The sequence below is a fragment of the Microbacterium sp. 71-23 genome, assembly GCF_001897265.1.
GTDB classification, from domain to species: Bacteria; Actinomycetota; Actinomycetes; order Actinomycetales; family Microbacteriaceae; genus Microbacterium; species Microbacterium ginsengisoli.
Genome location: NZ_MKSL01000017.1, coordinates 58424 through 114559, shown reverse-complemented (window position 1 = coordinate 114559; position 56136 = coordinate 58424). Strand labels below are relative to the sequence as shown.

Below are 56136 nucleotides of genomic sequence, written 5' to 3'. Positions count from 1 at the left end.
GACGCGGAAGATGTCTGCGGCGGCGAACGGAATCGCACCCTCGGAGATGAACGAGAGGCCGAGCAGCCATGCCGCCTTGCCGTTCTCACGCTCGGCGGGGCTGAACAGCTTGCGCCCGAGCACCGTGGAGGCGAGGGCCATCGCGAGCGGCGGCACCATGCCGGCGGCCATGACGGCGGCCATGATCTCGAGGTAGCGGTTGTCGCCGGCGATGCCGGCGGCGAGGTTCGCGGTCGCGAAGCCGTAGGCCACCTTGTTGACGGGTCCGCCGAGGTCGAAGCACATCATGAGGCCGAGGATGATGCCGAGCACGATCACGCCGACACCATTGAGGCTGGAGAGCCAGTTGTTCAGGGCGGTCACCACGAACGCGATCGGCCCGCCCAGGACGAGGAGCATGAGCCCCGACGCGAAGATCGACGCGAGCAGCGGGATGATGACCACGGGCATGAGACCTCGCAGCCAGCGCGCGACCTCGAAACGACCGAGCCACCAGGCGGCGAGACCGGCGAGCAGACCGCCGATGATGCCGCCGAGGAAGCCCGCGCCCATGTAGGCCGCGACCGCACCGGCGACGAAACCGGGGGCGATACCCGGGCGGTCGGCGATCGCGAAGGCGATGTAGCCGGCCAGGGCGGGCACGAGGAAGCCGAACGACAGGGCGCCGATCTTGAACGCGACAGCACCGAGGTACACGTTCAGCGGGTTCGCGCCGAGGTTCCAGAGGGTGGAAGCGCCGAGCACCTTGTCGGCGTTGAAGGCGATCTCGTAGCCGCCGAGCAGGAAGCCGAGCGCGATGAGCAGACCGCCGCCGGCCACGAACGGGATCATGTAGCTGACGCCCGTGAGCAAGGCCCGCTTCACGGTGCTGCCGAGGCCGCTGCGTGCGGCGGGGGCGGCGGCGACGGGGGCGCTGCCGCCGGCGCGACGGGCCGACGGGTCGGATGCCGCGGCGGTCGCCTCGCTGATGAGCTTCTCGGGCTCTTCGATGCCGCGCTTGACGGAGGCACGCACGAGAGGCTTGCCGGCGAAGCGGCCGGGCTCGCGCACGTCGACGTCGACCGCGAAGATGACGGCGTCGGCGGCGTCGATGACCGACTGGGCGATCGGCTTGTAGCCGCTCGATCCCTGCGGCTCGACGACGAGGTCGATGCCGTCCGCGGTGCCTGCGGCGGTGAGGGCATCGGCGGCCATGAAGGTGTGCGCGATCCCGGTCGCGCATGCGGTGACCGCGACGATGCGCGCGGGGCGGCCGTCGACGGTGTGGCGCGCGGCCCCGGTGGGAGCCGCCGCGGCGGCCGGTGCCGTCTCGCCGGCGATGGCGCGGTCGACGACGGAGACGACGTAGGCCGCGTCGCGGGCGCCGCGCAGCTGCGCGGTGAAGTCGTCGTTGAGCAGGTTGCGCGCGAGCTTCGAGAGCACGGCGAGGTGCTCCTCGGCGGCGTGCTCGGGAGCGGCGATGAGGAACACGAGGTCGGCCGGGCCGTCGGGAGCGCCGAAGTCGACCGCGGGCCGCAGGCGCGCGAACGCGAGCGAGGCCGTCGTGACGGCGGCGCTCTTGGCGTGCGGGATCGCGATGCCGCCGGGAAGGCCGGTCTCGTCCTTGGCCTCGCGGGCCCAGGCGTCGGCGAACAGCGCCTCGGCGTCCGTCGCACGGCCGGCCGCCACCACGCGCGCAGCGAGCGCGCGGATGACCGCCTGCTTGTCGTCGCCGAGCGATGCGTCGAGGACGACGAGCTCCGGCGTGATGATGTCTGACACAGTGACCTCCGTGGTCGCAGTGGGGTGGGTGGTGGTGGGTTTCAGTGGTCGGTGAGCGGGACGCTCGCCGGCGCGGGGAGTGACGAGATGGGGATCTCGTCGACAGGTAGGTCTGCGTGGGTGGGCGCCTGGGTGCCGGGCAGGGATGCCGCGGCCGCGCCATAGCGGATGGCGGTGGCGAGCCGGGTCGACTCCTCGGCACCGTCGAGGTCGGCGAGGAGGTAGCCGGCGAGGGAGGAATCGCCCGCGCCGACGGTGCTGACCGGGCGGATGGGCGGGGGACGCCCGATCCAGGCGCCGTCCGCGGTGACGAGGAGCGCGCCGGCGCTGCCGAGGGTGATGAGCGCCGCGCCGACACGGGTCGGAACGAACCGGCGTGCCGCGGCGACGAGGGATGCGGGGTCGGCGTCGCGCGCCGCGTCGTCGTCGAGCAGCGCGGCGAGTTCGTCGTCGTTGGGCTTGATGAGGTCGGGGTGGGCGTCCGCGACGACCGCGGCGAGGGCGGGGCCCGAGGTGTCGACGGCGATGCGCGGCGCGTGCGCGCCCCACCGCCCGCGGGTCGCGGCGATCACGTCGACGTAGAGGTCGTCGCCGGCGCCGGGCGGCACGGACCCGGCGAGCACGAGCCAGCGGGCCCCGGCCGACGCGGTCACGACGGCTTCGATGAGCGCAGCCCGTTCGGCGGCGCTCAGCTCGGCGCCGGGCAGATTCAGCTTGGTCGTCTCGCCGCGGGGATCGGTGATGGCGATGTTCGAGCGCACGTGCCCGGCGACCGGCACCGCACGAGCGGGGATGCCCGTCGCGCGCAGCACGGTGTGGAACGGATCCTCCGGGGAGAGCGGCAGCACGGCGACGGCGCGTTCTCCCGCGGCGGCGGCGACGCGGGCGACGTTGATGCCCTTCCCGCCGGCATCCTCGCGTGCGGAGACGGCGGCCTGCACCTCTCCCGGTGCGAGCGGGCCTGCGAGGGTGACGGTGCGGTCGAGCGAGGGGTTGGCGGTGAGCGTGACGATCATGCGCGCCACACCTCCACATCGGCGAAGGCGAGTACCGCGGCGAGCTCGCCGGTCGGGTCGGCTTCGCTGACGAGCACATCGATGTCCTCGACCCCGGCGAACCGGCGCAGCGACTCGCGCTGGAACTTCGAGCCGTCGACGACCAGGATGACGCGGCGCGCCGCCCGCACGATGGCGGCCTTGACGGCGGCCTCCTCCATGTCGGGGGTGCTGAGGCCGAAGTCGGCGGAGATGGCGTTGGTGCCGACGAAGGCGATGTCGGGACGCAGCTGGGCGATGGTGGCGACGGTCGTCGCGCCGACGGCCGCGGCCGTCGCCGATCGCACCCGTCCGCCGGTGACAGTCAGGGAGACGCGGGGGGCGTCGGCGAGGGCAGGTGCGAGGGCGATGGAGTTGGTGATGACGTCGGCTGTCGCGTCGACGCGCGCGAGGCGCTCGGAGAGCGCGTCGGCGACGGCGGCGGTCGTGGTGCCGGAGTCGAGGAAGATCGAGCCGGTGAAGCCGGCCGGGATGGCCTCGAGCGCGCGGCGGGCGATCGCGATCTTGGCGGCCTCATGCTGCGTGCGTCGTTCGAGCACGGTCGGCTCGATCGTGCTGATGCGGTCGGTGGAGACCGCTCCCCCGTGCACCCGACGCAGAAGGCCGGCGTCTTCGAGCACGGCGAGGTCGCGACGCACCGTCTCGGTGGTGACCTGGAACCGCTCGGCGAGGTCGATGACCGACACGCGCCCGTCACTGGTGACGAGCTGTTCGATCAGCGCGTGGCGCTCCGTCGCGTACATGGACCCTCCTTGGACATCCACAAAGTACAACACCAACACACACAAAACAACATCCAAAGCAACATTGCCCCACACAGCCACTCCTCGCCGTCCACAGACACCTCATAGACTTCGCCGAGACCGGACATCGAGTCGCCGCATAGCGTCGCCGACGTGACATCCATAGCCCCGCCTTCTCAGGCCGTACCCGTCTCTCCCCCGGCCTCGGTCGCCGCTCGTCGGCGCTGGGGTGTCTGGCCCCTCGGATTGGTCCTCCTCGGTCTCGGCGCCGCCGTTCTCACGGCGTGGGGCGTCTGGAACGGATCGCAGTCCGACTACTACGCATCCATCGCGCTGTCGATGAGCAAGAGCTGGTCGAACTTCTTCTTCGGTGCGTTCGACCCCGCCGGCACCGTGACGCTCGACAAGATCCCCGGCTCGTTCTGGGTGCCCGCACTGTTCGTGAGAGTGTTCGGGTTTTCGACCTGGGCGATCATCCTGCCGAATGCCCTCGCCGCCGTCGGCGCCGCGCTCATCACCGCGGTGACCGCCAAACGGGTCGCCGGCACCACCGCGGGTCTGCTCGCGGGCGCCGTCGTCGCGACCACGCCGATCCTCGTGGCCGTCTCGCGCTCGAACCAGCCGGAGTCCTTCTTCGTGCTGGCGATCGCCGCGGCCGCCTGGGCCGCCGTCCACGCGGTGCAGAAGGCGAGCTTCGGATGGCTCGTGGCCGCCGGCCTGTTCATCGCGGCTGCCTTCCAGTGCTACATGCTCGAGGCTTGGGCCGCGTGGCCGGCGCTCGGCATCGCGTACCTGTGCAGCCGGCAGCCGTGGGTTCGCAAGATCTGGACGCTCCTGGTCGCCGGCGTCATCAGCGCCGCGGCATCCGTCGCGTGGATCGTGATCGTCTCGCTCGTGCCGGCGTCCTCGCGGCCCTACATCGGCAGCACGCTGCACAACAGCGCCTGGGAGATGGTGTTCGGCTACAACGGTCTCGGCCGGTTCGGTTCGAGCACCGCCGACAGCAGTGCCTACAACTCGTTCACTCCGCCGTTCTCGGGCAGCGCCGGCATCTTCCGCCTGTTCAACACGCAGCTCGCCGGGCAGATCGGCTGGCTCGTGCCGGTGACGCTGCTCGCCCTCGTCGTGCTCTGGATCGCCAAGGTGCCGCGCACCATCACCGTGCTGATCGGTGTCTGGTTCCTGACGTACGCCGCGATGTTCTCGGTCGTGGCCGGCATGCACCAGTTCTACACGGCGTCGCTCGCGGTGCCGATGGCGCTCGCGGTCGGCCTCGCGTTCGGCGCAGCCCGGAAGGCGAACATCCGGTGGGCGCAGGCATCCCTCGTCGGCGTCGCCGCACTCACGGCGTTGATCATCGGCATCTCGTACGGCGGCTACTCGATCGTCGTCTCGATCCTGCAGCTGGTCGCCGCGGCGGTCGCCATCGGCCTCATCTACTGGGAGCGCGCGCGCACCCGCCCCCTGCGGTTCGTGACCGCGCTCGTCGCCGGAGTGGGCCTGCTGCTCACCCCGACGGTCTGGTCGGTCGTGACCATGTCGCACCCGAGTTCGATCAACCCGGTCGCGGGCGGCGTGGCGGACATGAGCGGCGGCATGGGTGGTCCCGGCGGCGGACAAGGCGGTCCCGGCGGTCAAGGCGGCTTCGGCGGTCAGACCCAAGGCGGCTCGTCCTCGGCCCAGGGCGGCCCCGGCGGGTTCGGCTCGCAGAGCGGTTCGTCGAGCAGCCAGGGCGGGTTCGGTTCCGGCGGCCCGGGTGGCGCGGGCGGCCCCGGCGGATCGAGCGCGCAGGGCGGCCCCGGCACGCAGGGCGGTTTCGGCGGATCCAGCAGCGGCTCCGCGCAGGGCGGTCTCGGCGGCCAGGGCATCGCGGGCATGTCGAGCTCGTCGTCGTCGGACGCCGAGCTGATGACCTGGCTCGAGCAGCACGCGACGTCGAGCACCGAGTACCTGGTCGCGACGTTCGGCGCGCAGCAGGCGGCCGGGCTGATCATCGGTTCGGACGGCGGCTCGGTGCTCCCGATCGGCGGTTTCAGCGGCAGCGACCCGGTGCCAACGCTCGCCGAGTTCCAGGCCCTGGTCTCCAGCGGCAAGCTCACCTACGTGCTGCTGAGCGGAGCGGGCGGGGGCGGCGGCGGCATGGGCGGATCGTCGTCGGGCACGTCGAGCGAGATCCAGTCGTGGGTCGAGCAGAACTGCTCGAGCGTGAGCGACTCGCCGAGCTCGAACCTCTACTCCTGCTCGGCATCGAGCACCGGGTCCTGAGGGGCGCGGCCTCAGACGACGGATGCCCCGGCTCTCCCCTCGAGCCGGGGCATCCGTCTGTGTCGGCCTAAGGTGATCGGATGCCGGACTCCCCCGCGGCCGACCGCGTGATCGATGAGCTGCTCGTGCGTGGGCTGCTGCGGGCCGCCACGCCCGAGTTCGCCGAGGCTCCGCTCGCGTTCGCCGCGGAGGGCTGGGACTGCGCACTCTGGCGGGTGGGCGAGCACCACGCCGCCCGGTTGCCGCGGCGCGAGGTCGCCGATGCGCTGGTGCGGCACGAGCAGGAGTTCCTGCCGGCGATCGCCCGCCGTCTCGCGACCGCCGGAGTCGGCGCCCCCGCTCCCCTGGTCGCGGTGCACGCGAACGAGGCGACACCGTTCCCGTGGAGTCTCGTGCCGTGGTTCGACGGCGAGGCGGCGATCGACGTGCCGCGCGCGGAGCGCGGAGCGTGGGCCGGCCCGCTCGCCGCGGGCATCGCCGCGCTGCACATGCCCGCGGCATCCTTCCCCGAGAATCCGTTCCGCGGAGTGCCTCTTGCGGCCCGGGACGCGTCGATTCGGGCGCGGCTGCGCGAGGCTCCGGTGTCGGCTGCCGAGCACGCACTTCTGGATGCCGCGTGGCACGACGCCCTCACGGCAGAACCGCACATCGGGCCGCCGGTGTGGCTCCACGGCGACCTGCACCCGGGCAATGTCGTGGTGCGGGGCGGGCGCCTGGTCGCGCTGATCGATTTCGGCGACCTCACCGCGGGCGACCCCTGCTACGACATCGCCGTCGGGTGGCTCGCGTTCTCGCCCGTCGACCGTGCCCGGTTCCTGGCGGAGGCGGGTGTCGACGAGGGGAGCCCGCTCGCCCTCCGGGCGCGCGGCTGGGCGGCGGCGTTCATCGCCGTGCTGCTGTGCGCGAGCGACGACAACCCCCGCTACGCCGCCGAGGCGCGCGCGGCCCTCGCCGACTTGGCGCGCTAGATCTGCCCGGCTCGCCGTGCCGGCGCGCGAGGTCTGCCCGCCTCGCCCCGAGCCGCCGCGGAGAGACCTCTCGCCGTGGCGCTGTACCGAACGCAGGCGATCACACGAGCGCAGGAGAACGCCGCGGCATCCGTCCTGTTCTCGCGCCATCGCCTGTCTCCACGCGCGAGACGCCCGGCGCCGCCGCGGGGCGGCGTCTGGCCGCGGCGCTGCACCGCACGCAGGCGATCACACGAGCGCAGGAGAACGCCGCGGCATCCGTCCTGTTCTCGCCAGATCGCCTGTCTCCACGCACGGGACGCTGCCCGCACGAACGACGACGCCCCGCTCCGCCGCTGCGGAACGGGGCGTCTGACGGATGCCGCGGCTCAGGCCTCGCTCATCGCGGTCTGCGCCGCGAGCTCGGCCTGACCCTTGGCGGCATAATAGGCGGCGCGGGCCGCGTCACGGCGGGCCTGCTCGGCCTGGCCTGCGTCGAGGGTCTCCTGCGAGATCGGCACGCTCTCGACGTGGTTCACGCCGTGGTACTTCTCGATGTACGCGTCGAGCTCGGGGCCTGACTCCCACGAGGTGATGAGGCAGTAGCGGGGCTCGTTGCCGAGGTGGGTGGCGGCGTGCCACAGGCGCTGCGTGTCGATGATCAGCTGCGCGCCGGCCGGCAGCGCGATGCGCACCTCGCCTTCGGGATCGGTGCGGTTGTGACGCAGCACGAAGTAGCTCTCGGTGTCGTCGGTGAGGTTGAAGAACCCGCGCACGACCCAGCCGGTGCCGTCGGGGTTGAGGCGGTTGTTGTCGTCCTGGTGCAGGTTGTAGAGGCAGTCGCCGTAGCTGTTGGGCTGCAGCTCGATGATGCGGCAGCGGCCGACGTTCGCGCCCGGCTCGAGCGCACGCTCGGTGAGAGTCGGGGCGAGCTCCGTCTGGGCGGGGATCCACACGCCGTCCTTGTCGGTGCGCGGCGGCTTGTGGTTCCAGAAGCCGTTGCATTCGATCTCGCCGAAGGCGCTTGCAAGCGGTGCGAAGCGCGTGTCGCCCGACGACTTCCAGTCGACGTACTCGATGTCGAGCCACTCCTTGGGGTCGAGCGGCTTGTTGTAGCTGTCGAGAACGACGTAGCCGGTCTCTTCGAGCGCGGCGGAGGTGATGTAACCCATGAGGTGGTCAGCCTTTCGTCCAGGGGCCAGCGAAGTTTTAACAGGCCCGGCGCGGGTTAGCCTACCCTTGCCTCCTCCCACGACCCCGGGGGCGGGCCGGTAAAATCCCCCATCATGGGAGCAGCCAGAAACATCGAGGCATCCGCGGTCAACACCATCGACTGGCTGTCATCTCCCGGCACCAACATCGTGGTTCCGGTGTACCAGCGGCAGTACCGGTGGGACATCGGCGGGTGCGAGCAGTTGCTCGCCGATGTGCGCGCGGTCGCCGCAGCCGAACCCGGGCAGACCCACTTCATCGGCTCCGTGCTCTCCACTGCGTCGACCGACGCCGCCGACACCGAGCTCGTGCTGATCGACGGGCAGCAGCGCATCACGACCCTCATGCTGCTGGTGGCGGCACTCGCGCACACCGTGCGTGACACCGACCCTCCGCTCGCGGCCCAGCTGCGCCGCGTGCTGGTGCGGGCGGATGATCCGTCCCGCACGAAGCTGCGCCCCCACCGCGCGTGGGCGGAGGTGTTCGAGGAAGTCGTGCTCGACCGCCGTTCGCGCGACGACGCTGAGCGGGCGTCGCGCTTCGACGACAACTACGCGTTCTTCCGCAGCCGCATCGGCGTGCACGACGCGGCCGCGGTGTGGCGGGGTCTCACCCGGCTCGAGCACGTGGCGATCGCGCTCGGCGCCGAGGCGAACGCGCAGCAGACCTTCGAGAGCCTCAATTCCACGGGCGAGCCGCTGCGCGACCACGAGCTGATCCACAACTACGTGCTCATGGGACTCACGCGCGAGCAGCAGACCGAGATCGAAGACGACTACTGGCTGCCCATCGAGCGGGCCACCGGCGAGGCGATCGCGGCGTTCTGGCGCCACTACCTGATCATGACGACCGGGCGGGAGCTGGCGGCATCCGGTCATCGCTCGGTCTACGACGCGTTCCGGCAGCGGTTCCCGAGACTGGATGCCGCAGCCCTGCGTCGCCACGCAACAGAGTGGCGCGCGTTCGCCGAGATCTATCGTCGCCTGCTCGACCCGTCGCTCGAGCCGGACCCTGCGGTACGCACGCACACGGCGGGCATCGGCACGTTCGGCCGGGTGGCGTTCCCCCTCGCGATGCGGGCGATCGCCGACCACGGGTCGGGTCACCGCACCTACGCCGAACTGCTGACGACCCTGCAGAGCGTCGAGTCCCTGCTGCTGCGCCGCGAGATCGTCGGGGTGCCGAACGACCGCATCGTGGCCCGGCTGTGCCGTGCGCACAGCGAGGGCGAGTCGTCGCTCATCCACGCGGTCGCCCGCATCACCCCCTCGAACGAGCGGGTGCGCGTCGCGCTCAAGTTCGGCGATGTGCCGCATCCCGGCTACGTGCTGGGCCGGCTCGCCTCGCGCGACGGAGATCCGGACGTGATCGTCGACCACATCGCACCGCTCGCGCCGGGCGACGACTGGACGCCCGACGGCGTGCGCCTCTGGGGCGACCTGAGCGACGACGAGCAGAACGCCTATCGCGCCCTCGCCCAGAGTCTCGGAAACGTGGTGCTCCTCGAGGACGAGCTGGCGATCGATGCGATCGATGCTCCCTATCCGACAAAGCGCCGCCTGCTCGGGTCGAGCGCCATCCCGCAGACGCGGGCGGTCGCCGAGATCGCCGAATGGTCGACGGCCGCGATCGCGCAGCGCACGGCAGAGCTCACCGCGGCGCTCGTCGCGACCTGGCCGCGCGCGGCGACGGGTGAGATCGACGACGACGGACTCACCCCGATCCTCGATGCGAAGCCTCGGCGCGGCTGGCCGCACGGCTGGGAGCGCGAGTTCTCCTATGTCGAGTACCGCGGCGAGCACTGGGAGGTGTACGACGTGCGTTACCTCTTCCATCGCATCATCACGCGACTCTGGGCCGATGACCGTGCCGCGGTCGTGCGGTTCACCGAGCGCAACGGCGGTCCGATCTTCTCCGAGCGGGCATGGAACGGCCAGTGGGACACGATCGACGCGACCCACCACCTCTACATGGGCTGGGACTCGACCTACATGCTGCGTGCCGTGCAGGACGTGCTGCTCGAGGCCGGCATCGCGCCCGAGGTGTTCGTCAAGTACAGCTACATCGGCGCCGCGATGTGACGGATGCCGCAGCCCCGGGCCGCGGCATCCGAACTGTTCGACAGGCGTAGTCTAGTTACGACGCGCGAGCCGCACCGGCGACGCGGGCGCCGGCCCGTCGTGCACCCGCGCGCGGGCCTTCGGACTGTGACGCCTTGGAGGACGTGACGATGCGTGCTGTACGCCTGACGGCTTGGAAGACCTTCCCCACTCTCGAGGAGGTCGAGCGCCCCGAGCCCGGTCCCGGGGAGGTGCTGCTGAAGGTCGCCGGCTCCGGCGCCTGCCACAGCGATGTGTCGCTGTTCCACGACTTCGACGAGAGCACCGGCGTGTCGGGCCTCACCCCGCCGTACACCCTGGGCCACGAGACCTCGGGCTGGGTGGAGGCGGTCGGCGCCGGGGTCACCGGCTTCACCCCGGGTGACGCGTACCTCGTCTACGGACCCACCGGATGCGGCCACTGCCGCGCGTGCGTGCAGGGCGCGGAGACCTACTGCGAGAACGCGGCGACGCTGCCGTATCAGGGAATCGGCCTCGGTCGCGACGGCGGCATGGCCGAGTATGTGACGGTTCCGGCCGCGCACCTCGTGCCGCTCGGCGACGCCGATCCGGTCGCGGCCGCGCCCCTCGCAGACGCCGCCCTCACGCCCTATCACGCGATCCGGCTCGCGCTGCCGCAGTTGAACAAGGGCGGCGCGTTCGCCCTCGTCATCGGCCTGGGCGGACTCGGGCAGATCGCGGTGCAGATCCTGCGGGCTCTCACCGGTGCGACGATCATCGCGACCGACACCAAGGAGGACGCGATGACGCTCGCCGCCGAGCGTGGTGCCGTCACCGTCGCGGGCGGCGAGGGCCAGGCCGCGCGCATCCGCGAGCTCACCGGCGGGCGCGGTGTCGACGCCGTGTTCGACTTCGTGGGCGCGACTCCCACGATCGCGCTCGCACAGCAGAGCGTCGCGGTCGGAGGCCGCATCCAGGTCGTCGGCATCGCCGGCGGCACCGTGTCGTGGAACTTCTTCACGACGCCCTACGAGTCGGTCATCACGAACTCGTACTGGGGCACGGTGGCCGACCTTCACGACGTCGTCGAGATGTACCGGGCGGGTCAGATCACCCCGGATGTGCAGCGCTTCTCGCTCGACGACGCCCTCGAGGCGTACCACCTACTGCAGGACGGCAAGCTGTCCGCGCGCGCGGTCATCGTTCCGCACGCCTGAGCGCCGACACAGCGAGCGGGCGCCGGAGGGATCCGGCGCCCGCTCGTGCGTCTGCGGGTCAGTCGCGCGGGATGCCGAGCGCCGGCAGCACCACGTGGTCGATGACCGAGATGAGGAACTCGCGCGTGACCGGCTTACGCTCCATGAGCACACGGTGGGCGACCATCGCCGAACTGACGGTCGCGACGAGCTCGAGGTCGCGCCCGTCGGGGATCTCCCCACGGTCCTTCGCGCGCTGATAAAGGAAGCGGTTCGCGGCCGCGCGCGGCTCGACCAGTGCGTCGTGCGCGGCGTCGGCGAGCTCGGGAGAGCGCGAGAGCATCGAGACGATGCCCGCCATGATCTGCAGCTTGCGTTCGCCGTCTTCGATCGACGGAGCCTTGATCATGGCGACGAGGTCACCGCGCAGCGTGCCGGTGTCGGGCAGCGAGTCCTGGTCGTACGCGCCGCGCTTCATGCAGGCGACGGCGTCGATGACGAGCTCGGCCTTCGAGGGCCAGCGGCGATAGAGCGTGGCCTTGCCCGCGCGGGCCCGCGTGGCGACCATGTCGACCGTCATGCCGTCGTAGCCGGTCTCGGCGAGCACCTCGAGGGCGGCGTCGAGGATCTCCGGGTCGCGCGTGTGATCGCGCTTGCGGCCGGGCTTCACACCCTCGACATCGGACAGGTCGGGCTCGGCGAGGACGGGGTCGACGAGATCCAGCGGCGTCATCGCAGCGGTCTCCTTTCGCGGGGGTGTCCTCACAGTGTACGTCGAATCGGTACGAAAGAGTTCTAGAACTTTTCATTTCCGGAACGCCTCAGTTCCGTATAGAGTGACCGTCATGACTTCCCCCACCGCGACCGCCCCGGCCGCCTCCACTCCCTCGGCTCCCTCGTCGCGCCGCTGGCTGACTCTCGTCATCGTCGGCCTCGCGCAGCTCATGGTGGTGCTCGACTCGACGGTCGTGAACATCGCCCTCCCCTCCGCCCAGGCCGACCTCGGCTTCTCCGACGGCGACCGCCAGTGGGTCATCACGGCCTACTCGCTCGCCTTCGGTGCACTGCTGCTGTTCGGCGGTCGCATCTCCGACCTGATCGGCCGCAAGCCGGCGTTCATCATCGGCCTGGTCGGGTTCGCCGCGGCATCCGCTCTCGGTGGCGCAGCCCCCACCTTCGAGGTGCTGGTCGCCTCGCGCGCCCTGCAGGGAGCGTTCGGCGCACTGCTCGCCCCGACGGCGCTGGCCGTGCTCACCACGACCTTCACGATCCCGCGCGAGCGTGCGCGCGCGTTCGGAGTGTTCGGTGCGATCGCCGGCGCCGGCGGCGCCGTGGGCCTGCTCCTCGGCGGGTTCCTCACCGAGAAGCTCGACTGGCGCTGGAACCTCTACATCAACGTGTTCATCGCCGTCGTCGCGATCGTGGGCGTCATCGTCTTCGTCGGCCGCATCGAGCGTCACGGTCCGCGTCCGAAGCTCGATGTGCCGGGCACCATCCTGGTGTCGGCGGGTCTGTTCGGCATCGTCTACGGCTTCGCCAACGCCGAGACCGACGGCTGGGACTCGCCGCTTGCGTGGGGCGTGCTCACCGCCGCGGGCGTCTTCCTGATCGCGTTCGTGCTGTGGCAGCGCCGCGCGTCGCACCCCCTCCTGCCCCTGACGATCGTGCTCGACCGCAACCGCGCAGCCGCCTACCTCTCGATTCTCATCGCGGGTGCGGGCATGTTCGGGATCTTCCTGTTCCTGACCTACTTCCTGCAGGGTTCGCTGAAGTTCACTCCCATCCAGACCGGCCTCGGCTTCCTGCCGATGGTCGTGATGCTGGTGATCGCCGCGCAGCTGTCGACCAACCTGCTGCTCCCCCGCCTCGGCGCGAAGGTGATGGTGCCGTTCGGCATGGTCCTGGGAGTGATCGGGATGCTGCTGCTCACCCGCCTCTCGCTCGACAGCACCTATGCGGCCGACGTGCTGCCGGCGCTGCTCGTTCTCGGGTTCGCGATGGGCTCGATCATGCCCGCCTCGATGCAGACAGCGACGCTGGGCGTCGACCGCCACTTCGCGGGCGTGGCCTCGGCGATGGTGAACACGAGCCAGCAGGTCGGCGGATCGATCGGTACGGCGCTGCTGAACACGATCGCGGCCACCGCCGTGACGAACTACATCGCCGCGCAGACGGTGCGCACGCCCACGCTCGGCGAGTCGGCGGCGATCGCGGGCTACCAGGCGGCCTACGTGTCGGGCGCGATCTTCTTCGCGGTCGGCGCGGTGCTCTCGGTGCTGCTGTTCCGTCGCAAGGGCCGCGGCACGTCGGTCGCGACGGTCGCCGACCCCGACGCGCTGCCCGTCGCCGCGCACTGATCTCGAACACCGATGCCCCATCGGTCGCTGCGGCTCCGCCGCGCGACCGATGGGGCGTCGTCGTGTGTTCGGCGTGAGTAGTGTGGGCCGCGCGGCCCGCACCTCGAGCCGACCCGAGAAGGAGGCATCCGATGGACATGAAGCTCGAACTCGTCCCGATCCCGGTCTCCGACGTCGATCGCAGCATCGCCTTCTACCGGGATGTGATCGGCTTCCACCTCGACCACGATGTGAGCCCGCGGGAGGGCATGCGCATCGTGCAGCTCACCCCGCCGGGTTCGGCGTGCTCCATCGCGTTCGGCACCGGCTTCGGGCTCCCCACGCCCGATGAGTCGGTGATCACGGGCCTTCACCTCGTCGTCGACGACGTCGCTGCGGCCCGCGACGAACTTGTCGCGCGAGGGGCGACCGTGAGCGGCATCGACGACATGGGCGGGGTGCTGTACGCGCACTTCCGCGATCCCGACGGCAACTCCTGGTCGCTGCAGGAGATCCGCGTCGGCGCCCGCCCCTAGGAGCGAAGCGCGCGCACCATGCTCTGCAGGGCGCCGAAGGCCGCGACCTGTTCGGGGTCGGTCATGCCCACCAGCATCCGCTTCTCGACGCCTCTCACCGCGATGGATGCCGCGGCCAGCCGCTCGCGACCGAGCTCGGTCAGTTGCGCCGGCAGCGCCTTGCCCACTGCGGCCTCAGCCGGCCGCACCACCGACCCATCGCGTTCGAGAGCCTGCAGCAGCACGTTCATCGACTGACGCGTGATGAACGCGCCGCGGGCGAGCTCGGAGTTCGAGAGTCCGGGCCGCTGCGCGAGCAGTTCAAGGCAGGAGTAGTGGGTGACGGTCATGCCGTGCGGGCGAAGTGCGTCCTCCATGGCGGCGCGCAGCGCGCTGGCCGCCTGTTTGAGCAGGTATCCCAGCGATGTGTCGAGGTCGATCGCCTCACCGGCTTGACTCATGTCAGTATTCTGACATACTCTCGGGCATGTCAGAAATCTGACACCAGATCGAAGGAGCACCCATGCCCGTCACCGGCCCCGATTTCGTCTCGCTGCAGGTGCGCGACCTCGACGCATCGCAGGCGTTCTACGAAGGCTTCCTCGGCCTCGAACGCTCCCCCGCAGGTCCGCCGCACGCCGTCGTCTTCACGACGACCCCCATCGCCTTCGCCTTGCGCGACCTGGTCGCCGGCACCGATCTCGACAGCGTCGCGCAGCCGGGTCTCGGCGTCGCCCTCTGGTTGCACGCGACTGGCGTGCAGGAGATCCATGACGCCCTGGCAGCCGCCGGCCAGCCCATCGTCACCGCACCGTTCGACGGACCCTTCGGCCGCACGTTCACGTTCGCCGACCCCGACGGATACCACGTCACGCTGCACGACCGCGGCTGAGTCTCGCTGCGCACAGCAAGAAGCCCGGATGCTCCGCGAGATGCGGACTTCCGGGCTTCTTCATCTTGCTGGGGTACCTGGACTCGAACCAAGAACAACTGAACCAGAATCAGCCGTGTTGCCAATTACACCATACCCCAAGGGGGTGAACGACCTCAGTCGCACCGAGGGTCGAGTCTACCCGACGCCCTCCCCGCGCGCCAATTCGCGGCACGCCGGTGGCGGTCAGCCGATCCGCTGCACGAGCGCATCGAGGCGGGCGATGGTGGCCTGCTTGCCAAGCAGCTCCATCGACTCGAACAGCGGCGGCGACACCCGGCGACCGCTCAGCGCGACGCGCAGCGGGCCGTAGGCGACTCGCGGCTTGAGGCCGAGGCCGTCGACGAGCGCAACCTGCAGTGCGTCCTGCACGGATGCCGCGTCGAACCCCTGCTCGGCGACCTCCTCGAGTGCACCGACCGACGCGACCAGCACCTCGCCGGCGTTCGCCGGAAGCCCCGCGAGGGCGTCGTCCTCGTAGGTGACGGAGTCGGTGAACAGGAAGCCGAGGAGGCCCGGCACGTCGCCGAGCACCTGCACGCGCTCCTGCACGAGGGGTGCCGCGGCGGCGATCAGCGCGGTCTCCGCGGGGGTCGGGGCATCCGAGATGACACCGGCGTGCTGCAGGTACGGCACGATGCGGGCGGCGAAGTCGTCGGGGGCGAGCAGGCGGATGTGGTCCCCGTTGATCGACTCGGCCTTCTTCTGGTCGAAGCGGGCCGGATTCGGGTTCACGTCGGCGATGTCGAACGCGGCGGTGAACTCCTCGAGCGAGAACACGTCGCGGTCGGCGGCGATCGACCAGCCGAGGAGCGCCAGATAGTTCAGCAGGCCCTCGTGGATGAAGCCGCGCTCGCGCTGCAGGAACAGGTCGGCCTGCGGGTCGCGCTTGGAGAGCTTCTTGGTGCCTGTCTCCCCGAGCACCAGCGGCATGTGGCCGAAGCGGGGCACGAAGTCGGTGACGCCCGCCTGGATGAGTGCGTCGTACAGCGCGAGCTGGCGCGCGGTCGACGGCATGATGTCCTCGCCGCGGATGACGTGGGTGATGCCCATGAGCGCGTCGTCGACCGGGTTCGTGAACGGATAGAGGAACTTGCCGCCCGCCCGCACGATGACGAAGTCGGGGAAGGATCCGGCCGGGAATGTCACCTCGCCGCGGATCAGGTCGACGTAGGTCAGGTCGGTGTCGGGCACCCGCAGCCGGAACGCCGGCTCGCGCCCTTCGGTGCGGAAGGCCTCGCGCTGCGCGTCGGTGAGGTCACGGTCGTGGTTGTCGTAGCCCAGCTGCTTCGCGCGGCCGGCCGCCTCGTTGCGCGCGTCGATCTCCTCGGGAGTCGAGTAGCTCTCGTACACGAGCCCGGTGGCGACGAGCTTCGTCAGCACGTCCTCGTAGATCGCGGTGCGCTCAGACTGCCGATACGGCGCGTGCGGGCCGCCGACCTCGACGCCCTCGTCCCAGTCGATCTTGAGCCAGGTGAGCGCGTCGACGAGCTGGCGGTAGCTCTCCTCGCTGTCGCGCGCGGCATCCGTGTCCTCGACGCGGAAGATGAGCTTGCCGCCCGTGTGACGCGCATAGCCCCAGTTGTAGAGGGCCGTGCGCACCATGCCGACGTGCGGAAGGCCGGTCGGCGAGGGGCAGAACCGCACCCGAACGTCGGGTCCGGCGGCGGTCGTGGTGGCGGGGTGCGGTGCGGAAGACATCGCCGTCCAGTCTAGTTCGCCGGGCCGTCGCCGCCCGAGGCCACCGCCGCCGTCACCTCGGCGATCGCGGCGAGCACGGCGGCGACCGCCGGCACCCGGTCCGCGCCGTGAGCGGTGACGGTGTGCAGCGTGCGCTGCTCGGTTGCGGGCAACGGCACGGTCACGATGCCCGGCAGCGCCGGGAAGGATGCCACGGCCAGCCGCGGCAGCGTCGCCACCCCGATCCCCTGCGCGACGAGGCCCTCCACGGCCACGAAGTTGTCGGTCTCGAACCTGATGCGCGGCACGAACCCCGCACGGTCGCAGAGCTCGAGCAGGTGTCCGCGGCACTGCGGGCAGCCGGCGATCCAGTCGTCGGACGCGAGGGACGCGACATCGACCGTCGTGTGCGCGGCAGCGGGGTGGGTCGCGGGCAGCACCGCGATCATCGGCTCGACGGCGATCTCCCGCACCGACAGCCCCTGGGCGCTCGCCCGATGCGGATCATCGCGGTCACCCGGGTAGCTGAACGTGAGCGCGATGTCGGCACGGTCGTCGCGCACGGCCTCGACCGCCGCGGGCGGCTCGGCCTCGACGTAGGTGACCGTCACGCCCGCGACCGTCTCGGCGAGCCGGGCGAGCAGCCGCGGCACGACCGTGGGCGACGCCGACGGGAAACCGACCAGGCGCACGCGTCCCGACTTCAGCCCCCGCAGCTCCGCCAGCTCCCCCGCCGCCGCCTCGAGCGCTGTCGTCACGGTCGGCGCATGCCGGGCGAGCACGCGCCCCGCCTCCGACAGTCGCACACGCCGCCCCACCCGCTCGACCAGCGGCACGCCCAGCCGGGATTCGAGCGCCTTGAGGTGCTGGCTGACCGCGGGCTGGCTGTAGCCCAGCGCGGCGGCGGCCGCGGTGATCGATCCGGTGTCGGCGATCGCCTTCACGAGGCGCAGCGAGTGCGCGTCGAAGCCGGGATCGGGGGTGGGGAGCGACATCCTCGAATCATAAACGGATCGCATGTTTTCGATCCACAACATGTCCTAGACGAATGGATGCCTCCCTGTCACGCTGGAGACATGGCACCCGCGACACTCTCCCCCGCGCTGACGATCGCCGACGCGCGCGCGGAGTTCGCGGGCGGTCGCGGCTACCTCGCCGCGTGCACCACCGGGCTGCCGCCCCGGGCGTCGCGCGATGCGCTGCGCGCCGACCTCGACGCCGCGTATTCCGGACAGCCCGACCTCGCCCGCTACGAGCTCGCGGTCACCGAGACCCGCCGCCACGCCGCGACGCTGCTCGGCGTCGGCGCCGACCGCATCGCCCTCGGGTCGCAGACGTCCGTACTCGCGGCGCTCATCGCCGCCGCGGTGCCCGACGGCGCCGAGGTGCTGTGCGTCGAGGGCGACTTCTCCTCGATCGTGATGCCGTTCGTGCACGCCGGGCGCGGCATCCGCGTGCGGTCGGTGCCGCTCGCGCGCCTCGCCGACGAGGTGCGCGGTGACACCGCTCTCGTCGCGTTCTCGCTCGTGCAGTCGGCCACGGGAGAGATCGCGGATGCCGCCGCGATCACCGCCGCGGCCCGCCGCCACGGCGCGCGCACGCTCTGCGATGCGACACAGGCGCTCGGCTGGCTGCCCGTCGACGGCGGCGCGTTCGACGCCCTGATCTGCCATACCTACAAGTGGCTGTGCGCACCGCGCGGTGTCGCTGTGCTCGCCGTCTCCGCCGGGTTCCAGCCGCACATCCCCGCCCGCCAGGCGGGATGGTGCGCCGGCGAGGACCCGTGGACCTCGTGCTACGGCAGCCAGGTCTCCCTCGCCGCCGATGCGTCGCGCTTCGACGTCTCCCCCGCCTGGCAGGCGTTCATCGGCGCCGCGCCGGCGCTCGCCCTGTTCGCCGGACTCGATCCGGCGGCTCTCCACGCGCACACCCGCACGCTCGCCGACGCGTTCCGCGCCCGCCTCGAGCTTCCCGCGACCGGCAGCGCGATCGTCACGTGGGCCGACCCGACCGGGTGCGACCTCGCACGCCTGAATGCAGCCGGCATCACGGCCTCGGGACGCGCCGGTCGCGCCCGGGTCGCGTTCCACGTGTTCAACGACGCCGACGACGTCGAGCTCGCCGCGCGCGCGCTCGGTCGCTGACCTGCTCGCCGAGCTCCGGCAGCGACGCACGTCGGGCGGCGCGTCGAGCCGTCGAACGACGCGCCCTCGCCGACCTCAGGCGTTGCGTGCGGTGTTGCGCAGCACGCCGAGACCGGTGATCTCGACCTCGACGGTGTCGCCCGCGTTAAACGGACCGACGCCCGCCGGCGTGCCGGTGAGGATCACATCGCCCGGCAGCAGCGTGAACGCCGCCGACGCGTAGGCGATGATGTCCGGCACCGAGTGGATCATGTCGGTCAGCGGGGCATCCTGCGCCACCTCGCCGTTGAGCCGGGTCTGCACCCGCGCCGAGGCGATGTCGAACTCGGTCTCGATCGCCGGACCGAGCGGGCAGAACGTGTCGAAGCCCTTCCCGCGCGTCCACTGGCCGTCGGAGTACTGGATGTCCCGCGCGGTGACGTCGTTGCCGACCGTGTACCCGAACACGTAGTCGAGCGCCCGATCGGCGGGGACGTTCTTCGCGATGCGGCCGATCACGACGGCCAGCTCGCCCTCGAAGTCGGTGCGCTCGGACTGCGGCGGACGAACGATCGAATCGCCCGGGCCGATGACCGCGGTGTTGGGCTTCAGGAACAGCAACGGCGCCGCCGGCGCCTCACCGCCCATCTCCGCCGCGTGGTCGTGATAGTTCTTCCCCACGCACACGACCTTCGACCGCGGAATCACCGGAGCCAGCAGCGCCGCGTCGGCGAGCGGCACGCGCTCCCCCGTCGTCTCGAACCCGGCGAACAGCGGGTCGGCGGCGAGCACGACGAGCTCGCCCTCGTCGACGATGCCGTAGCGGATGGCGTCCTGGTGGCTGAAACGGGCGATCTTCACCCCGTCAGCCTAGTCAGCGCACGAACGCCGACGGCGGGCGCGCGGTGGATGCCGCGGCCCGCCGTCGTGACGGTGAGAGATGCTCAGTCGTCGAGGCGCAGCATCCAGCCGTGCGTGTCCTCGCGACGTCCGTACTGGATGTCGGTGAGCACCTGGCGGATCTCCATCGTGAGCGCGCCCGCCGGGGCGTCGGGGTCGCCGATGGTGTACTCCTCGCCGATGAGCTGGCCGATCGGCGTGATGACGGCGGCCGTGCCGCACGCGAACGCCTCGACGATCTCGCCCGAGTCGACGCCCTCGCGCCACTCGTCGATCGCGACCTGGCGGATCTCCGCCTCGTGACCGAGATCGCGCGCGACGGTGAGCACCGAGTCACGGGTGATCGAGGGCAGGATCGAGTCGGACTCCGGCACCAGCAGGCTGCCGTCGCGTCGCACGAACACGACGTTCATGCCGCCGAGCTCCTCGATGTAGCGGCCCTCCGCGGCATCCAGGTAGAGCTCCTGCGCGCAGCCGTGGGCGGCCGCCTTCTCGTGCGGGAGGAGGCTCGCGGCATAGTTGCCGCCGGTCTTCGCCGCACCGAGACCACCGCTGCCCGCACGGGAGAACTCGGTCTCGAGCCAGATCTTCACCGGCGCGATGCCACCGTGGAAGTAGGCGCCCGCGGGGCTCGCGATCACGTAGTACGCGACCTTCTTCGCCGCGCGCACGCCCAGGAAGGCCTCCTTCGCGAACATGAAGGGGCGCAGGTACAGGCTCGTCTCGGGAGCCGACGGCACCCAGTCGCCGTCGACCGCGATGAGCTCACGCAGCGACTGCACGAAATACTCCGTGGGAAGCTCCGGCAGGGCCAGCCGACGGGCCGACGCGCGCAGCCGCGCCGCGTTGCGATCGGGGCGGAACGTGCGGATCGATCCGTCGGCCCAGCGGTAGGCCTTCAGCCCCTCGAAGATCTCCTGCCCGTAGTGCAGCACGGATGCCGCGGGGTCGAGCGAGATCGGACCGTACGGCTGCACGCGGGGGCGGTGCCAGCCGCCGCCGGCCGACCAGCAGATGTCGACCATGTGGTCGGTGAACTTCTGGCCGAATCCGGGGTTCGCGAGGATCTCCTCGCGGGCCGCGGGAGAGGCGGCGGCGAGGTTCTTCGTGACGGCGAAGTCGAGGGGGGCGAGAGCGGTGTCGTTCGTGTCGGTGAGAGTCATGTCACATCCTGGAATGCTCGGCGCGAAGCGCGCGGTGCTGTCAGGTTACGCCTGCAGGTGCGCGGCGATCGCGTCGCCGATGGCGGAAGTCGTGCGGGGGGCGTCGGAGCGCGAGGCGATGTCGGCCTCGACGGCGCGGGTGACGCGGGTGGCCTCCGTGGTGAGCCCGAGGTGATCGAGCAGCAGCGCGACGGAGAGGATCGCGGCCGTGGGGTCGGCCTGCTGGGTGCCGGCGATGTCGGGGGCCGAACCGTGAACGGGCTCGAACATCGACGGGAACGCACCGTCGGGGTTGATGTTCCCCGAGGCGGCGAGACCGATGCCGCCGGTGATGGCCCCGGCCAGGTCGGTCAGAATGTCGCCGAAGAGGTTGTCGGTGACGATGACGTCGAAACGGGACGGGTTCGTGACCAGGTGGATCGTGGCCGCATCGACGTGCATGTAGTTTACGGCGACCTCGGGGTGCTCCGCGCCGACCGCGAGCACGAGCCGGTGCCAGAGGGACCCGGCGTTGACGAGCACGTTGGTCTTGTGCACGAGGGTGAGCTTCTTGCCCCGTCGTTCGGCGAGGTCGAACGCGTAGCGGACGACCCGTTCGACACCGTACGCGGTGTTCACGGATGTCTCGTTCGCGACCTCGTGCGGCGTGCCGCGGCGGATCGCCCCGCCGTTGCCGACGTAGGGGCCTTCGGTGCCTTCACGCACCACGACGAAGTCGACCTCGCCCGGGTCGCGCAGCGGCCCCGGCACGCTCGGGTAGAGCGTCGACGGGCGCAGGTTCACGTAGTGGTCGAGCTCGAACCGCAGCTTCAGCAGCAGCCCTCGCTCGATGTTCGCGTCCTTCAGGCGAGGGTCGCCGGGAACACCGCCGACAGCTCCGAGCAGAATGGCGTCGTGCCCCGCGATGGCGGCGAGGTCGGCGTCGGTGAGGGTGTCGCCGGTCTCGAGGTAGCGCGCCGCCCCGAGCGAGAAGCGCGTCTTGTCGAAGACGACCTCGCTGCCGGCCGTGACGGCGTCGAGCACCTTCTCGGCCTCGGCGACGACCTCGGGGCCGATGCCGTCACCGGGGATGACGGCCAGCTTCACGACGCGCGACATTGCTCTCCTCGCGGGTAGGGCAGCGCTGCGGCTCGTCAGTGATCCGACCGTCCCGCGCTGCGGGTCGATCCCAGCGTAGTGGCCGCCACGACGGCGGCCACGACGACGAGCGCGGCCCCGATGAGCGCCGTCACGAAGGCTCCCTGGTCGAAGGCGGATGCCGCGGCATCCTGCAGCGCCTGACCGACCGCGGCGGGCAGGTCCCCCGCCGCGTGCACGGCCCCGGCAAGCGTCTCGCGTGCGGCGACGGCGACGTCGTCGGGCACGCCGACCGGCACCACCAGGTGCGCGCGGTAGAGCGCCGTGAGCACGCCACCGAGCACCGCGGTGCCGAGCACGGCACCCAGCTCGTAGGCCGTCTCGGAGACGGCACTCGCGGCACCCGCCTTGGCGGCCGGGGCACTCGAGAGGATGAGCTCGTTCGAGACGGTCTCGGCCGCGCCGATGCCGGCACCGAGGCTCGCGAACGCGCCGATGAGCACCGCGAGCGACCCGGACTCCGTGGCGAACGCGACGGCCACGTAGCCCGCGAACGCGAAGACGAGCGCGACCGGCACGACCACCCGGGCGGGGGCGCGCATCGCTATCGGCACGACGATGAGCCCCGCCGCGATCATCACGGCGAGTCCGGGCACGAGCGCGAGGCCCGCCTCGATCGGCGAGAGCCCCACGATCAGCTGCAGGTGCTGAGCGACGAAGAACAGGAATCCGACGAGGGCGACGACACTGAGGAGGTTCACGATGAGCGCGCCCGAGAAGGTTCCCGAGCGGAACAGTCGCATGTCGAGCATGGGGCGCTCCGCGCGCAGCTGCCGGCGCACGAACAGCGTGCCGGCCGTGAGACCGACGACGACGAGCACGAGCGGGACAGTGCCCACGCCGTGAACGGCGGTCTCCTTGGTGGCCCACACGATCGGCACGGTCGCCGCCATCGACAGCACGATGCTCACCGGGTCGATGCGACCGGGCCGCGGGTCGCGGCTCTCGGGCACGAGCAGCGGCGCGAACACCAGCAGCGGGATGAGCACGGGAACGGCCATCAGGAAGACCGAACCCCAGGCGAAGTGCGACAGCAGCACGCCGCCGACGATCGGCCCGAGCGCGGCACCCGCGGAGAACATCGACGCCCACACCGCGATCGCGAGGCGCCGCTGGTCGCGGTGAGTGAAGATGCTGCGCAGCAGCGACAGCGTCGAGGGCATCAGCATGGCCCCGAACACGCCCATCAGGGCGCGGCCGGCGATCAGCAGCTCCGCCGACGGCGCGAACGCGGTCACCGCGGAGACGGCGGCGAAGCCGGTGGCGCCGATGAGCAGCATCTGTCGCCGGCCGAACCGGTCGCCGAGCGTGCCCATCGTCACGAGGAAGCCGGCGAGCACCAGCGGATACACGTCGACGATCCACAGCTGCTGCACGGCCGTGGGGCCGAGCTGCAGGGAGATGTCGGGCAGCGCGAAGCTCAGCACGGTGTTGTCGACCGAGATGAGCAGCACGGGCAGCATCAGCACGACGAGCGCGGCCCAGCCGCGCCATCCCACCCGCTTCCCCTGCTCGTCGGCCAGGCGGATCTCTTCAGTCAGTGTCATCATTTCTATACCGTCCAGTTGGTATAGTAACAGAGTGCCGGATGCCTCCTCACTACCCTGGAACGCATGAGTCGCCCTCCCCGCGCCCGCGAGAGCGTGCTCGACGCCTACGAAGACGTCGTGATCGCCGACGGCCCGGCCGCCGCCACGATGGACGCCGTCGCCCGCGCCGCCGGCGTCTCGAAGGGGGGCCTGCTCTACCACTTCGCGTCGAAGGACGCCCTGCAGTCCGCCGTGATCGAGCGGATGTCCTCCCGCGGCGTCGCCGAGATGGCGGATGTCGCCACCTCCCCCGTCGGCGCGATCGCCGCGTTCATGCGGTCATCGATCATGCACAACACGCCGTTCGACCGCACGATCGTCACCGTGTCGCGCCTCGCGCAGAACGGCGACGCCGTGGCATCCGACGCCCTCCGACGCCTGCGCGACGTGTGGGAGGAGACCCTCCGCCCCCACACGCGCGACGAGACCGCACTGCAGCTCGTGATGCTCGTCAGCGACGGGCTCTACTTCAACAACGCGCTCTCGACCGGCTCCGTGCCCGGACCCGACCTCGACGACGACGCCCTAGGGGCGCTCATCGCCCTCGTCGAGCGCAGCGCCGTCTGAGCCGGCGCGCTCAGACCTCGGTCAGCGAGAGCTCGCGGAAGAGGTCGGCCTGGATCGCACCGCTGACCTCGGCGAGGATCTCGTCGGGAACCGGCGAGTCGACCGTCAGCACCGCGAGAGCCTGGCCACCCGCCGAACGACGTGCGATCTGCATGCCCGCGATGTTGATGCCCGCCTCGCCGAACTTCTGCCCGTAGACAGCGACGATGCCGGGGCGGTCGGTGTAGAGCATCACGATGTGGTGCTCGGCGATCGGCACCTCGATGTCGTAGTCGTTGATGCCGATGATCTTCTCGACCATCTTCGTGCCCGAGAGGGTGCCGGCGACCGTCAGGGTCGAGCCGTCGGCCAGCGCGGCGCGCAGCGTCGTGGTGTTGCGGTAGTCCTTCGAGTCGGGCGAGGTCGTCAGCGAGATCTCCACCCCGCGCTGCTGCGCGAGCAGCGGAGCGTTGACGTACGAGACGTTGTCGCTCACGATGCGCGAGAAGTACCCCTTCAGCGCGGCCAGCTCGTAGACCTTCACGTCGTAGGCGGCGAGCTCGCCGCGCACGTCGAGGTCGATGCGCGTGACGGCGCCGGTCGCGAGGCCCGCGAGGATCTGACCGAGCTTCTCGACGAGCGCGATGCCGGGGCGCACGAACGGGTCGATCACGCCGCCGGCGACATTCACCGCGTCGGGCACGAGGTCGCCCTCGAGGGCGAGCTTGACCGACTTCGCGACCGAGACGCCCGCCTTCTCCTGGGCCTCATCGGTCGACGCGCCGAGGTGGGGCGTCACGACGACGTTCGGGAGCGCCGTGAGGGCGGCCGCCACGGAGCCCTCCTTCGGCGGCTCGGCCGTGAAGACGTCGAGACCGGCACCGGCGATCTCCCCGGTCGACAGCGCGTCGAACAGCGCCTGCTCGTCGATGAGCCCGCCGCGGGCGACGTTGACGACATACGCCGTCGGCTTCATGCGACGCAGCTGCTCGACGCCGATCATTCCGGTCGTCTCGGGCGTCTTCGGCATGTGGATCGTCACGAAGTCGCTCTGCTCGAGCAGCTCGTCGAGGGTCACGAGGGTCACTCCGAGCTGCTGCGCACGAGCGCTCGTCACATACGGGTCGTACGCGACGACGTTCACCCCGAACGCCTGCACGCGCGCCGCGATCAGCGCGCCGATGCGGCCGAGACCGATGATGCCGAGGGTCTTCTCGTACAGCTCGACACCCGTGTACGACGAGCGCTTCCACGCGCCGCCGGCGAGCGACGCGTGAGCGGCGGGGATGCGCCGCGCGAGCGAGAGGATGTGGCCGATCGTGAGCTCGGCCGCCGAGATGATGTTCGAGGTCGGCGCGTTCACGACCATGACGCCCGCGGTCGTGGCCGCCTTGATGTCGACGTTGTCGAGACCGACACCCGCGCGAGCGATCACCTTGAGCTGAGGGGCCGCGGCGATCGCCTCGGCGTCGAGCTTCGTCGCCGAGCGCACGAGCACGGCGTCGACGTCGGCGAGGGCGGGCAGCAGCGCCGAACGGTCGGCGCCGTCGACATGGCGCACCTCGAAGTCGGGCCCGAGAGCCTCGATCGTGGCGGGAGAGAGTTCTTCGGCGATGAGCACGACGGGCTTCGTCACGGGGTGGATCCTTCGGCGTTTCCGGGAGCGCGCGCGGCGCAGGACGAGCGCGCAGCGGCTCCGCAGGTCGCACGGCGCAGTGAGCGCCAGCCTATCGCGCCGGGCGATGCCGCTCCGACCGTGTGACGGGCTCGCAGAGCGTCAGGAACCCAGCAGCTGCGCGCCGTAGGCCGCCGCGTAGCCCAGTACGTTCACCCAGAACACCGCCGTCACACCGAGCCCGGTGAGCAGGATCGCCGCGAACGGCAGCAGCCGCCGACGCCAGCCGATCGCGAAGGCGATCGCGAAGGCGATCGCGGGGAACACGACGGCGAGGATGAGCACGAACCAGCCGTAGCCGTTCAGACCGAGCGGACCCGACGCCTGCGAGATGAGGAAGCCCACCGCCGCCCACACGGCGTACGCGTAGAACAGACCGAAGAACGCAGAGACCGTGGCCACGAGCCACACCGGCAGCGCCGCACGGCGGCGAGGAGCGGCATCCGTCGTCATGACCCCACCGCCCCGACCATCACGAACGGCCACGGCACGAGCAGCGCCGCCCCGGCGATCAGCAGCACGAGGCGCAGCCAACTGCGCGAGCGCGCCGTCAGCCACGACGTGACGAAGAACCAGATCGCGGGCGTGGCCACCGCCAGCCACATCGCCACCGCGTAGGCGACCGGGTCGACCAGCACGTCGGCGACCGTGCGCAGGCGCAGCCCCCCGATGATCCAGCCGATCGTCCAGAGCGCGTACACGCCGCCCAGCACGCCCACTGTCACGAGCATCGCGTTGCCCATCGGCGCGGGGCCCGCCGCGACTGCGTCGCCGGCGGCATCCGCCGTCTCGACCTCGTCGCTGCCCTTGCCGACCGCGGCGAACCCCTCGGGGAGGGTCGCCTTCGCGGGCGCGGCGGGGGACGGAGCGGATGCCGCACGAGGAGCGGACTGCGAGACGCCCGACGGCGTCAGCGTCGGATCGTCGTCACCGTCCCAGCGCAGGGCATCGTCGTCGTCGGGTCTGGCCATGCGTCCACCCTCTCACGCCGTCGCACTACCCCGCGTCGCGCGCCCCGACCCGGGACCGAAACGCCGGAGCCTCCCGCGACCGCCGGGCGACCACAGGTCGCCGCGACGGTCGCGGGAGGCTGCGACGTCGGAGGATCGAGAGGATCAGCGCGCGGCGCTGCCCTCGACGTAGTCCGCGTCCTGCTGCTTCCACGCGAAGAGCGCACGCAGGTCGCGACCCACGGCCTCGATGGGGTGCTGAGCCGCCTTCTCACGCAGAGCGTGGAACTCGGGGGCGCCGGCGTCCTGGTCGCCGATGAAGCGCTCTGCGAACGCACCCGACTGGATGTCGGCGAGCACGCCCTGCATGTTCTCCTTGACGCGCGGGTCGATCACGCGGGGGCCCGAGACGTAGTCGCCGTACTCGGCGGTGTCCGACACGCTCCAGCGCTGCTTGGCGATGCCGCCCTCCCACATGAGGTCGACGATGAGCTTGAGCTCGTGCAGCACCTCGAAGTAGGCGATCTGCGGCTGGTAGCCGGCCTCGGTGAGGGTCTCGAAGCCGTACTGGATCAGCTGCGACACACCACCGCAGAGAACGGCCTGCTCACCGAACAGGTCGGTCTCGGTCTCCTCCGTGAAGGTGGTCTTGATCACACCGGCACGGGTTCCCCCGATGGCCTTGGCGTACGCCTTCGCGACGTCCCACGCCTGACCCGAGGCATCCTTCTCGACGGCGATGATGTCCGGGATGCCGCGACCGGCGACGAACTCGCGACGCACCGTGTGACCCGGGGCCTTGGGGGCCACGAGGATCACGTCGACGCCCTCGGGCGCCTCGATGTAGCCGAAGCGGATGTTGAAGCCGTGCGCGAACGCCAGCGTCTTGCCCGCCGCGAGGTGGGGCTTGATCTCGTCGTTGTAGATCGACCGCTGGTGCTGGTCGGGCGCGAGGATCATGATGAGGTCCGCCCACTCGGCCGCCTCGGCCACGGTCTTGACCTCGAAGCCGTCCTCCTGAGCCTTCGCGGTCGACTTCGAGCCCTCCTTGAGGGCGATGACGACCTCGACGCCCGAGTCGCGGAGGTTCTGCGCGTGCGCGTGTCCCTGCGAGCCGTAGCCGACGACCGCGACCTTCTTCGCCTGGATGAGCGCGAGGTCGGCGTCGTCGTCGTAGAAGATCTCTGCCACTTGTCTTTCTCCTTCTGTTGAAGCTGTGATGAAACGGGATGTCGCACCCTCCCGGGTGCGCACGGTCAGGCGCGGAGGACCCGCTCGGTGATGCTCTTCGGCCCGCGGCCGATGGCGAGGAGGCCCGACTGGGCGAGCTCCTTGATGCCGAACGGCTCGAGAGCGCGCAGCAGCGCATCCACCTTGCCGCGGTCGCCGGTCACCTCGACCACGAGTGCGTCCGGCGCGTAGTCGACCACCGAGGCGCGGAAGAGGTTCACGACCTCCAGCACGCTGGAGCGGTTGCTGTTGTCGGTGCGCACCTTCACGAGCACGTGCTCGCGCTGCACGGATGCCGCGGCATCCAGCTCGACAATCTTGATCACGTTGATCAGCTTGTTCAGCTGCTTGGTGACCTGCTCGAGCGGGAGGTCGTCGACGTCGACCACCACCGTGATGCGGGACAGACCCGGCACCTCGGTGACACCCACCGCGAGCGACTCGATGTTGAAGCCGCGACGCGCGAACAGGCCCGCGACGCGGGTCAGCAGACCGGGCTTGTTCTCCACGAGGAGGCTCAGCACGTGACTGGTCATGGTCAGTCCTCCTGCTCGAACGCGGGCGCGTGGTCACGCGCGTACTGGACATAGCTGTTGCTGACGCCCTGCGGCACCATCGGCCACACCATGGCGTCACGGCTCACGACGAAGTCGATCACGACCGGACGGTCGTTGGTCGCGAGCGCCAGCTCGATGGCCGCGTCGATCTCGTCCTCGCGCTCCACGCGGATGCCGAGGCATCCGTAGGCTTCCGCGAGCTTGAGGAAGTCGGGCACCCGGATGGTGTCGTGGCCCGTGTTCAGGTCGGTGTTCGAGTAGCGCCCGTCGTAGAAGAGGGTCTGCCACTGCCGCACCATGCCCAGCGACGAGTTGTTGATGATCGCGACCTTGATCGGAATCTGGTTGATCGTGCAGGTGGCGAGCTCCTGGTTGGTCATCTGGAAGCAGCCGTCGCCGTCGATCGCCCACACGACACGGTCGGGCTCAGCGACCTTCGCGCCCATCGCGGCGGGCACCGCGTAGCCCATGGTTCCGGCGCCACCGGAGTTGAGCCACGCGTTCGGACGCTCGTAGCCGATGAACTGCGCCGCCCACATCTGATGCTGGCCCACGCCCGCCGCGTAGATGCCCTCGGGACCGGTCAGCTCGCCGATGCGGCTGATGATCTGCTGCGGCGCGAGGAGACCGTCGCTCGTGGGCGCGTAGCCGAGCGGGAACTCGGTACGCAGGCCGTCGAGGAACGACCACCACTCGGTGAGGTCGGCGCGACCGTCCTGCGCGGCGACCGCCTGCGCGTACGCCGTGTCGAGGTCGACCAGCACGTCGCGCAGGTCGCCCACGATCGGTACGTCGGCGATGCGGATCTTCGAGATCTCCGCAGGGTCGATGTCGACGTGCACGACCTTCGCGTTCGGGGCGAACAGCGAGGCCTTGCCCGTCACGCGGTCGTCGAAGCGGGCACCGAGGGCGACGATCAGGTCGGCCTCCTGGAGGGCGAGCACCGCCGGCACCGTGCCGTGCATGCCCGGCATCCCCAGCTGCTGCGGGTGCGAGTCCGGGAACGCGCCGCGCGCCATGAGCGTCGTCACCACGGGAGCGCCGGTCGCCTCGGCCAGGGTGCGCAGCTCGGCCGAGGCCTGCGAGCGCACCACACCGCCGCCGACGTACAGCACCGGCTTCGACGACTCGGCGATCAGCTGCGCGGCCGCCTGGATCTGCTTGCCGTGCGCCTTCGTCACCGGACGGTAGCCGGGCAGGTCGATCTTCGCCGGCCACACGAACGGCACCTCGGCCTGCTGCGCGTCCTTCGTGATGTCGACGAGCACGGGTCCGGGGCGGCCGGTGCTGGCGATCTCGAAGGCCGCGGTGATCGCTCCGGGGATCTCCGAGGCATCCTTCACGAGGAACGAGTGCTTCGTGATCGGCATCGTGATGCCGACGATGTCGGCCTCCTGGAAGGCGTCCGTACCCATGAGGGTCGAGAACACCTGCCCGGTGATGCAGACGATCGGCACCGAGTCCATGTAGGCGTCGGCGATCGCGGTGACGAGGTTCGTGGCGCCGGGCCCGGACGTCGCGATCGCAACCCCCGTCTTGCCGGTCGCCGCCGCGTAGCCCTGGGCGGCGTGACCGGCCCCCTGCTCGTGGCGGACGAGGATGTGGCGGATCTTCGACGAGTCCATGAGCGGGTCGTAGACCGGCAGGATCGCGCCGCCGGGAAGACCGAAGACGTCGGTGACCCCGAGAAGCTCGAGGGTGCGGACGACAGACTCGGCCCCGGTGATCACGGGAGCGGACGCAGTACGTGCCGGCGGGCGCGGCACAGCCGGTGCGGTGTCGGCGGACATGATGAGTACCTCGACAGGAGTGGGTGAATGGGATGCGGCGGGGTCACCCCGTGGTCGCGCCCTCCGCGGCGGAGCGCACGAGCTTGGAGTACTTGGCCAGAACGCCTCGGGTGTAGCGCGGGGGAAGCGGCTCCCAGCCAGAGCGGCGGGAGTCGAGCTCTGCATCATCGACGAGTAGGTCGAGAGTGCGAGCCGCGATATCGACCCGTATCAGATCACCATCGCGCACGAAGGCGATGGGACCTGCGTCCACCGCTTCGGGTGCTATGTGGCCGATGCAGAGGCCGGTTGTGCCGCCGGAGAATCGACCGTCCGTCAAGAGTAGTACATCCTTGCCGAGCCCGGCGCCCTTGATGGCGGCCGTGATCGCGAGCATCTCGCGCATGCCGGGGCCGCCCTTGGGGCCCTCGTAGCGGATGACGACCACGCTGCCCGCCTCGATCGATCCCTCGGCGAGAGCGTCGATCGCGGCACGCTCGCGCTCGAACACGCGGGCGGGACCCTCGAAGACGGCGGCGTCGAAGCCCGCGGTCTTCACCACGGCACCCTCGGGGGCGAGCGAGCCGTGCAGGATCGTCAGGCCGCCGGTGGCGTGGATGGGGTTGTCGAAAGTGTGGATGACGGTGCCGTCGACCGGGTCGGGGTCGAGATCGGCCAGGTTCTCCGCGAGCGTCTTGCCGGTCACGGTGAGCGCGTCGCCGTGCAGCAGACCCTCGTCGAGCATCGCCTTCATGATCACCGGGATGCCGCCGTGGCGGTCGACGTCGTTCATGACGTACTTGCCGAACGGCTTCATGTCGGCGACGTGGGGAACCTTGTCGCCGATGCGGTTGAAGTCGTGGAGGCTCAGCTCGACGTCCGCCTCGCGGGCGATCGCGAGCAGGTGCAGCACGACGTTGGTCGAGCCGCCGAGGGCCATCGCGAGGGCGATCGCGTTCTCGAAGGCCTCCTTGGTGAGGATGTCGCGGGTCGTGACGCCCTGGCGCAGCAGGTTCACGACGGCCTCGCCCGAGCGATGGGCGAAGTAGTCGCGGCGACGGTCCGCCGAGGGCGGCGCGGCCGAGCCCGGGAGGCTGAGCCCGAGGGCCTCGGCGACCGAGGCCATGGTGTTGGCGGTGTACATGCCGCCGCACGCGCCCTCACCGGGGGCGATCGCGCACTCGATGCGCTTGAGGTCGGCCTCGCTCATCTTGCCCGCGAGGCAGGCGCCGACCGCCTCGAACGAGTCGATGATCGTGACATCCTTCTCGGTGCCGTCGCTGAGCTTGACCCAGCCGGGAGCGATCGACCCCGCGTAGAGGAACACGCTGGAGAGGTCGAGGCGGGCGGAGGCCATCAGCATGCCGGGGATCGACTTGTCGCAGCCGGCGAGAAGCACGGAGCCGTCGAGGCGCTCGGCCATGATGACCGTCTCGACGGAGTCGGCGATGACCTCGCGGGAGACCAGCGAGAAGTGCATGCCCTCGTGGCCCATCGAGATGCCGTCGGAGACGGAGATGGTGCCGAACTGCAGCGGGTAGCCGCCACCGGAGTGCACGCCCTCCTTGGCGCCCTGGGCGAGCCGGTCGAGGCTCAGGTTGCAGGGGGTGATCTCGTTCCAGCTCGACGCAATGCCGATCTGGGGCTTGTCCCAGTCCTCGTCGCCCATGCCCACGGCGCGGAGCATTCCGCGCGACGTGGTGGCTTCGATGCCATCGGTGACGACGCGGCTGCGGGGCTTGATGTCGACGGCGGGCGCGCCGGATGCAGCGGGGGTTTCAGGCATGTAACAGAGTGTAGGCCCGGGCCGCATTCCCCCCGGCGCACGCGCGGGACGTACGCGCGGTCGCTCAGCCGCGGGCGTCGGCGAGGTGCTGCAGCAGGGCCGCGAGCTCCTCGGGCGAGCCCACCCGCACGGCCGCGGCGGTCTCCCCCGCACCGACCCGCACGCCGAGGTCCGCCGGCCCCAGGGCGCGCAGCGCGTCTTCGTCGGTGACGTCGTCGCCGGCGAACACGACGGCGGTCGCACCGACGCGATCGGCGAGGCGGCGGACCGCGTCATCCTTCCCGCCCTCACGGAACGCGTACTCGACGATGTCGTGCCCGGTGCGACGTCGCCAGGCGGGCGCCTCGCGCGCCACCAGGTCGTCGACCCGCCGCTGGGCGGTGGCCGCGGCATCCGGCTCGCTCAGCCGGGTGTGCACACCGAAGCCGAAGCTCTTGCGTTCGATCCAGGCGCCGTCGAGGTCGGCGACGAGACCCTCGGCGGTGTCCGCCAGCTGGTCAAGAGTCGCCGTCTCCTCGGAGGTCGGCGCTCCCTCGACGCCCGACTCCCCCGGATGCCAGTACTCGATGCCGTGCGAGCCCGCCAGGTGCCACGGCGACGCGTCGTCGTGCTCGGCGATCACCCGCAGGTCGGCGAGCGAGCGCCCCGACACGAGCGCGACGTGGGTGCGGGGCGCAGCCGCCAGCGCACCGAGCGCCGCGCGAGCGGCGGGGATCATGCGCGCCGACATCGGCTCGTCGACCGTGTGCGACAGGGTGCCGTCGAAATCGAGTGCCACGAGAAGTACATCGGATGCCGCGACCCGAGCGATGCGCTCGGTCGCCGCCTCCGGCGCGGTCGCGGTCACCGGGCGTCCGAGCGGGTCGCGTCGAGCGCCGCCAGGAACGAGCGCGACCAGTCCTCGACGTCGTGTTCGAGCACGCGGCGACGCAGCGCCCGCATCCGTCGTCCCTGCTCGGCCGCCGGCATGTCGATCGCGCGGCGGATGGCGTCCTTCACCCCGTCGATGTCGTGGGGATTGATCAGCAGCGCACTGCCCAGCTCGTCGGCGGCTCCCGCGAACTCGCTCAGCACCAGCACACCGCGGTTGTCGGTGCGGGTGGCGACGTACTCCTTCGCGACGAGGTTCATGCCGTCGCGCAGCGCCGTCACGAGCATCACGTCGGCCGCGAGGTAGAGCGCCACCATCTCCTCGCGCGGGTATGCCTGGTGCAGGTAGCGGATCGCCGTGTGCCCCATCGTGTCGTGGTCGCCGTTGATGCGCCCCACCGTCAGTTCGATCTCGTCGCGCAGCTGCATGTACGCCTCGACGCGCTCCCGGCTGGGGCTCGCGACCTGCACGAGGGTGACGTCCTCGACCGAGAGGGAGCCGTCGCCCAGCAGTTCACCGAACGCCTTCAGCCGGTGGCGGATGCCCTTGGTGTAGTCGAGTCGATCGACTCCCAGCAGGATCTTGCGGGGATTCCCGAGGCTCGCGCGGATCTCCGCCGCCCGCGCGCGCACGTCCTCCCGTTGCGCGAGCTCGATGTAGGAGTCGGCGTCGATCGAGATCGGGAACGCCTTGGCGAGCGCGAGGCGCGTGCCACCGTCGGGCGTCGGCACCCGGATGCCGCTGGCGCGCGTCTCGTAGTGGAACTGGCGGCGCACGGCGCGGGCGAAGTTGCCGGCGTCGGCCACTCGCTGGAAGCCGATGACGTCGGCGCCGAGGAGACCCTCCAGCACCTGACGACGCCAGGGCAGCTGGGCGAAGATCCCGTATGCCGGGAACGGAATGTGATGGAAGTAGCCGATCGTCAGGTCGGGCCGCAGCTCCCGCAGCAGCGCCGGAACGAGCTGCAGCTGGTAGTCCTGCACCCAGACCGTCGCGCCGGAGGCCGCGACTTCCGCCGCCGCCTCAGCGAAACGACGGTTCACCGCCACGTAGGTGTCCCACCAGATGCGCTTGTACCGCGGCGCCGCGATCACGTCGTGGTACAGCGGCCAGATCGTGTCGTTCGAGAAGCCTTCGTAGTAGTTCTCGACCTCCGCCGCGGAGAGCGCGACCGGCACGATGAAGATGCCGTCGACCTCGAGCGGGTCGAGCTCCAGGTCGGCTTTGCCGGGCCATCCGACCCACGCGCCGTCACGCTTGCGCATGACCGGCTCGAGCGCGGTGACGAGACCACCCGGCGAATTCCGCCAGCCACCGTCGTCGTCGCGATCCACCGGGAGTCTGTTTGCCACGACCACGAAGTCGGCCTGAGTCACAAGGGCCCTGCTCTCTGATTCGGTCCGTCCAGGCTATCCGCACCCGTCAGCGAGCCGACTACGGTTGACACATGCGCAAGTACCTCTTCGGCACGGGCATCATCGGCGCCATCACGAGCGGATTCACCCTGCTGCGCGGTCTGCGCGGGAGCGACGAGCCGTTCACCTGGCGCACCGCGCTCGCGTGGCTGAGCTGGGGCATCACCCTTGCGCTCGCGATCGGCGCGATCGTCGACACCTTCCGAGCCGGCCACGGACACGTGATCGGCAACGACTCCCCCGTCGCCGACAAGCAGGCGAAGCTGCTCGCCAAGCGCCTGCGCCGCTGAGCGCACCCGACACACGGCGACGCCCGCCCTCCCGCAGAGGGCGGGCGTCGTGCTGTCAGCGCGTGATGATCAGCGCGTGATGATCAGCGCGTCGCCCTGACCGCCGCCGCCGCACAGCGCGACGGCCGCGGTGCCCGATCCCCGGCGCACCAGCTCGTGCACCACGTGCACGACGAGCCTGTTGCCGGATGCCCCGATCGGGTGCCCGATCGCGATGCCCCCGCCGTGGATGTTGACGATCTCCTCCGAGACGCCGAGACGAGCGGTGGATGCCGCCACCACCGCCCCGAACGCCTCGTTGATCTCGATGAGGTCGAGGTCGCCGACCGTGATGCCGTGCTTCTGCACGGCCACTTCGATGGCGTGGGCGGGCTGCGCGTGGAGCGAGTTGTCGGGGCCGGCCACCTGGCCGGAGGCACCGACCGCGGCGAGCACGGTCCAGCCCTGATCGTCGGCGTGGGCCCGCGTCGTGAGCACGACCGCGGAGGCACCGTCGGAGATCGGCGACGAGTTGCCGGCGGTGATGGTGCCGCCCTCGGCGAAAGCCGGACGCAGCGCCGCGAGCGTCTCGATGGTGGTCTCCGGGCGCACCCCCTCGTCGGCGGTCAGCCGCAGCGGCTCGCCCTTGCGCTGGGGCACCTCGATCGGCACGATCTCGCCGTCGAAGACCCCCGCCGCCTGCGCGGCAGCCGCTCGCTGATGGGACAGGGCGGCGACGTGGTCCTGCTGCGTGCGGGTGAGCTGATAGGTCGGGTTCAACCGTTCGGTGGAGGCTCCCATGCTGTCGTGCTCGTAGGCGTCGGTGAGCCCGTCGAGGGCCATGTGGTCGAGAACCTCGACCGAGCCGTACTTCCAGCCCGACCGGGAGTTCATCATCAGGTGCGGCGCCCGGGTCATGGACTCCATGCCCGCGGCCACGACGACGCGCGCATCGCCGAGCCGGATCATGCGCGCCGCGTCGATGACGGCCGTGAGGCCCGAGAGGCACACCTTGTTCACGCTGTGAGCCGGGACATCCCACCCGATCCCCGCGCCGATCGCGACCTGTCGCGCCGGGTTCTGACCCGACCCCGCCGGAAGGACCTGCCCGACGATCACCGCATCGACGGCACCGGCGGGGATGCCCCCCTGGGTGAGCGCGCCGGTGACGGCGAAGGATCCGAGCTGCACCGCGGTGAAGGGCGCGAGCTGGCCGAGCAGCCGCCCCTGCGGGGTGCGCGCGGCGGCAACGATGACGACGTCGTCGGAGATCATGCGTCCACCTTAAGCGTGTCGGCGATGACGAGCGCGGGCTCGGTCGCGGCGACGACCTCGTCGATCGTGACACCCGGCGCGAGCTCGGTCAGCACGAGTCCGTCGGGAGTCACGTCGATCACGGCGAGGTCGGTGATGATCCGGTCGACGACCCCGCGGCCCGTGAGCGGCAGGCTGCACGCGTCGACGATCTTCGGGGAGCCGTCCTTCGCGACGTGCTCCATGAGGACGACGACCTTCGCCGCTCCGTGCACGAGGTCCATCGCGCCGCCCGGGCCCTTGACCATCTTCCCGGGGATCATCCAGTTCGCGAGGTCGCCCGTGGCCGAGACCTGCATGGCCCCGAGGATCGCGGCGTCGATCTTGCCGCCACGGATCATGCCGAAGCTCGTCGCCGAGTCGAAGAACGCGGCACCCGGAAGCACGGTCACGGTCTCCTTGCCGGCATTGACGAGATCGGGATCGACGTCCTCGTCGAAAGGGTACGGGCCGACGCCGAGAATGCCGTTCTCGGACTGCAGCACCACCGTCACGCCCGCGGGCACGTAGTTCGGCACGAGGGTCGGCAGGCCGATCCCCAGGTTGACGTACGAGCCGTCGGCGAGCTCCTGAGCCGCGCGCGCGGCCATCTCGGTGCGCGTGAGCGCCATGGTCATGCCCCCCCCTCGCGCCGTGACGGTGCGCTTCTCGATGCGCTTCTCGATGCCGGTGCCGACCTCGACGATGCGGTGCACGTAGACGCCGGGCAGGTGCACGGCGTCGGGGTCGAGCACTCCGGGCTCGACGAGCTCCTCGACCTGCACGATGCAGATGCGCCCGGCCATCGCGGCGAGCGGGTTGAAGTTGCGCGCCGCCTTGTGGAACACGAGGTTGCCGTGGCGGTCCCCCCGCCACGCGTGCACGAGCGCGAAGTCGGTGACGATCGCCTCCTCGAGCACGTAGTCGCGGGCCCGACCCGAGACGTCGAAGGAGCGCACGTCCTTGGCGGGCGACGCGACGGCGACGCCTCCGGAGCCGTCGTAGCGGCGGGGAAGCCCGCCCTCCGAGACCTGCGTGCCGACGCCCGACTGCGTGTAGAACGCGGCGATGCCCGATCCGCCGGCGCGCAGCTTCTCGGCGAGGGTTCCCTGCGGGGTGAGCTCGAGCTCGAGCTCGCCCGAGAGGAACTGCCGCTCGAACTCCTTGTTCTCCCCCACGTACGACGACGTCATCTTGCGGATGCGGCGGGCGTTCAGCAGCACGCCGAGACCCCAGTCGTCGACGCCGCAGTTGTTCGAGACGATCGAGAGGTCGCTCGTGCCCTGCGCGAGCAGGGCGTCGATGAGGGCCATCGGGTTGCCGGAGAGGCCGAAGCCTCCGACCGCCAGGCTGGCGCCGTCGGGGATGTCGGCGACGGCCTCGGCAGGCGTCGCGACTTCTTTGTCGATCACGGGTCACTCCTTCGTCGAGCGGATCGTGGGTGGTCGTCGGTGAGTCCTCCCCGAGTCTCGCCGGGGTGCGGCATCCTGCCCATCAGGTGCTTGCGATGTGGGCGAATAGGCGCATAGTGTCCACATCATGGACACCACGACGACGGTTCCGGGAGCGCAGGCCGTCGCCCGCGCCGCCGCCCTGCTGCGGGTCGTGACCCGCGCCGGCGCCGACGGCGTCAGCGTGACGGATGCCGCGCGGGCCACGGGACTCACCCGGCCCACCGCGCACCGCCTGCTCACGGCGCTGCGGCACGAGGGCCTGGTCGACCTCGACGAGTCCGCCGCCAGCTGGCGCCCAGGCCCCGAGCTGTATCTCATGGGCACGGTAGCCGCCGCTCGCTACGACGTGACCGGCGTCGCCCGCGACATCGTGCGCTCACTCGCGGTGCGCACCGAGGAGAGCGCGTTCCTGTCGGTGCGGCGTGGCGACGAGACGGTGTGCCTGCTCGAAGAGGAGGGGTCGTTCCCGATCCGCTCGCGGGTGCTGTCGGAGGGCGTGCGGTTCCCCCTCGGTGTCGCCTCGGCGGGGCTCGCCATCCTCTCGTTCCTCCCCGACCACGATGTGGACGCCTACTTCGAGCGGCATCCCGACCTCCCCCGCGCCTGGGGAGCGGCTCACCGACAGGACCGCCTGCGCGCCCGCATGGCCGAGACGGTCGAGCGCGGCTACGCCGTCAATCCCGGCCTCATCGTCGAGGGCAGCTACGGCATGGGCGCGGCCGTCTTCACCCGCGACGGTCACCCGCAGTGGGCGCTGAGCCTCACCGGCGTCGACTTCCGCTTCGCCCCCGAGCGCCGCGCCGAGATCGGACGCATCCTGCTCGCGCACGCCCACCAGCTGACGACCCGCATCGCGGGGCACCGCGCCGGGGGGAACTGAGCCCGGGCGTCAGACCGAGTCGGATGCCGCGGCCACCTGCTCGCGGATCTCGGCGGCGACGATCGCCGCGCCGCCCCCGGACAGCACGATCGTGTAGTGATTGAAACCGGGGATGCGGGAATGCACGACACCGGGAACGGTCGGGAGCAGGCGTTCCAGGTAGTCGGGGGCGTAGAGCCCCGGCTCCTCGTTCTGCAGGCCGCGCGGCACCGTCAGGAACCGCGTCGGATGTGCGAGCGCGGCGAGAGCCGCCGGCAGCACATCACCGGTGTTCATGTCGAGCGTGTCCGCGGCGGTGATCTCGTAGCTCGTGGCGGGACGCAGCATCCCGGCGCCGTCATCGACGAGGTCGTAGGCGAGGTAGTCCTCGAGGGTCGCCGACCAGTCGTCCCGGAACGCGGGATGCACCCGCCAGAAGTCGAGATAGTCGTCGACGCTCGCGAAGCGGCGGGAGAGCCGTTCGGCCGTCGGCCCCAGGATCGCCGCGACGAGCGTGTCGGTGTCGAGCCCCGCGGGCACGTCGAGCGGCAGCCCGCCGTCGATGAGCAGCAGACGACTCACGCGCTCCGGGTAGAGGTAGGCGAACGCGAGCGACACGAACGCGCCCATCGAGTGGCCGACCACCAGGGAGCTCGTCACGTTGGCGGCGTCGAGGAGCGCGGCCAGGTCGGCGGCATGGGCCGCCATCCCGGCGGGATGCGTGATGCCGTTGCTCGCCCCGCGTCCGCGCAGGTCGGGGGCGATCAGCCGGTAGCCGGGAAGCAGCGGCACGACATCGTCCCAGGCGTGCAGGGACGAGGTGACGCCGTGCACGAGCACGACCTCGCCGAGAACCTCGTCCACCGGCTCCCAGACGATCGCGTGAAGGGTGCCGCCCTCGACGGCCACGTCGAGGGGATGAGCGACATGGGCGCTCATCGTGCGGACCATCCGCCGTCCATGGTGTACGACGCACCGGTGACCATCGCCGCGGCATCCGAGACCAACCAGCCCACGAGCGACGCGACATCATCGGCCTCGACGAGCTGCTTGATCGCGGCCTCGGTCAGCATGACCTTCTCGACCACCTCGTCCTCGGGGATGCCGTGCACCTTCGCCTGGTCGGCGATCTGCTTCTCGACCAGCGGCGTGCGCACGTATCCGGGATTGATGCAGTTGCTGGTGACGCCGTGCTCGGCCCCCTCGAGCGCCGTCACCTTCGAGAGACCCTCGAGGCCGTGCTTGGCGGCGACGTACGCCGACTTGAATGCGCTCGCACGAAGCCCATGCACGCTCGAGATGTTGACGATGCGGCCCCAGCCGCGCTCGTACATGCCGGGGAGCGCCGCGCGGATCAGGAGGAACGGCGCCTCGAGCATGATGCGCTGGATGAGGCGGAACGCGTCAGGGTCGAAATCGACGATCGAGGCGACGCGCTGGATTCCCGCGTTGTTCACGAGGATGTCGGCGTCGAGGGTGAGCGCGTCGAGCGCCGCGGTGTCACCGAGGTCGACGACCCACGTCTCGCCCCCGATCGCCGCCGCCGCCTTCTCGGCGGCCTCGGCGTTGAGGTCCGCGATGACGACGGTGGCGCCGCGGGCCGCGAACTGCGAGGCGCAGGCGAACCCGATGCCGCTCGCCCCTCCCGTCACGACGGCGCGTCTGCCTGCCAGATCGGTGCTCACGATTCGATTCCTTCCTCGGTGGCGCGCACGACCGGCGCGCCGATGGTCGAGGGGCGGGGCGCGAGAGCGTTGTCGATGAACCGCGTCATCGCCGCGAACACGTCCGACGGGATCTGCGCGGGCATCGCGCCCGTGGCATCCCTCTCCCACAGCAGGTACCGCATGCCGATCAGCTCTCCCGCGCCCATGAGCGCCCACGCAGCCACGGCCGGATCGAGCCCGGCATCGACATCGCCGTCCTGCTGGGCGGCGCGAAGCCCCGCCTCGTAGCCGTCGACGATGCGCGTGTAGTGCAGGCGCAGCAGCGCGGGTGAGACGAACTCGGCCTCGCGCACGACCCGGTAGAGCGCCGGGTGGTCGGCCGTGAAGCGGAAGAACCCCGCGAACCCGGCGTGTTCCGCCTCGAGCCGTGACCGCGCCCCGACCATCGCCTCCCCCATCGCGTGGCGCACCCGCTGGTTGAGGTCGAGCACGAGCGCCTCGAAGATCGACTGCTTCGAGTCGAAGTAGAGGTAGAAGGTACCGAGGCCCACTCCGGCGCGCTCGGTGATCTTCACGATGGATGCCTCGTGGTAGCCGAGGTCGGCGAACACCTGCTCGGCGGCCTCGAGGATGCGTCGACGGGTCGCCTCACCGCGCTTGGTGAGAGGCCGGCCGGTCGCCTGGGAGACCGGGGAGGCCGCGGCATCCGTCAGGGCGTCATCGGGAGTGTTCATCGATCCTCCGGGGCTCGAGGACGAGGGCGGCGGCGCGTTCGCGCAGCCGCCGACGGGCGATCTTGTCGACCGCGGACCGGGGCAGCTCGTCGACCACGACGAATCGCACCGGAACCTTGACGGAGGAGAGGATGCCGCGGGCGTGCGCGTCGAGCTCGTCCTCACCGACCACTGCCCGCTGAGCGAGCGTGACGAACGCGACACCGCGCTCTCCCCACACCCGGTCGGGCACGGGGACCACCGCCGCGTCGACGACGAGCGGATGCGTGCGCAGCGCCGCCTCGACCTCCGCGGGGGCGACGTTCTCGCCACCGGAGATGAAGATCTCCTTACGCCGGTCAACGATGCGGTAGACGCCGCGCGCGTCGCGCGCGGCGAGGTCGCCGGTGCGCAGCCAGCCACCCACGAAGGCCCGCGCCGTCGCGTCGGGGTCATCGAGGTAGCCGGGCGTCACGCTCGGCCCCTGCACGACCAGCTCGCCGGTGGCGGCGCCGTCGAGCAGGTCGCCGGTCTCGGGATCGATGAGAGCGACGTCGACGTGGCGATAGGGGCGTCCGACGGTGCCGACGAGGTCGTCTGTCTCCCCCGGCACGGTGAGCACGTTGGGGCCGGCCTCGGTGAGGCCGTAGCCCTGGGCGAGACGCACCCCCCGCGCGCGCCACGTGGCGTGGAGGTCGGCGGGCATCGTCGCGCCGCCGACCTGCGCGACGCGCAGGGACGACAGATCGGATGCCGCGAATCTCGGGTCGTCGGCGAGCAGTCGGTACTGCGTGGGCACGCCCATCATGACGGTCACACCCCGGTCGGCGATGAGCGGCAGCACACGCGAGGGCTGGAAGGACCGCTCGAGCACGACGGTCGCGCCCGCCCACCACGCGAGCAGCGGCTGCACGTTCCATGCCGCGATGTGGAACTGCGGGAGCATCGTGAGCACGACGTCGTGGGCGGCGATCTCGATCGCGCCGGCGAGGGCGAGGTTGTTCCAGAAGCAGTTGGCGTGGGTGAGCACGACCCCCTTCGGGCTCGCCTCGCTTCCGGAGGTGAAGATGACGAGTAGCGGATCGTCGTCGCGCACCCCGCGGGGGCGCGGTGCGGCGCCGTGGTCGGGATGCCGCGGCGGCAACACCCGCTCGGAGGTGTGACCGCCGAGCACGGCGACGGGCGGCACCGTGTCCAGGTGCGTGCGTGCCTCGGCGACGAGCCCCGCGTACTCATCGTCGACGAGGAGCAGCTGCGGCCGCGCGCGTGCGATCAGGGCGGCGAGTTCACCGGCGGCTGCCCGCCACGACAGCGGAACGAATGCCGCGCCGACCGACGCGCAGCCGAAGAACGCCACGACATGGTCGATCGAGTTGCCCGACACGGTGGCGACGCGGTCGCCCGCACCGTAGCCCGCCGCACGCAACGCCTCGACGAACCCCGCGACGCGCTCGGCGAGCGTCGCGTAGTCGATGCGAACCCCTCGGTCATCGATCGCGGTGGACGCCGGCGACAGCCGCGCCCGGTCGCGCACCCAGCGCGCGACGGTGTGCGGCTCGTCGACGAGCGGTGTCAGGTCGAGGGCGTTCATACTCGCGCCTCGACGCGGTCCTCCGCAGCATCCAGCTCGGTCAGGGGCGTCGCGCGACGCGCCGAGCGTCGCCGCCGCGCAAGCTGGTCGACGGTGCCGGCGATCCCACCGGGCAGGAACATCACCACGATGATGAACAGTACGCCCAGCAGGAACAGCGGTTCGGAGAGCGGCACGCGCAGCACGTCGGGAAGGCCGGCGATCGCGTCGGTGCGGGCGAGCACTGTGAGGCGCTGGTCGAGGAGCGTGTAGACCACCCCGCCGATCACCGCTCCCCAGCGGAACCCGACACCGCCGAGCACGACCATCACGAGGATCGTGATCGTGAGGTCGGCCGACACCGCCCGCGGCTGAGTGCCCGACTGCAGGAGCATGTAGGCGACACCGGCGGCCGCGGCGCATCCGGCGGCGACGACGAACACCAGGAGTTTCGCGGTGTAGGGGCGCAGTCCGAGGATCTGCACCCTCTGATCGTTCTCGCGCGCTGCTCGCGCAAGGTGCCCGAGGCGCGAACTGTCGACCCAGAGCGCGACGAGATAGACGAGCACGACCACCACGAGGGCGATCCAGTAGAGGTTTCGGGTGTTCGCGACCCCGAGCAGTGCATCCGGAACCGAGCCGGTCGGGAGGGCGAGTCCCTCTTCGCCTCCGGTGACCTCCTGGTTGCGGCGCACGAGCACGGAGCCTGCCTGGGCGAATGCCAGCGTCACCATCGCGAACGGGATGCCGGTCACCCGCATGCTGATCGCGCCGGTGAGCGCCGCGATCGCGAGGCCGCCGATCAGGGCGATCAGCACGCCCGGCCACAGCGGCACACCGGCGTACTGCAGCACGATGCCGAGGCCGTACGCCCCCGCCCCGAAGTAGAGGGCGTGCCCGAAGGAGAGCAGTCCCGCGGTGCCGAGCAGCATGTTGTACGACAGCGCGAGAGCGGCGAAGACCATGCACAGGGCCATGAGCTGCAGACTGCCCGCCGTGTAGGTGGGCCCGGGGAGGATGCCGGGGATCGACAGGTCGAGCAGGGGCAGCACGGCGAGCACAGCGACGAGGACGACGCCGACGATCGCCGGCACGAGTGCGCGCCGCACCGGGCGGGGCTGCGAGATGGATGCCGCGGTCATGCCGCCCTCCCGAGGAGTCCGCGCGGGCGCACCAGCAGCACGACCGCGAGCAGCACGACCACGATGAAGTCGCCGGTGCCGCCGAGGAAGAAGTTCGAGAACTGCTGCAGCACAGCGACGATCACCGACGCGATCGCCGCGCCCGCGAGCGAGCCGAGGCCGCCGATGACCGTGACGATGAACGCGAAGATGAGCAGAGTCTGCCCGAGCTGAGCCGAGACATATCCGGTGTACTGCGCCGCGAGCACGCCGCCGATGCCGGCAGCCGCCCCGCCGATGGCGAAGACGAGGGTGAACGAGCGACGGACGTCGATGCCGAGCGCGGTCACCATCTGCCGGTTCTCGACGCCGGCGCGGATGATCATGCCGTACCGCGTGCGCCGCAGGAACACGACGAGTGCGGCGAGCACGAGCGCGGCGGCGAGCATCAGCACCCAGTAGGTGTTCGGGATGCGCGCTCCCAGCACGTCGGTCGTCTGCACGAGCCACTCGGGACCCTTGATGTAGATCGGATCGGTTCCCCAGATGCCCTCGAACAGGGCGACGGCGGCGAACGAGAGCCCGACGGTCACCAGCACCTGTTCGATGTGACGTTCGTAGAGGGGGCGGATCAGCGCCAACTCGGTGACCGCCGCGAACACGGCGCCGACGACAGCGCCCGCCAGGATCGAGAGCAGGAAGCCACCCCAGGACGAGGTGTCCATGCGGCGCGCGACCTCCCAGCCGACCAGCGCGCTGAGCGTCAGGAAGGCTCCGTGGGCGAAGTTCAGCACGTGCATGAGCCCGTAGATGAGGCTGAGGCCCGAGGCGATGAGGAAGTAGAGGGCGCCGAGGCCGACGCCCGTGATCAGGACGAGCACGAGGGAGCTCATGCGGTCACCTCCGCATGCACTCCGAGCAGCCGTCGCGTGAGGTCGGGGTCGTCGAGGATGCCGGCGGCGGTGCCGGTGTGCACCACGCGCCCGCCACTGATGACGATCGCGGGTCCGGCGAGCCGGCGCACCACCTCGAGGTTCTGCTCGACGAGCAGGATGGGCACCGTGCGCGCCGCCTCTGCGAGGGCATCCGCCACTTCTGTCACGATCTTCGGCGCGAGCCCCTTGGTCGGCTCGTCGACCAGCAGGATGCGGTTGTCGTTGAGCAGTGCCCGGGCGACCGAGACCATCTGCTGCTGTCCGCCCGAGAGCGTGCCGGCGGCCTGATTGCGGCGTGCGACGAGGTCGGGGAACAGCTCGGCGACGAACTCGCGGCGCGGGTTGCGCTGCCGCTCTGCAAGGGCGAGGTTCTCGGCCACCGTGAGGCCGGCGAAGACCTCTCGGTCCTCGGGCACGTACCCCACACCCCGCTGCACGATGCGATGGGTGGAGAGCCCGTCGATCCGCTCCCCCGCGAGCGTCACCTGCCCACGGCGGGAGATCAGCCCGAGGATCGCACGCAGCGTCGAGGTCTTGCCGACGCCGTTGCGGCCGAGTACCGCGGTGATGCCGGTCGCGGGCACCGAGAACGAGACATCCTCGACGACCTGTTGGCCGCCGATCGTCGCCCGCAGGTTCGCGACCTCGAGGATCGATTCGGATGCCGCGCTCATGCCGCCGTCCCCAGGTAGGCCTGCTGCACGACCGGGTTCGCCATGATCTCGGCGGGGTCGTCGAAGGCGATGATGCTGCCGAAGTACATGACGGCGACCTTGTCGACGAAGCCGAGGAGCACGTCGATGTGGTGCTCGACCATGAGCACGGTGCAGTTCTTCTCGCTCTGCATGCGGCGGATGGTGTCGACGAGGCCCGGCACGTCACCGGACCCGACGCCGGCCATGGGCTCGTCGAGGAGCACCACGTCGGCGTCGGTTGCGAGCAGCACGGCGATCTCGAGTTTGCGCTTGTCGCCGTGCGAGATGTCGCCGGCGAAGGCGTCGAGCTTGTGGTCGAGACCGACCTCCTCGAGCGCGGCGTGTGCGCGGCGGGTCGCGGCATCCGCTCGCCCGGGGAAGCGCAGCAGCGAGTAGCTGCCGCCGAGCTGAGCCTGGGCGGCCAGGCGCACGTTCTCGAGAACGCTCAGCCGCGGGAACAGACTCGAGGTCTGGAAGGTGCGCCCCAGCCCCGCCCGCGCTCGGCGCGGGACCGACGTGCGCGTGACGTCGGAGCCGTGGAGGCGGATGGAGCCGGACGTGGGCTTGACGAGTCCGGACACGGCGTTGAACAGGGTGGTCTTCCCTGCTCCGTTGGGGCCGATGACCCCGACGGAGGAGCCGGCCGGGACCGTGAGGTCCACGTCCTTCAGGATCGTCGCGCCACCGATCTGCCGGCCGAGGCCGGCGATCTCGAGGGCGGGCGGGGTGGAGCTGGACATGCGGCCTCCGGCTACTTCATCGTCACGGGTGCGGGGGCGACATCCGCGCCCTTGACCGTGTCGACCAGCTGGGGCGTGAACGACGAGCCGTTCGCGACGAGCTTCACCTGGTACATGTCCTGGATCAGGGCGTGGTCGGCGGCGCGCACGGTGTTGCTCCCCTTCGGACCGTCGAAGGTGTAGCCCTCGAGCGACGAGATCATCTGATCGACGTCCCCCTTGCCCTGTTGGATGGCGTGCACGATCATCAGCGCCGCGTTGAAGCCGTCGGGGCTGAACAGATCGGGCGTGCCGCCGGCCTGCGTGATGAGGTCGATCATCTTGGTGTTCACGTCGTTCGACGGGGCGCCCGGGAAGTAGTGGTTCAGGAACTTGATCTTCGTGGACGCATCGCCGTAGGCGTTGAACGTGGACGAATCGCCGAGCCCGGTGACGACCGGGATCTGGTCGAGCACGCCCTGCTGGCTGAGCGCCTGCCACATCGCACCGGTGGTGGCGCCGGCCCACGCGACGAAGACGAGGTCGGGCTTGGCACTGAGCACCTGTTGGGCGAACGGGGTGAACTCGGTCACGTCCTCGGCGACGAGCACGGGCGTCACGGTCGCGCCCTTGGCCCCGAGGATCGCCTTGACGGCGGCGACGTTGCCCTGCCCGAACGCGTTGTTCTGAGCGAAGACGACGACGTTCTTGCCGCTGATGTCGGGCAGGAACGTGCCGGCGGTGGCGACGTCCTGCGCGCTCTCACGGCCGGAGCGGAACGTGTACTTGTTGGCGCCGGTGATGGCATCGGTGGCCGCGGGACCCGAGATGAACAGCACCTTGTTCTGTGCGGCTTGGTCGGCGAGCTTGAGCGCCACGCCCGACGAGGCCGAGCCCGCGAGGATGTTGACGCCTTGACCGATCAGATCCTTCGCCGCGGTGACGGCGGTGTCGGGGTTGCCCGCGTCATCCCGGTAGTCGACGGTGATCTTGGTGCCGTCGATCGTGTTCGTGCCGCCGGTCGCGTAGTTCAGGCCGGCCTTGAAGCCGTCCAGGTACTGCTTGCCGTAGCCCGCGAGGGCTCCGGTCTCGCTCGTGATCACGCCGACGGTGACCTCCGACGGACCCGAGGCGGTGCTGCCTGCCCCGGCGCCGGTTCCGGGGGCGCATGCGCTGAGGCCGATGGCGGCGCTCGCGATCACCGCCCCGAGGAGCAACTTCTTCGTAACTCGCATGTGATTGCCTTTCACCCTTGGAAGGACTTCCTGAAAGCTGATTCAGGTATTGCGAGACTAAGAAGTCGGATGCCGCGATGTCAAGGCGGTGCGCGTGAAGCTCCGCCGATCCCCTCGGGGGTCAATCGCATTACATACTCGGGGTATATACTTCCGGTATGACTCGCACCAAGGATATCGAGAGGATCGTGACCGCCGCCCACGCGCTCACGCGCATCGCCGCCGTCCGCACCGGCAGCGAGGTGCCGGCCGCGCAGTGGCGCATGCTCAGTGCGCTGAACGGAGAGGGCGCGCTCCGCGTCGGCGCGCTCGCGCAGTTCGCGCGCACGCCGCAGCCCGTCGTCACCCGCCTCGTCGGCCAGCTGGTCGACGAGGGCCTCGTGACCCGCGCCGGCGACCCGGAGGACTCGCGCGCGACCGTCGTCGACCTCACCGCCGACGGCCGTGCGGCGCTCGATCGCTGGCGTGCCGACCTCGTCGCGGCGATCGAACCGCTGTTCACCGACCTCGCCGACGACGAGTGGGAGACCCTCCGTCGCGCCTCGCAGATCCTCGCCGATCGCACGGCCGTCTCGCCGGCTGTGGCCCGATGAGCGGCGGGGGCACCGGGGCATCCGTTCTGCGTCAGCCGCTGCAGGTGTGGGCGGTCGCCGTCGCCTGCGTGGTCGCGTTCATGGGTATCGGCCTGGTCGACCCCATCCTCCCGGCGATCGCCGAGTCCCTGCAGGCGACACCGGTGCAGACCGAGCTGCTGTTCACGAGCTATCTGCTCGTGACCGCTCTCGCGATGCTCGTCACGAGCTGGATCTCGAGCCGCATCGGAGCGAAGGCGACCCTGCTGATCGGTCTCGCGCTCATCGTGGTGTTCGCCCTTTTCGCCGGTCTCAGCGGGTCGGTCGAGGCGGTCATCGGCTTCCGGGCGGGCTGGGGCCTCGGCAACGCGCTCTTCATCTCGACCGCCCTCGCCACGATCGTGGGCGCTGCGGCCGGCGGCTCGGGGGCGGCCATCATGCTCTACGAGGCGGCGCTCGGCATCGGCATCGCTGTCGGCCCGCTGCTCGGCGGCCTGCTCGGCGAGGTGAGCTGGAAGTGGCCCTTCTTCGGTGTCTCGGTGCTGATGGCGGTGGCGTTCGTCGCGATCGCGATCCTGCTGCGCACCAAGGGTGAGAAGCGCACGCCAGTGGCGTTCTCGGCGCCGTTCCGGGCGCTCGGCAACCCGTCGCTGGCGATCCTCGCGGTCGCGGCGCTCTTCTACAACATCGGGTTCTTCACGCTGCTCGCCTTCTCGCCCTTCCCCTTGGGGTTCGGCGCGATGGGCATCGGGTTCACCTTCTTCGGGTGGGGCATCGCCGTCGCGATCACGAGCGTCTGGGTCGCACCCCTGATGCTCAAGCGGATGACCCGCAGCACCGCCATGCTCATCACACTGCCGCTCCTGGCGATCGACCTGGTCGTCGCGGGTGTGCTCGTGACCTCCCCCACCGCTCTGGTCGTGTGCATCATCGTGGGCGGTCTGATGCTGGGCATCATGAACACCGTGCTCACCGAGTCGGTGATGGAGGCGACCGATCTGCCGCGCGCGGTGGCGTCGTCGGCGTACTCCGCGGTGCGGTTCCTGGGCGGCGCCGCCGCTCCGCCGCTCGCCGCGTTCCTGTGGCACGCGGCGAACGCGTCGGTGCCCTACTGGGTCGCCGCGCTCGCGGTGCTGATCTCCGCCGGGGCGATCCTCGTCGGACGCCCGAAGCTCGCACGCATCGACGTGCGCGAGGCGGACGAGGCCGAAGAGGGCGCCGCGGTGCTCATCGGCGACGCCGCCTGATCCCCCCGATCACCACGCCAGGTCGGCCGCCAGCCCCGCACGGGCGGCGGCCGACCGCACGCGGTCGTGCAGTTCGAGCGACGCGGTCGCCGCGAGCGGGTGGGTGCTCACCCCGTCACGGGCGACGAGCCGGCCACCGACGTATACGTGGGTGAGGTTTCGCAGTCCGCACGCGAACGCGTAGTGGGCGAAGGGGTCCCAGACGGGTCCGGTGTCGGGATGCCGCGGGTCGACGATCACGAGGTCGGCGAACTTCCCCACCGCGAGCGATCCGATGCGGTCCCCCACACCCAGCGCCTCGGCACCGCCGAGCGTGTGCATGCGGATCATCTCGCGCGGCATGATGATCGCGGCATCCCGGTGCAGGGCACGCTGCGCGTACATGCCGATGCGCATGTTCTGGAAGGGGTCGGAGATGTCGGTGCACGACTGGTCGTCGAGGCCCACTCCGATCGGCATGCCCAGTTCGCGGTAGCGCGGGATGTCGGCGAAGCCCGAGGCGAGCCGGCCGTTGGAGGCGGGCTGCCACACCATGCCGGCGCCGCGCTCCGCGGCGGTGCGGGACATGTGCTCGTCGGGGTGCACGAAGTGGCCGAACAGGAAGCCGGGACGCAGCGCTCCCGAGCGCTCGTACCAGTCGAACTTCTCGCGCTGCTGGTCGAGCGCCTCGCTCGTCTCGAGGAAGTGCGCCTGGTTGCTCACCCCGTGGGCGTCCATCATCGCCGCCTCGTGCGCGGCCGTCTCGGGACTGTCACTCCACTGCTGCGCGCCGAACACCGAGCCGCCGAGGTCGAGTTCGCGCGGGATGGCGGTGCGCACGTAGTCCATCGCATCGGCGAACACCCCGTGCGCACGATCGGCGCTTTGCAGCTCGGAGTCGATGCGCACCGCGTTGACCATGCGCAGGTTCGCGTCGGCGCCGGCATCCACCTGCCGGTAGACGTACTCGGGGCCGAGCTCGGCGAGGATGACGCGGCTGTCGCTCGCCGCGTCGTAGCGGCTGTGGAACCGCGACGAGAGGAAGTTGTAGGCCGAGGTGACGCCGTTGACGAGGAAGTCGAGGCTGCCGTGGAGCGTCATCCAGTACACGTCGTCGGCGTCGGTTCCCGACATGAACTGCGCCTGCACGCCGACCCAGCCGTAGAGCGGGTCTCCGGGGGTCATGCCCCGCATGCCGGACGTGAAGATGTGGCTGTGTGCCGACACGAAACCGGGAGCGACGAAGGCGCCGGCGGCATCCACCACCTCGGCGGCGGTGAGGGCGTCTGCCGGGGCGTCACCCACCCCGAGGCCGGAGATGCGCCCGTCGACACCGACCGAGATCCAGCCGCGGAACCAGTCCTCGCCGTCGACCATCGAGAGGATGACGGCATCGGTGATCGTGAGCAGCGGGCGGGGAGCGGATGCAGCAGAATCGGGCATGCCGCCAGCATTCCGCGCCCGGGAGACACGGCCGTTTCCCTCGTGTTTCCGGCAGATGTGCGCAGTGCCGCCCTGTGACCGTGGGGGCAATGACGAAGGGCCTCGGCCACGCTGTCGCGTGCCGAGGCCCTTCTGCGGTGCACCCCCTGGGACTCGAACCCAGAACCCACTGATTAAGAGTCAGTTGCTCTGCCGATTGAGCTAGAGGTGCATGGTTCGCGCTGCGAAAGCTCGCGGTCGAACCGAGGGTCAACGTTATCATCCCGCGTCCCGCGCCGCGAATCGGGCCGAGAACCGCCGGATAGGCTGGAGCCATGACCGCCGCGCCCGTGACTCCCGACGCCGCCGACGCCCGGGATGCCGCGGCATCCGGTCTCTTCGCCGCCGATCTGGCGCTCGCGCTGCGCCTCGCGGACGCGGCCGACGCCGTCACGATGGCGCGCTTCGACGCCGCCGACCTCGAGATCGATGTGAAGCCCGATGCGACGCACGTGACGGAGGCCGACCTCGCGACCGAGCGGGCGATCCGGGCGATCCTCGGCAGTGAGCGCCCCGACGACGGCATCTTCGGCGAAGAGTACGGAGCCGAAGGATCGACCCACCGCCAATGGATCATCGACCCCATCGACGGCACCGCGAACTACCTCAAGGGAATCCCGATGTGGGCGACGCTCATCGCCCTGGCCGTCGACGGCGTGCCCCAGGTCGGCGTCGTCAGCCAGCCCGCCCTCGGGCGCCGCTGGTGGGGCGCGACCGGATCGGGCGCGTGGACGGCGACCGACGCCGGACCGCGTCGCCTCGGCGTCTCGTCGGTCGACACGCTCGCCGAGGCGAGCATCAGCTTCCAGAGCATTCAGCAGTGGGACGAGGTCGGGCGCCTCGACCAGCTCGTCGCCCTCACCCGTACCGTGTGGCGTGACCGAGGCTACGGCGACGCGTGGCCGTACATGCTGCTCGCCGAGGGCCGGCTCGAGTTCGTCGCCGAGTTCGGAGTGAAGGAGTACGACATCGCCCCGATGTTCCCGATCATCGCCGAGGCCGGCGGACGCGTCACCGCGATCGACGGCAGCGCGTCGCTCTCGGACCGATCGGTGCTGGCCACCAACGGTGCACTGCACGACGCGTTCCTCGGCGCCGTCGCCCGAGCCGAAGGGACCGCCCCGTGACCCGACGTGCCACGATGCTGACCGCGTCGGCGCTCGCGCTCGTCGCCCTTACGGGATGCACGGCGACCGCGAGCCCCGCGCCGTCGAATCCTGTCACCTCGACCCCTGCCGCGACCGGCACGGCCAGCGCAACCCCCGTGCCGACGGGTACCGCCACCGCCGCCGCGGCAACATGTGACGGCATCCTCGACCCGAGCGTCGTGAAGAGTCTGTCCGATCAGGGCTGGACCTTCCGCCAGGAGTCGTTCCGCGCAGGGTCCACAGTGCTCACCGGTGGCCTGCAGTGCGTCTGGGGCGACTACTCGATCGCCAGCGATCACGTGCAGATCTACGGTTGGGCGCCGATCTCCGCCGAGCAAGCGGCGAGCGTGCGCACCGACCTGCTCGCCCAGGGCTTCCGCGCCGTCGAGGACAGCCGCGGCTCGTACCTCACCGAGAACGCGAACACCGCCATCGCGACGGATGCGGACGGGTACGGCACCACCTACCAGTTCGGCGACGGCTGGATCACCCTCTCGGACACCAAACAGGGACTGCTCCTCATCGAGCGCCCCACCGCCTGACCACGGGCCCGCACCGGCGCCGTCAGAGGCCGAGCACGATGCGCGGGCACGCGGCCCGCGACACGCACACGTACATCACGTCACTTCGCTCGCGCTCGGACGGCGACAGGATCGAGTCGCGATGATCGATCTCGCCGGAGATCACCGGCGTCTCGCAGGTGCCGCACGTGCCCTCGCGGCAGCTCGAGAGCACGAACACGCCCGACTCCTCGAGAACGTCGAGGACGCTCCGATCGGGCGCGACCTCGACGGTCATCCCGCTGTACTCCAGCTCGACCTCGAACGGCCCGTCCCAGACCGGCGCCGTCAAGGGCTCGGGTTCGAAGCGCTCGGCCGCGAACGCCACCCCGTGGGCGCCCGCGATCTGCTCTGCCGCATCCACGAGGCGCAGCGGTCCGCAGCACCACACCCCGGTGTGTGCCGGGAGAGCTCCGAAGAGCACCTCGAGATCCAGACGTCCGCCCCGCTCCGACACGTGCAGCACGAGCCGGTCGCCGTGCCGTTCCCGCAGCTCGTCGACGAGGATCATGCGGCCCTCGTGGCCCGCGTAGTGCAGTTCGTAGTCGATGCCGGCGGATGCCGCGGCATCCGCCATCGCCGCGATCGGCGTGATGCCGATGCCGCCCGCCAAGAACACCGCACGCGGATGAGCGGCGGCATCGAAGCGGAAGTGGTTGCGAGGCCCCGCGAGGCGCAGCACCGTTCCCTCGGCGACCTGGTCGAGCATCCAGGTCGACCCGCCACGACTGTCGGGCTCACGCAGCACTCCCAGCCGCCACCGCTGCGCACCGGCCGGACCCACGAGGGAGTACTGCCGCACCAGGCCGCCCGGCTGCAGCACGTCGACGTGCGCTCCCGGCTCCCAGGCGGGAAGCGGCTCGTCACCCTGGGGGGCGAGTTCGAGCACGACGAGATCGTCGCTCACCGCGGTGCGGGAGACGACACGGACATCCACATCGGAAGCGATCGGGTTCATAGGCGTGCGGGATGCTCCTTGACGATGATGAGCCGGTAGGCACGGCCGTCGGCCGACCGCCACCGGTGCCGGGTTCCGCCGGCGTAGAAGACCGAATCCCCCGGGGCGAGCACATCGGGCCGCCCCTCCCGGTCGAGGTCGATCTCGACCGTGCCGTCGAGAACGAACATCCATTCGTCCTCGTCGTGGTCGAAGAAGTCGCCGAACTCGACGTTCTCGGCACGGAACTCCATCGGGTGGAACGATCGCGGGTCCGAGACGAGCATGCGCGCGATGCCCTCGGCGTACGCGCCCGACGACCCCTCATCGGCCCGCACGACATCGACCTCGTCGCCCGTCGTCGCCGGCCGGTCGACCGACAGCAGCTCGACCTGGCTGGTGCCGAGCGCCCGCGCGATGCGCTCGAGCGAGCCCATGCTGGGCCTGGTGAGTCCGCGCTCGAGCTGCGAGAGGAACGGGTGAGAGAGCTCCGACGCCGAGGCGAGCTCGACGAGAGTGAGCCTCCGGGCATGCCGCATCGCGCGGATCCGCTCCCCCAAGGCCACGGTCACCTCGTCGACCGGCGACGAGGTGGGGGCCGCGACATCCTTCGCCATGACTGACACCTCCGAACAGCAAGCGGCACCCGCGCGGGTGCCGCTCCGCCAGAAAGTACACCACACCCGGCGAGCGGGCCCGCGCCGGTTTCGCGAGCAGAAACGGACGCGTCACATGCGCGAAACGCGCCCTCCCTACAGTGCCGATTGTAAGTGGGACGAACATCCCGCTCTGCCCGATCGGCCTCTCCCGAGGGGAATCATGTCGTCACTCCCGCGTCCGCTGCGCGTGCTGCGCTCGGCCCGTCTCGCCGACGGATCGCTCGTCGACATCACCCTCGACGGCGAGCTCGTCGCCGCCGTCACCCCGGCCGATGCGGCCGCCGAGATCGACGAGGCATCCGACCTCGACCTGCGGGGGTATCTCGTCGTCACGGCGCCCGCCGAACCGCACGCGCACCTCGACAAGGCCCGCAGCTGGGATGCCGCGCGGCCACCCGCCGGCGATCTCGTCCGCGCGATCGAGTCATGGCGCGCGTTCGCCGCCGGCCAGACCGAGGACGACATCGCCGCCCGCGCCCGTGCCCAGGCGCTCGAGAACCTCGCCGCGGGGACGACGGCCATCCGCACCCACGTCGACCTGTTCGCCGACCACGACCCGCTGCGCGGCGTGCGCGCACTCGTGCGCGTGCGCGAAGAGCTCGCCGAGCTCATCGACATCCAGCTCGTCGCCCTCGGCGGCGAGTGGGTGCCCGACGACGTGTACGAAGGCGCCCTCGACCTCGGCGTCGACATCGTCGGCGGAGCCCCCCACCTCGCCACCGACCCGCATGCGGAGCTGCACCGCGCCCTCGACATCGCCGAGCGGCGCGGCGCCCCCGTCGATCTGCACACCGACGAGTCCCTCGACGGCCCGCTCACGATCGTGTCGTACGCCAACCGGGTGGCCGCATGGTCGCAGCCGCGATCCGCCGGGCACTGCGTACGACTGGGCACGCTCCCCGCGGACGAGCTCGCCGAGGTCATCGCCGCGGTCGCCGCCGCGGACCTCCGCATCATCACCCTGCCGATCACGAACCTCTATCTGCAGGGCTGGGAGCACCCGGTGTCGACGCCGCGCGGACTCACCGCCACCCGCGCCCTGCTCGACGCCGGCGTCGTGCTCGGGGCCGGCGCGGACAACGTGCGCGACCCCTTCAATCCGGTCGGCCGCGGCGACGCGCTCGAGACCGCCTCGCTGCTCGTGACCGCCGGACACCTGAGCCTCGACGAAGCCCTCACCGCCGTCACCGCCGGCGCCCGCGCCGCGATGTGGCTTCCCGAGGCAGGCCCCGTCGTCGGCGCACGCGCCGAACTGCTCGCCGTGCGCGCCGACAGCCTCGGCGAGGCGATCGCCTCGGGCTCCCCCGACCGTCTCGTCATCCACGCCGGGCGACTCGTCGCCCGCACCACGATCCACCGCGACATCGCGCCGGCAGGCGTCGCCGCGGCATCCCCCTCTCTCACCCGCTGATCAGAAGAGAAAGCTGACCGCATGTCTGCCACCACCCTCGCCGCTGTCGACGCGGCCCGCATCGACGCCCTCGCGGCCGAGCTCGCCGAGATCCTCGGCGCCGCCGGCGTCACCCGCGAGGAGCAGGTGCTCGAGCGCTCGTCGCTCGACGGCTCGTACCTCTCGCCGCTGATCAGCGAGCAGCTCCCCCTCGGCCGCGCGCAGCTCGTGGCGTTCCCGGCATCGGCCCAGCAGATCGCCGAGACCGTCGCCGCCGCCGTGCGCCACGGGGTGCCGATCACGCCTCGCGGCAAGGGCACCGGCAACTACGGCCAAGGCATCCCGATGGCCGGCGGTCTCGTGCTCGACACCACCAAGGCCCGCGCGGTCGTCGAGGTCGGCGATGGCTTCATCGTCGCCGAAGCGGGCGCGCCGATGATCCAGATCGAGCAGGCCGCCAACCGCGCCGGCCAGCAGCTGCTCATGTACCCCTCCACGGTGCAGTCGACCCTCGGCGGCTTCCTCTCGGGCGGCTCGGGCGGCACCGGCTCGATCGCCCACGGGGTGCTCATGCACGGCTTCGTGCGCGCCATCGACGTCGTGTTCGCGAGCCCCGAGCCGGAGCTCGTGCATTTCGAGGGCGTCGAGGCCGAGAAGTACCTGCACAACTACGGCGTCGTCGCGATCATCGCCCGCGCCGAAGTGGTGCTCGAGCCTCTGCAGGAGTGGCGCGCGTTCTACGCGAGCTTCGACGACTACCACACGGCCTTCCAGCTGGTGCGTGAGTTCCGCGACCTCGAGCCCACTCCGCGACTCGTCTCCGGCGACGTGCCGCTGCTCGCCGACGCGCTGCCCGCCGACGAGGCGCTGCCCGCTGGGAAGGCGAGCCTGCGAGGCATCCTCGATGTGCGCTCGATCGAGGAGGCGACCCGTCTCGTCGAGGCGGCCGGCGGCACCGTCGAAGCGGTGCGAGAGGGCATCAACCACACCATGAAGGTGTCGATGACCAGCTACAACCACGCGATCGAGTGGCTGCAGAAGAGCTACCCGAACACGTGGTTCCACGTCGAGGTCAACGGTGACGCGCTCGTCGACCGGATCGATGAGGTGCATGAGGTGTACCCCGGCGAGAGCTGGCTGCACATCGAGGCGCAGGCGACGAAGCCCATCGGCATGCTCGCCGCGAAGTACACGACGGCCGAGGACCTGCTGGCCGGCTT

At 70.7% G+C, this 56136-nt stretch carries 52 protein-coding genes and 2 tRNA genes (2 of these 54 only partly in view); 17 read left to right on the top strand and 37 right to left on the bottom strand.

Annotated features, from left to right (window positions below; all coding sequences use genetic code 11):
• The 3 genes in view from BGO15_RS07145 to BGO15_RS07135 are tightly spaced (at most 41 nt apart) and all read right to left on the bottom strand, a layout consistent with a single transcriptional unit that may run on beyond the window.
• Nucleotides 1–1761 carry the 5' portion of a PTS fructose transporter subunit IIABC gene (locus BGO15_RS07145; RefSeq protein WP_056206962.1) on the bottom strand. It extends 264 nt beyond the left edge of the window, so 1761 of the gene's 2025 nt are visible here — the first part of the coding sequence; the start codon lies at nt 1759–1761; its stop codon lies beyond the left edge, outside the window.
• A gap of 41 nt (nt 1762–1802) precedes the next feature.
• Nucleotides 1803–2777 (bottom strand): hexose kinase, encoded by a 975-nt coding sequence (locus BGO15_RS07140; protein WP_056207109.1) that lies wholly within the window; start codon nt 2775–2777, stop codon nt 1803–1805.
• A complete protein-coding gene (locus tag BGO15_RS07135) occupies nt 2774–3559 on the bottom strand; it encodes a DeoR/GlpR family DNA-binding transcription regulator (RefSeq protein ID WP_273188161.1) in 786 nt (261 codons plus the stop codon). The genes BGO15_RS07140 and BGO15_RS07135 overlap by 4 nt, the downstream gene beginning before the upstream one ends.
• Nucleotides 3560–3712: 153 nt before the next feature.
• Here BGO15_RS07135 and BGO15_RS07130 point away from each other — a divergent pair, with 153 nt between their 5' ends.
• Nucleotides 3713–5824 (top strand): ArnT family glycosyltransferase, encoded by a 2112-nt coding sequence (locus tag BGO15_RS07130; protein WP_056206966.1) that lies wholly within the window; start codon nt 3713–3715, stop codon nt 5822–5824.
• A gap of 80 nt (nt 5825–5904) precedes the next feature.
• Nucleotides 5905–6792, top strand: a complete 888-nt coding sequence (locus BGO15_RS07125; RefSeq protein ID WP_056206968.1) for an aminoglycoside phosphotransferase family protein — start codon at nt 5905–5907, stop codon at nt 6790–6792.
• 368 nt (nt 6793–7160) lie between these two features.
• On the opposite strand, the gene BGO15_RS07120 is transcribed toward BGO15_RS07125, so the two are convergent.
• Entirely contained in the window at nt 7161–7943 is a 783-nt protein-coding gene (locus BGO15_RS07120) for a hypothetical protein (RefSeq protein ID WP_056206971.1), read from the bottom strand.
• A 114-nt stretch (nt 7944–8057) separates the two neighbouring features.
• On the opposite strand from BGO15_RS07120, the gene BGO15_RS07115 reads away from it, so the two are divergent.
• Both BGO15_RS07115 and BGO15_RS07110 read left to right on the top strand, forming a co-directional pair.
• Nucleotides 8058–10064, top strand: a complete 2007-nt coding sequence (locus BGO15_RS07115; protein WP_056519887.1) for a DUF262 domain-containing protein — start codon at nt 8058–8060, stop codon at nt 10062–10064.
• A 149-nt stretch (nt 10065–10213) separates the two neighbouring features.
• Nucleotides 10214–11260, top strand: a complete 1047-nt coding sequence (locus BGO15_RS07110) for an NAD(P)-dependent alcohol dehydrogenase (RefSeq protein WP_045248564.1) — start codon at nt 10214–10216, stop codon at nt 11258–11260.
• A 58-nt stretch (nt 11261–11318) separates the two neighbouring features.
• Here the strand turns inward: BGO15_RS07110 and BGO15_RS07105 are convergent, their stop codons facing one another.
• Entirely contained in the window at nt 11319–11972 is a 654-nt protein-coding gene (locus BGO15_RS07105; RefSeq protein WP_082483034.1) for a TetR/AcrR family transcriptional regulator, read from the bottom strand.
• Nucleotides 11973–12084: 112 nt separating this feature from the next.
• Between BGO15_RS07105 and BGO15_RS07100 the strand changes: the two genes are divergently transcribed.
• Nucleotides 12085–13596: an MFS transporter gene (locus BGO15_RS07100; RefSeq protein ID WP_056519889.1), complete on the top strand. Its 1512-nt coding sequence runs from the start codon at nt 12085–12087 to the stop codon at nt 13594–13596.
• A gap of 131 nt (nt 13597–13727) precedes the next feature.
• On the top strand, nt 13728–14111 hold the full coding sequence (locus BGO15_RS07095; protein ID WP_056206973.1) for a VOC family protein: 384 nt from the start codon (nt 13728–13730) through the stop codon (nt 14109–14111).
• On the opposite strand, the gene BGO15_RS07090 is transcribed toward BGO15_RS07095, so the two are convergent.
• Nucleotides 14108–14551: a MarR family winged helix-turn-helix transcriptional regulator gene (locus BGO15_RS07090; RefSeq protein WP_056206975.1), complete on the bottom strand. Its 444-nt coding sequence runs from the start codon at nt 14549–14551 to the stop codon at nt 14108–14110. The two genes, BGO15_RS07095 and BGO15_RS07090, sit on opposite strands and share 4 nt — an antisense overlap.
• 62 nt (nt 14552–14613) lie before the next feature.
• On the opposite strand from BGO15_RS07090, the gene BGO15_RS07085 reads away from it, so the two are divergent.
• Nucleotides 14614–14982: a VOC family protein gene (locus tag BGO15_RS07085; protein WP_056206977.1), complete on the top strand. Its 369-nt coding sequence runs from the start codon at nt 14614–14616 to the stop codon at nt 14980–14982.
• 68 nt (nt 14983–15050) lie between these two features.
• Here BGO15_RS07085 and BGO15_RS07080 read toward each other — a convergent pair.
• The 3 genes from BGO15_RS07080 to BGO15_RS07070 form a co-directional block, all read right to left on the bottom strand.
• Nucleotides 15051–15122 (bottom strand) — tRNA-Gln (locus tag BGO15_RS07080).
• Nucleotides 15123–15207: 85 nt separating this feature from the next.
• Entirely contained in the window at nt 15208–16722 is a 1515-nt protein-coding gene (gene gltX / locus BGO15_RS07075; RefSeq protein ID WP_056519892.1) for a glutamate--tRNA ligase, read from the bottom strand.
• Nucleotides 16723–16733: 11 nt separating this feature from the next.
• Nucleotides 16734–17696, bottom strand: a complete 963-nt coding sequence (locus tag BGO15_RS07070; RefSeq protein WP_056206979.1) for a LysR family transcriptional regulator — start codon at nt 17694–17696, stop codon at nt 16734–16736.
• A gap of 81 nt (nt 17697–17777) precedes the next feature.
• Here BGO15_RS07070 and BGO15_RS07065 point away from each other — a divergent pair, with 81 nt between their 5' ends.
• Nucleotides 17778–18845 carry an aminotransferase class V-fold PLP-dependent enzyme gene (locus tag BGO15_RS07065; protein ID WP_056206981.1) on the top strand — a complete coding sequence of 356 codons (1068 nt, stop codon included), beginning with the start codon at nt 17778–17780 and terminating at the stop codon, nt 18843–18845.
• Between the two features lie 75 nt (nt 18846–18920).
• Here BGO15_RS07065 and BGO15_RS07060 read toward each other — a convergent pair whose 3' ends face one another.
• The 4 genes from BGO15_RS07060 to BGO15_RS07045 form a co-directional block, all read right to left on the bottom strand.
• Nucleotides 18921–19685, bottom strand: coding sequence for a fumarylacetoacetate hydrolase family protein (locus BGO15_RS07060; protein ID WP_056206984.1), 765 nt, complete (start codon nt 19683–19685; stop codon nt 18921–18923).
• 83 nt (nt 19686–19768) lie between these two features.
• Nucleotides 19769–20887, bottom strand: a complete 1119-nt coding sequence (locus tag BGO15_RS07055; RefSeq protein ID WP_056206986.1) for a branched-chain amino acid aminotransferase — start codon at nt 20885–20887, stop codon at nt 19769–19771.
• A gap of 45 nt (nt 20888–20932) precedes the next feature.
• Nucleotides 20933–21985: a 3-isopropylmalate dehydrogenase gene (locus tag BGO15_RS07050; protein WP_056206988.1), complete on the bottom strand. Its 1053-nt coding sequence runs from the start codon at nt 21983–21985 to the stop codon at nt 20933–20935.
• 35 nt (nt 21986–22020) lie between these two features.
• A complete protein-coding gene (locus BGO15_RS07045; protein ID WP_056207112.1) occupies nt 22021–23571 on the bottom strand; it encodes an MFS transporter in 1551 nt (516 codons plus the stop codon).
• A gap of 66 nt (nt 23572–23637) precedes the next feature.
• Here BGO15_RS07045 and BGO15_RS07040 point away from each other — a divergent pair, with 66 nt between their 5' ends.
• Nucleotides 23638–24180, top strand: a complete 543-nt coding sequence (locus tag BGO15_RS07040; RefSeq protein WP_056206990.1) for a TetR/AcrR family transcriptional regulator — start codon at nt 23638–23640, stop codon at nt 24178–24180.
• 10 nt (nt 24181–24190) lie between these two features.
• Here the strand turns inward: BGO15_RS07040 and serA are convergent, their stop codons facing one another.
• From serA to otsA, 9 genes are all read right to left on the bottom strand, one after another.
• A complete protein-coding gene (gene serA, locus BGO15_RS07035) occupies nt 24191–25795 on the bottom strand; it encodes a phosphoglycerate dehydrogenase (protein ID WP_056206992.1) in 1605 nt (534 codons plus the stop codon).
• A gap of 141 nt (nt 25796–25936) precedes the next feature.
• On the bottom strand, nt 25937–26287 hold the full coding sequence (locus tag BGO15_RS07030) for a hypothetical protein (RefSeq protein WP_056206994.1): 351 nt from the start codon (nt 26285–26287) through the stop codon (nt 25937–25939).
• Complete coding sequence (locus BGO15_RS07025; protein WP_056206996.1) at nt 26284–26805, bottom strand: hypothetical protein; 522 nt, start codon at nt 26803–26805, stop codon at nt 26284–26286. The genes BGO15_RS07030 and BGO15_RS07025 overlap by 4 nt, the downstream gene beginning before the upstream one ends.
• Nucleotides 26806–26949: 144 nt before the next feature.
• Nucleotides 26950–27975 carry a ketol-acid reductoisomerase gene (ilvC, locus tag BGO15_RS07020; RefSeq protein ID WP_045248490.1) on the bottom strand — a complete coding sequence of 342 codons (1026 nt, stop codon included), beginning with the start codon at nt 27973–27975 and terminating at the stop codon, nt 26950–26952.
• A 65-nt stretch (nt 27976–28040) separates the two neighbouring features.
• Nucleotides 28041–28550, bottom strand: coding sequence for an acetolactate synthase small subunit (gene ilvN, locus BGO15_RS07015; RefSeq protein WP_045248491.1), 510 nt, complete (start codon nt 28548–28550; stop codon nt 28041–28043).
• A 2-nt stretch (nt 28551–28552) separates the two neighbouring features.
• The gene (locus BGO15_RS07010; RefSeq protein ID WP_056206998.1) at nt 28553–30361 is read right to left on the bottom strand and encodes an acetolactate synthase large subunit; all 1809 of its coding nucleotides are present in this window, start codon (nt 30359–30361) and stop codon (nt 28553–28555) included.
• 43 nt (nt 30362–30404) lie between these two features.
• Nucleotides 30405–32126 carry a dihydroxy-acid dehydratase gene (gene ilvD, locus BGO15_RS07005; protein WP_056206999.1) on the bottom strand — a complete coding sequence of 574 codons (1722 nt, stop codon included), beginning with the start codon at nt 32124–32126 and terminating at the stop codon, nt 30405–30407.
• 64 nt (nt 32127–32190) lie between these two features.
• The gene (gene otsB / locus BGO15_RS07000; protein WP_056519896.1) at nt 32191–32973 is read right to left on the bottom strand and encodes a trehalose-phosphatase; all 783 of its coding nucleotides are present in this window, start codon (nt 32971–32973) and stop codon (nt 32191–32193) included.
• The gene (otsA, locus tag BGO15_RS06995) at nt 32970–34373 is read right to left on the bottom strand and encodes an alpha,alpha-trehalose-phosphate synthase (UDP-forming) (protein WP_056207001.1); all 1404 of its coding nucleotides are present in this window, start codon (nt 34371–34373) and stop codon (nt 32970–32972) included. The genes otsB and otsA overlap by 4 nt, the downstream gene beginning before the upstream one ends.
• A gap of 71 nt (nt 34374–34444) precedes the next feature.
• On the opposite strand from otsA, the gene BGO15_RS06990 reads away from it, so the two are divergent.
• Nucleotides 34445–34702, top strand: coding sequence for a hypothetical protein (locus BGO15_RS06990; RefSeq protein WP_045248495.1), 258 nt, complete (start codon nt 34445–34447; stop codon nt 34700–34702).
• Between the two features lie 69 nt (nt 34703–34771).
• Here the strand turns inward: BGO15_RS06990 and BGO15_RS06985 are convergent, their stop codons facing one another.
• Together BGO15_RS06985 and BGO15_RS14815 are read right to left on the bottom strand one after the other, a co-directional pair.
• Nucleotides 34772–35956 carry an acetyl-CoA C-acetyltransferase gene (locus tag BGO15_RS06985; RefSeq protein ID WP_045248496.1) on the bottom strand — a complete coding sequence of 395 codons (1185 nt, stop codon included), beginning with the start codon at nt 35954–35956 and terminating at the stop codon, nt 34772–34774.
• Nucleotides 35953–37386: a 3-oxoacid CoA-transferase subunit B gene (locus tag BGO15_RS14815; RefSeq protein ID WP_416361456.1), complete on the bottom strand. Its 1434-nt coding sequence runs from the start codon at nt 37384–37386 to the stop codon at nt 35953–35955. Before BGO15_RS14815 ends, BGO15_RS06985 begins: the two co-directional genes overlap by 4 nt.
• Before the next feature lie 127 nt (nt 37387–37513).
• On the opposite strand from BGO15_RS14815, the gene BGO15_RS06970 reads away from it, so the two are divergent.
• Entirely contained in the window at nt 37514–38308 is a 795-nt protein-coding gene (locus tag BGO15_RS06970) for an IclR family transcriptional regulator (RefSeq protein WP_056207006.1), read from the top strand.
• Nucleotides 38309–38317: 9 nt separating this feature from the next.
• Here the strand turns inward: BGO15_RS06970 and BGO15_RS06965 are convergent, their stop codons facing one another.
• From BGO15_RS06965 to BGO15_RS06925, 9 genes are read right to left on the bottom strand one after another with little or no spacing between them, the layout of a single operon-like run.
• Entirely contained in the window at nt 38318–39226 is a 909-nt protein-coding gene (locus BGO15_RS06965) for an alpha/beta fold hydrolase (RefSeq protein WP_056207114.1), read from the bottom strand.
• A complete protein-coding gene (locus BGO15_RS06960; protein WP_156454823.1) occupies nt 39223–39975 on the bottom strand; it encodes a 3-hydroxybutyrate dehydrogenase in 753 nt (250 codons plus the stop codon). Before BGO15_RS06960 ends, BGO15_RS06965 begins: the two co-directional genes overlap by 4 nt.
• Nucleotides 39969–40688 (bottom strand): TetR/AcrR family transcriptional regulator, encoded by a 720-nt coding sequence (locus BGO15_RS06955; RefSeq protein WP_048808881.1) that lies wholly within the window; start codon nt 40686–40688, stop codon nt 39969–39971. The genes BGO15_RS06960 and BGO15_RS06955 overlap by 7 nt, the downstream gene beginning before the upstream one ends.
• Nucleotides 40672–42258 (bottom strand): class I adenylate-forming enzyme family protein, encoded by a 1587-nt coding sequence (locus BGO15_RS06950; protein ID WP_056519902.1) that lies wholly within the window; start codon nt 42256–42258, stop codon nt 40672–40674. The genes BGO15_RS06955 and BGO15_RS06950 overlap by 17 nt, the downstream gene beginning before the upstream one ends.
• Nucleotides 42255–43379 (bottom strand): branched-chain amino acid ABC transporter permease, encoded by a 1125-nt coding sequence (locus BGO15_RS06945; RefSeq protein ID WP_056207008.1) that lies wholly within the window; start codon nt 43377–43379, stop codon nt 42255–42257. Before BGO15_RS06945 ends, BGO15_RS06950 begins: the two co-directional genes overlap by 4 nt.
• Nucleotides 43376–44251, bottom strand: coding sequence for a branched-chain amino acid ABC transporter permease (locus tag BGO15_RS06940; protein WP_056207010.1), 876 nt, complete (start codon nt 44249–44251; stop codon nt 43376–43378). Before BGO15_RS06940 ends, BGO15_RS06945 begins: the two co-directional genes overlap by 4 nt.
• Nucleotides 44248–44967, bottom strand: a complete 720-nt coding sequence (locus BGO15_RS06935; protein ID WP_045248504.1) for an ABC transporter ATP-binding protein — start codon at nt 44965–44967, stop codon at nt 44248–44250. The genes BGO15_RS06940 and BGO15_RS06935 overlap by 4 nt, the downstream gene beginning before the upstream one ends.
• Complete coding sequence (locus BGO15_RS06930; protein ID WP_056207012.1) at nt 44964–45728, bottom strand: ABC transporter ATP-binding protein; 765 nt, start codon at nt 45726–45728, stop codon at nt 44964–44966. The genes BGO15_RS06935 and BGO15_RS06930 overlap by 4 nt, the downstream gene beginning before the upstream one ends.
• Before the next feature lie 11 nt (nt 45729–45739).
• Nucleotides 45740–46942, bottom strand: a complete 1203-nt coding sequence (locus BGO15_RS06925; RefSeq protein ID WP_056207014.1) for a substrate-binding domain-containing protein — start codon at nt 46940–46942, stop codon at nt 45740–45742.
• 158 nt (nt 46943–47100) lie between these two features.
• Here BGO15_RS06925 and BGO15_RS06920 point away from each other — a divergent pair, with 158 nt between their 5' ends.
• The gene (locus BGO15_RS06920; protein WP_056207015.1) at nt 47101–47535 is read left to right on the top strand and encodes a MarR family winged helix-turn-helix transcriptional regulator; all 435 of its coding nucleotides are present in this window, start codon (nt 47101–47103) and stop codon (nt 47533–47535) included.
• Nucleotides 47532–48761, top strand: coding sequence for an MFS transporter (locus BGO15_RS06915; protein WP_056207017.1), 1230 nt, complete (start codon nt 47532–47534; stop codon nt 48759–48761). The genes BGO15_RS06920 and BGO15_RS06915 overlap by 4 nt, the downstream gene beginning before the upstream one ends.
• Nucleotides 48762–48770: 9 nt before the next feature.
• On the opposite strand, the gene BGO15_RS06910 is transcribed toward BGO15_RS06915, so the two are convergent.
• Both BGO15_RS06910 and BGO15_RS06905 read right to left on the bottom strand, forming a co-directional pair.
• Nucleotides 48771–50183 (bottom strand): amidohydrolase family protein, encoded by a 1413-nt coding sequence (locus tag BGO15_RS06910; RefSeq protein WP_056207018.1) that lies wholly within the window; start codon nt 50181–50183, stop codon nt 48771–48773.
• Between the two features lie 138 nt (nt 50184–50321).
• A tRNA-Lys gene (locus BGO15_RS06905) sits at nt 50322–50394 on the bottom strand.
• A 103-nt stretch (nt 50395–50497) separates the two neighbouring features.
• Here BGO15_RS06905 and BGO15_RS06900 point away from each other — a divergent pair.
• Both BGO15_RS06900 and BGO15_RS06895 read left to right on the top strand, forming a co-directional pair.
• Entirely contained in the window at nt 50498–51349 is an 852-nt protein-coding gene (locus BGO15_RS06900; protein WP_082483036.1) for an inositol monophosphatase family protein, read from the top strand.
• Nucleotides 51346–51912, top strand: coding sequence for a DUF3558 domain-containing protein (locus BGO15_RS06895; protein ID WP_056519904.1), 567 nt, complete (start codon nt 51346–51348; stop codon nt 51910–51912). The genes BGO15_RS06900 and BGO15_RS06895 overlap by 4 nt, the downstream gene beginning before the upstream one ends.
• 22 nt (nt 51913–51934) lie before the next feature.
• On the opposite strand, the gene BGO15_RS06890 is transcribed toward BGO15_RS06895, so the two are convergent.
• Complete coding sequence (locus tag BGO15_RS06890; protein WP_056207020.1) at nt 51935–52888, bottom strand: PDR/VanB family oxidoreductase; 954 nt, start codon at nt 52886–52888, stop codon at nt 51935–51937.
• Complete coding sequence (locus BGO15_RS06885; protein ID WP_056207021.1) at nt 52885–53484, bottom strand: helix-turn-helix domain-containing protein; 600 nt, start codon at nt 53482–53484, stop codon at nt 52885–52887. Before BGO15_RS06885 ends, BGO15_RS06890 begins: the two co-directional genes overlap by 4 nt.
• A gap of 202 nt (nt 53485–53686) precedes the next feature.
• Between BGO15_RS06885 and BGO15_RS06880 the strand changes: the two genes are divergently transcribed.
• Nucleotides 53687–54937 (top strand): amidohydrolase family protein, encoded by a 1251-nt coding sequence (locus tag BGO15_RS06880; protein ID WP_200930849.1) that lies wholly within the window; start codon nt 53687–53689, stop codon nt 54935–54937.
• A 21-nt stretch (nt 54938–54958) separates the two neighbouring features.
• A protein-coding gene (locus BGO15_RS06875; RefSeq protein WP_056207023.1) for an FAD-binding oxidoreductase crosses the window boundary here: on the top strand, nt 54959–56136 show its 5' portion. The gene runs 214 nt beyond the window's last position; the window shows 1178 of its 1392 coding nt (coding positions 1–1178); the start codon lies at nt 54959–54961; its stop codon lies off the right edge, out of view.

Coding starts and splice junctions, on each gene's coding strand:
- BGO15_RS06915 (WP_056207017.1), top strand. CDS start 47,532: ATGAGCGGCGGGGGCACCGGGGCATCCGTTCTGCGTCAGCCGCTGCAG.
- BGO15_RS06955 (WP_048808881.1), bottom strand. CDS start 40,688: ATGAACACTCCCGATGACGCCCTGACGGATGCCGCGGCCTCCCCGGTC.
- BGO15_RS07045 (WP_056207112.1), bottom strand. CDS start 23,571: ATGACACTGACTGAAGAGATCCGCCTGGCCGACGAGCAGGGGAAGCGG.
- BGO15_RS06950 (WP_056519902.1), bottom strand. CDS start 42,258: ATGAACGCCCTCGACCTGACACCGCTCGTCGACGAGCCGCACACCGTC.
- BGO15_RS06945 (WP_056207008.1), bottom strand. CDS start 43,379: ATGACCGCGGCATCCATCTCGCAGCCCCGCCCGGTGCGGCGCGCACTC.
- ilvN (WP_045248491.1), bottom strand. CDS start 28,550: ATGACCAGTCACGTGCTGAGCCTCCTCGTGGAGAACAAGCCCGGTCTG.
- BGO15_RS07110 (WP_045248564.1), top strand. CDS start 10,214: ATGCGTGCTGTACGCCTGACGGCTTGGAAGACCTTCCCCACTCTCGAG.
- BGO15_RS06930 (WP_056207012.1), bottom strand. CDS start 45,728: ATGTCCAGCTCCACCCCGCCCGCCCTCGAGATCGCCGGCCTCGGCCGG.
- BGO15_RS07125 (WP_056206968.1), top strand. CDS start 5,905: ATGCCGGACTCCCCCGCGGCCGACCGCGTGATCGATGAGCTGCTCGTG.
- BGO15_RS06965 (WP_056207114.1), bottom strand. CDS start 39,226: ATGAGCGCCCATGTCGCTCATCCCCTCGACGTGGCCGTCGAGGGCGGC.
- BGO15_RS07100 (WP_056519889.1), top strand. CDS start 12,085: ATGACTTCCCCCACCGCGACCGCCCCGGCCGCCTCCACTCCCTCGGCT.
- BGO15_RS06940 (WP_056207010.1), bottom strand. CDS start 44,251: ATGAGCTCCCTCGTGCTCGTCCTGATCACGGGCGTCGGCCTCGGCGCC.
- BGO15_RS06890 (WP_056207020.1), bottom strand. CDS start 52,888: ATGAACCCGATCGCTTCCGATGTGGATGTCCGTGTCGTCTCCCGCACC.
- BGO15_RS07105 (WP_082483034.1), bottom strand. CDS start 11,972: ATGACGCCGCTGGATCTCGTCGACCCCGTCCTCGCCGAGCCCGACCTG.
- gltX (WP_056519892.1), bottom strand. CDS start 16,722: ATGTCTTCCGCACCGCACCCCGCCACCACGACCGCCGCCGGACCCGAC.
- BGO15_RS07010 (WP_056206998.1), bottom strand. CDS start 30,361: ATGTCCGCCGACACCGCACCGGCTGTGCCGCGCCCGCCGGCACGTACT.
- BGO15_RS06970 (WP_056207006.1), top strand. CDS start 37,514: ATGGACACCACGACGACGGTTCCGGGAGCGCAGGCCGTCGCCCGCGCC.
- BGO15_RS07090 (WP_056206975.1), bottom strand. CDS start 14,551: ATGAGTCAAGCCGGTGAGGCGATCGACCTCGACACATCGCTGGGATAC.
- BGO15_RS06900 (WP_082483036.1), top strand. CDS start 50,498: ATGACCGCCGCGCCCGTGACTCCCGACGCCGCCGACGCCCGGGATGCC.
- BGO15_RS06920 (WP_056207015.1), top strand. CDS start 47,101: ATGACTCGCACCAAGGATATCGAGAGGATCGTGACCGCCGCCCACGCG.
- BGO15_RS06935 (WP_045248504.1), bottom strand. CDS start 44,967: ATGAGCGCGGCATCCGAATCGATCCTCGAGGTCGCGAACCTGCGGGCG.
- BGO15_RS07065 (WP_056206981.1), top strand. CDS start 17,778: ATGGCACCCGCGACACTCTCCCCCGCGCTGACGATCGCCGACGCGCGC.
- BGO15_RS06880 (WP_200930849.1), top strand. CDS start 53,687: ATGTCGTCACTCCCGCGTCCGCTGCGCGTGCTGCGCTCGGCCCGTCTC.
- BGO15_RS07030 (WP_056206994.1), bottom strand. CDS start 26,287: ATGACGACGGATGCCGCTCCTCGCCGCCGTGCGGCGCTGCCGGTGTGG.
- BGO15_RS07085 (WP_056206977.1), top strand. CDS start 14,614: ATGCCCGTCACCGGCCCCGATTTCGTCTCGCTGCAGGTGCGCGACCTC.
- BGO15_RS06885 (WP_056207021.1), bottom strand. CDS start 53,484: ATGGCGAAGGATGTCGCGGCCCCCACCTCGTCGCCGGTCGACGAGGTG.
- BGO15_RS07055 (WP_056206986.1), bottom strand. CDS start 20,887: ATGACTCTCACCGACACGAACGACACCGCTCTCGCCCCCCTCGACTTC.
- BGO15_RS07135 (WP_273188161.1), bottom strand. CDS start 3,559: ATGTACGCGACGGAGCGCCACGCGCTGATCGAACAGCTCGTCACCAGT.
- BGO15_RS07140 (WP_056207109.1), bottom strand. CDS start 2,777: ATGATCGTCACGCTCACCGCCAACCCCTCGCTCGACCGCACCGTCACC.
- BGO15_RS07120 (WP_056206971.1), bottom strand. CDS start 7,943: ATGGGTTACATCACCTCCGCCGCGCTCGAAGAGACCGGCTACGTCGTT.
- ilvD (WP_056206999.1), bottom strand. CDS start 32,126: ATGCCTGAAACCCCCGCTGCATCCGGCGCGCCCGCCGTCGACATCAAG.
- BGO15_RS07040 (WP_056206990.1), top strand. CDS start 23,638: ATGAGTCGCCCTCCCCGCGCCCGCGAGAGCGTGCTCGACGCCTACGAA.
- BGO15_RS07050 (WP_056206988.1), bottom strand. CDS start 21,985: ATGTCGCGCGTCGTGAAGCTGGCCGTCATCCCCGGTGACGGCATCGGC.
- BGO15_RS06990 (WP_045248495.1), top strand. CDS start 34,445: ATGCGCAAGTACCTCTTCGGCACGGGCATCATCGGCGCCATCACGAGC.
- BGO15_RS06925 (WP_056207014.1), bottom strand. CDS start 46,942: ATGCGAGTTACGAAGAAGTTGCTCCTCGGGGCGGTGATCGCGAGCGCC.
- BGO15_RS07025 (WP_056206996.1), bottom strand. CDS start 26,805: ATGGCCAGACCCGACGACGACGATGCCCTGCGCTGGGACGGTGACGAC.
- BGO15_RS07115 (WP_056519887.1), top strand. CDS start 8,058: ATGGGAGCAGCCAGAAACATCGAGGCATCCGCGGTCAACACCATCGAC.
- BGO15_RS07095 (WP_056206973.1), top strand. CDS start 13,728: ATGGACATGAAGCTCGAACTCGTCCCGATCCCGGTCTCCGACGTCGAT.
- BGO15_RS07070 (WP_056206979.1), bottom strand. CDS start 17,696: ATGTCGCTCCCCACCCCCGATCCCGGCTTCGACGCGCACTCGCTGCGC.
- BGO15_RS06910 (WP_056207018.1), bottom strand. CDS start 50,183: ATGCCCGATTCTGCTGCATCCGCTCCCCGCCCGCTGCTCACGATCACC.
- BGO15_RS06985 (WP_045248496.1), bottom strand. CDS start 35,956: ATGATCTCCGACGACGTCGTCATCGTTGCCGCCGCGCGCACCCCGCAG.